General features: G+C 37.4%; 54 protein-coding genes and 2 other annotated features (2 of these 56 only partly in view). Of the genes, 43 read left to right on the top strand and 11 right to left on the bottom strand.

The features are described from left to right. The 3 genes from pfkA to LG296_RS13465 all read left to right on the top strand — a co-directional run. Positions 1 to 500 carry the 3' portion of a 6-phosphofructokinase gene (gene pfkA / locus LG296_RS13475; RefSeq protein WP_107934270.1) on the top strand. 460 nt of this gene lie to the left of the window's left edge, so the window shows 500 of its 960 coding nt (coding positions 461-960); its start codon lies off the left edge, out of view; it ends in the stop codon at positions 498 to 500. A gap of 23 nt (positions 501 to 523) precedes the next feature. Then, positions 524 to 2,284 carry a pyruvate kinase gene (pyk, locus tag LG296_RS13470; RefSeq protein ID WP_107934268.1) on the top strand — a complete coding sequence of 587 codons (1,761 nt, stop codon included), beginning with the start codon at positions 524 to 526 and terminating at the stop codon, positions 2,282 to 2,284. 134 nt (positions 2,285 to 2,418) lie between these two features. Next, on the top strand, positions 2,419 to 2,808 hold the full coding sequence (locus LG296_RS13465) for an FxsA family protein (RefSeq protein ID WP_404427071.1): 390 nt from the start codon (positions 2,419 to 2,421) through the stop codon (positions 2,806 to 2,808). Here the strand turns inward: LG296_RS13465 and LG296_RS13460 are convergent. Further along, positions 2,792 to 3,763, bottom strand: a complete 972-nt coding sequence (locus LG296_RS13460; protein WP_404427070.1) for an AI-2E family transporter — start codon at positions 3,761 to 3,763, stop codon at positions 2,792 to 2,794. The genes LG296_RS13465 and LG296_RS13460 overlap by 17 nt on opposite strands. Positions 3,764 to 4,011: 248 nt before the next feature. On the opposite strand from LG296_RS13460, the gene citZ reads away from it, so the two are divergent. From citZ to LG296_RS13405, 11 genes are all read left to right on the top strand, one after another. Continuing rightward, positions 4,012 to 5,127, top strand: coding sequence for a citrate synthase (gene citZ / locus LG296_RS13455; protein ID WP_107934262.1), 1,116 nt, complete (start codon positions 4,012 to 4,014; stop codon positions 5,125 to 5,127). Between the two features lie 78 nt (positions 5,128 to 5,205). Next, positions 5,206 to 6,465 (top strand): NADP-dependent isocitrate dehydrogenase, encoded by a 1,260-nt coding sequence (icd, locus tag LG296_RS13450; protein ID WP_107934260.1) that lies wholly within the window; start codon positions 5,206 to 5,208, stop codon positions 6,463 to 6,465. 249 nt (positions 6,466 to 6,714) lie between these two features. Beyond that, positions 6,715 to 7,653 carry a malate dehydrogenase gene (gene mdh / locus LG296_RS13445; protein WP_404427069.1) on the top strand — a complete coding sequence of 313 codons (939 nt, stop codon included), beginning with the start codon at positions 6,715 to 6,717 and terminating at the stop codon, positions 7,651 to 7,653. 245 nt (positions 7,654 to 7,898) lie between these two features. Then, on the top strand, positions 7,899 to 8,336 hold the full coding sequence (locus LG296_RS13440) for a MaoC/PaaZ C-terminal domain-containing protein (protein WP_107934256.1): 438 nt from the start codon (positions 7,899 to 7,901) through the stop codon (positions 8,334 to 8,336). Positions 8,337 to 8,390: 54 nt separating this feature from the next. Further along, positions 8,391 to 9,104: a response regulator transcription factor gene (locus LG296_RS13435; protein WP_107934254.1), complete on the top strand. Its 714-nt coding sequence runs from the start codon at positions 8,391 to 8,393 to the stop codon at positions 9,102 to 9,104. Then, complete coding sequence (gene pnpS, locus LG296_RS13430) at positions 9,101 to 10,546, top strand: two-component system histidine kinase PnpS (RefSeq protein WP_404427068.1); 1,446 nt, start codon at positions 9,101 to 9,103, stop codon at positions 10,544 to 10,546. Before LG296_RS13435 ends, pnpS begins: the two co-directional genes overlap by 4 nt. A gap of 214 nt (positions 10,547 to 10,760) precedes the next feature. After that, positions 10,761 to 11,729 (top strand): FtsH protease activity modulator HflK, encoded by a 969-nt coding sequence (hflK, locus tag LG296_RS13425; protein ID WP_404427067.1) that lies wholly within the window; start codon positions 10,761 to 10,763, stop codon positions 11,727 to 11,729. Further along, positions 11,726 to 12,745, top strand: a complete 1,020-nt coding sequence (gene hflC, locus LG296_RS13420) for a protease modulator HflC (RefSeq protein ID WP_404427066.1) — start codon at positions 11,726 to 11,728, stop codon at positions 12,743 to 12,745. Before hflK ends, hflC begins: the two co-directional genes overlap by 4 nt. A gap of 147 nt (positions 12,746 to 12,892) precedes the next feature. Then, positions 12,893 to 13,072 carry a hypothetical protein gene (locus LG296_RS13415; protein ID WP_251398658.1) on the top strand — a complete coding sequence of 60 codons (180 nt, stop codon included), beginning with the start codon at positions 12,893 to 12,895 and terminating at the stop codon, positions 13,070 to 13,072. 372 nt (positions 13,073 to 13,444) lie between these two features. After that, a complete protein-coding gene (locus tag LG296_RS13410; RefSeq protein ID WP_404427988.1) occupies positions 13,445 to 13,786 on the top strand; it encodes an ArsR/SmtB family transcription factor in 342 nt (113 codons plus the stop codon). 38 nt (positions 13,787 to 13,824) lie between these two features. After that, a complete protein-coding gene (locus tag LG296_RS13405; RefSeq protein ID WP_404427065.1) occupies positions 13,825 to 14,823 on the top strand; it encodes an NADP-dependent oxidoreductase in 999 nt (332 codons plus the stop codon). A gap of 225 nt (positions 14,824 to 15,048) precedes the next feature. Here the strand turns inward: LG296_RS13405 and LG296_RS13400 are convergent, their stop codons facing one another. After that, the gene (locus LG296_RS13400; protein ID WP_404427064.1) at positions 15,049 to 16,137 is read right to left on the bottom strand and encodes an ABC transporter ATP-binding protein; all 1,089 of its coding nucleotides are present in this window, start codon (positions 16,135 to 16,137) and stop codon (positions 15,049 to 15,051) included. A gap of 222 nt (positions 16,138 to 16,359) precedes the next feature. Between LG296_RS13400 and rbsK the strand changes: the two genes are divergently transcribed. The 17 genes from rbsK (at position 16,360) to thrS (ending at position 37,336) form a co-directional block, all read left to right on the top strand. Next, the gene (rbsK, locus tag LG296_RS13395; RefSeq protein ID WP_404427063.1) at positions 16,360 to 17,238 is read left to right on the top strand and encodes a ribokinase; all 879 of its coding nucleotides are present in this window, start codon (positions 16,360 to 16,362) and stop codon (positions 17,236 to 17,238) included. A gap of 91 nt (positions 17,239 to 17,329) precedes the next feature. Beyond that, on the top strand, positions 17,330 to 18,685 hold the full coding sequence (locus LG296_RS13390; protein ID WP_404427062.1) for an acyclic terpene utilization AtuA family protein: 1,356 nt from the start codon (positions 17,330 to 17,332) through the stop codon (positions 18,683 to 18,685). Positions 18,686 to 18,687: 2 nt separating this feature from the next. After that, positions 18,688 to 18,996, top strand: a complete 309-nt coding sequence (locus LG296_RS13385; protein WP_107934236.1) for a DUF4387 domain-containing protein — start codon at positions 18,688 to 18,690, stop codon at positions 18,994 to 18,996. Positions 18,997 to 19,028: 32 nt separating this feature from the next. Further along, on the top strand, positions 19,029 to 19,931 hold the full coding sequence (locus LG296_RS13380; RefSeq protein ID WP_404427061.1) for an ABC transporter permease: 903 nt from the start codon (positions 19,029 to 19,031) through the stop codon (positions 19,929 to 19,931). 12 nt (positions 19,932 to 19,943) lie between these two features. After that, positions 19,944 to 20,822, top strand: coding sequence for a carbohydrate ABC transporter permease (locus LG296_RS13375; protein WP_404427060.1), 879 nt, complete (start codon positions 19,944 to 19,946; stop codon positions 20,820 to 20,822). Between the two features lie 25 nt (positions 20,823 to 20,847). Beyond that, positions 20,848 to 22,314 (top strand): extracellular solute-binding protein, encoded by a 1,467-nt coding sequence (locus tag LG296_RS13370; protein ID WP_404427059.1) that lies wholly within the window; start codon positions 20,848 to 20,850, stop codon positions 22,312 to 22,314. A gap of 13 nt (positions 22,315 to 22,327) precedes the next feature. Beyond that, complete coding sequence (locus tag LG296_RS13365; RefSeq protein WP_404427058.1) at positions 22,328 to 23,482, top strand: ADP-ribosylglycohydrolase family protein; 1,155 nt, start codon at positions 22,328 to 22,330, stop codon at positions 23,480 to 23,482. Positions 23,483 to 23,494: 12 nt separating this feature from the next. After that, entirely contained in the window at positions 23,495 to 25,594 is a 2,100-nt protein-coding gene (locus LG296_RS13360) for an ADP-ribosylglycohydrolase family protein (RefSeq protein WP_235867541.1), read from the top strand. A gap of 155 nt (positions 25,595 to 25,749) precedes the next feature. Then, complete coding sequence (locus tag LG296_RS13355; RefSeq protein WP_107934227.1) at positions 25,750 to 26,190, top strand: DNA polymerase I; 441 nt, start codon at positions 25,750 to 25,752, stop codon at positions 26,188 to 26,190. Between the two features lie 151 nt (positions 26,191 to 26,341). Then, entirely contained in the window at positions 26,342 to 28,969 is a 2,628-nt protein-coding gene (gene polA / locus LG296_RS13350; protein ID WP_404427057.1) for a DNA polymerase I, read from the top strand. Between the two features lie 12 nt (positions 28,970 to 28,981). Then, positions 28,982 to 29,854, top strand: coding sequence for a bifunctional DNA-formamidopyrimidine glycosylase/DNA-(apurinic or apyrimidinic site) lyase (mutM, locus tag LG296_RS13345; RefSeq protein WP_404427055.1), 873 nt, complete (start codon positions 28,982 to 28,984; stop codon positions 29,852 to 29,854). A gap of 15 nt (positions 29,855 to 29,869) precedes the next feature. After that, on the top strand, positions 29,870 to 30,463 hold the full coding sequence (coaE, locus tag LG296_RS13340; protein WP_107934222.1) for a dephospho-CoA kinase: 594 nt from the start codon (positions 29,870 to 29,872) through the stop codon (positions 30,461 to 30,463). A gap of 314 nt (positions 30,464 to 30,777) precedes the next feature. Next, a complete protein-coding gene (locus LG296_RS13335) occupies positions 30,778 to 31,797 on the top strand; it encodes a glyceraldehyde-3-phosphate dehydrogenase (protein ID WP_107934220.1) in 1,020 nt (339 codons plus the stop codon). Between the two features lie 366 nt (positions 31,798 to 32,163). Then, on the top strand, positions 32,164 to 32,634 hold the full coding sequence (gene nrdR / locus LG296_RS13330) for a transcriptional regulator NrdR (protein WP_107934218.1): 471 nt from the start codon (positions 32,164 to 32,166) through the stop codon (positions 32,632 to 32,634). An 18-nt stretch (positions 32,635 to 32,652) separates the two neighbouring features. Beyond that, complete coding sequence (locus LG296_RS13325) at positions 32,653 to 34,038, top strand: replication initiation and membrane attachment family protein (protein ID WP_107934216.1); 1,386 nt, start codon at positions 32,653 to 32,655, stop codon at positions 34,036 to 34,038. Positions 34,039 to 34,078: 40 nt separating this feature from the next. Continuing rightward, positions 34,079 to 34,975, top strand: coding sequence for a primosomal protein DnaI (gene dnaI / locus LG296_RS13320; protein ID WP_235867539.1), 897 nt, complete (start codon positions 34,079 to 34,081; stop codon positions 34,973 to 34,975). Between the two features lie 429 nt (positions 34,976 to 35,404). Further along, positions 35,405 to 37,336: a threonine--tRNA ligase gene (gene thrS / locus LG296_RS13315; protein ID WP_404427054.1), complete on the top strand. Its 1,932-nt coding sequence runs from the start codon at positions 35,405 to 35,407 to the stop codon at positions 37,334 to 37,336. Between the two features lie 55 nt (positions 37,337 to 37,391). Here thrS and LG296_RS13310 read toward each other — a convergent pair whose 3' ends face one another. Continuing rightward, positions 37,392 to 38,123 carry an HAD-IIB family hydrolase gene (locus tag LG296_RS13310; protein ID WP_107934210.1) on the bottom strand — a complete coding sequence of 244 codons (732 nt, stop codon included), beginning with the start codon at positions 38,121 to 38,123 and terminating at the stop codon, positions 37,392 to 37,394. Further along, a complete protein-coding gene (locus LG296_RS13305; RefSeq protein WP_107934208.1) occupies positions 38,107 to 39,315 on the bottom strand; it encodes a glycosyltransferase in 1,209 nt (402 codons plus the stop codon). Before LG296_RS13305 ends, LG296_RS13310 begins: the two co-directional genes overlap by 17 nt. Positions 39,316 to 39,660: 345 nt before the next feature. Next, positions 39,661 to 39,809 (top strand) — a sequence feature (ribosomal protein L20 leader region). Between the two features lie 95 nt (positions 39,810 to 39,904). Here LG296_RS13305 and infC point away from each other — a divergent pair. From infC to rplT, 3 genes are all read left to right on the top strand, one after another. After that, positions 39,905 to 40,408, top strand: coding sequence for a translation initiation factor IF-3 (gene infC, locus LG296_RS13300; RefSeq protein WP_107934207.1), 504 nt, complete (start codon positions 39,905 to 39,907; stop codon positions 40,406 to 40,408). 34 nt (positions 40,409 to 40,442) lie between these two features. Beyond that, entirely contained in the window at positions 40,443 to 40,643 is a 201-nt protein-coding gene (rpmI, locus tag LG296_RS13295; protein WP_107934205.1) for a 50S ribosomal protein L35, read from the top strand. A gap of 99 nt (positions 40,644 to 40,742) precedes the next feature. Continuing rightward, positions 40,743 to 41,102 carry a 50S ribosomal protein L20 gene (gene rplT, locus LG296_RS13290; RefSeq protein ID WP_107934203.1) on the top strand — a complete coding sequence of 120 codons (360 nt, stop codon included), beginning with the start codon at positions 40,743 to 40,745 and terminating at the stop codon, positions 41,100 to 41,102. A 227-nt stretch (positions 41,103 to 41,329) separates the two neighbouring features. On the opposite strand, the gene LG296_RS13285 is transcribed toward rplT, so the two are convergent. Continuing rightward, positions 41,330 to 42,660, bottom strand: a protein-coding gene (locus tag LG296_RS13285) for an IS3 family transposase (RefSeq protein ID WP_235867716.1) whose coding sequence is annotated in 2 segments (ribosomal slippage) — positions 41,330 to 42,279 and positions 42,279 to 42,660 — 1,332 coding nt in all. Because the reading frame shifts where the segments join, the coding sequence is not laid out codon by codon here. 190 nt (positions 42,661 to 42,850) lie between these two features. Here LG296_RS13285 and LG296_RS13280 point away from each other — a divergent pair. Next, a complete protein-coding gene (locus LG296_RS13280) occupies positions 42,851 to 43,120 on the top strand; it encodes a DUF1294 domain-containing protein (RefSeq protein WP_404427053.1) in 270 nt (89 codons plus the stop codon). Positions 43,121 to 43,678: 558 nt separating this feature from the next. Further along, positions 43,679 to 43,925: a binding site (T-box leader), on the top strand. A 69-nt stretch (positions 43,926 to 43,994) separates the two neighbouring features. Continuing rightward, positions 43,995 to 45,635: a methionine--tRNA ligase gene (gene metG / locus LG296_RS13275; RefSeq protein WP_107934199.1), complete on the top strand. Its 1,641-nt coding sequence runs from the start codon at positions 43,995 to 43,997 to the stop codon at positions 45,633 to 45,635. A gap of 107 nt (positions 45,636 to 45,742) precedes the next feature. Here the strand turns inward: metG and LG296_RS13270 are convergent, their stop codons facing one another. Next, a complete protein-coding gene (locus LG296_RS13270) occupies positions 45,743 to 46,141 on the bottom strand; it encodes a sigma-w pathway protein ysdB (RefSeq protein WP_107934197.1) in 399 nt (132 codons plus the stop codon). A 93-nt stretch (positions 46,142 to 46,234) separates the two neighbouring features. Here LG296_RS13270 and LG296_RS13265 point away from each other — a divergent pair, with 93 nt between their 5' ends. From LG296_RS13265 to argF, 3 genes are all read left to right on the top strand, one after another. After that, on the top strand, positions 46,235 to 46,717 hold the full coding sequence (locus tag LG296_RS13265; RefSeq protein ID WP_107934195.1) for a dUTP diphosphatase: 483 nt from the start codon (positions 46,235 to 46,237) through the stop codon (positions 46,715 to 46,717). A 99-nt stretch (positions 46,718 to 46,816) separates the two neighbouring features. Beyond that, positions 46,817 to 47,905 (top strand): M42 family metallopeptidase, encoded by a 1,089-nt coding sequence (locus LG296_RS13260; protein WP_107934193.1) that lies wholly within the window; start codon positions 46,817 to 46,819, stop codon positions 47,903 to 47,905. Between the two features lie 281 nt (positions 47,906 to 48,186). Then, on the top strand, positions 48,187 to 49,152 hold the full coding sequence (gene argF, locus LG296_RS13255; RefSeq protein WP_404427052.1) for an ornithine carbamoyltransferase: 966 nt from the start codon (positions 48,187 to 48,189) through the stop codon (positions 49,150 to 49,152). Between the two features lie 247 nt (positions 49,153 to 49,399). On the opposite strand, the gene LG296_RS13250 is transcribed toward argF, so the two are convergent. Then, the gene (locus tag LG296_RS13250) at positions 49,400 to 49,915 is read right to left on the bottom strand and encodes a CarD family transcriptional regulator (protein WP_107934189.1); all 516 of its coding nucleotides are present in this window, start codon (positions 49,913 to 49,915) and stop codon (positions 49,400 to 49,402) included. Between the two features lie 133 nt (positions 49,916 to 50,048). Between LG296_RS13250 and LG296_RS13245 the strand changes: the two genes are divergently transcribed. Next, positions 50,049 to 50,462 carry a MarR family winged helix-turn-helix transcriptional regulator gene (locus LG296_RS13245; RefSeq protein WP_107934187.1) on the top strand — a complete coding sequence of 138 codons (414 nt, stop codon included), beginning with the start codon at positions 50,049 to 50,051 and terminating at the stop codon, positions 50,460 to 50,462. A 53-nt stretch (positions 50,463 to 50,515) separates the two neighbouring features. Here the strand turns inward: LG296_RS13245 and sspI are convergent, their stop codons facing one another. From sspI to nadB, 4 genes are all read right to left on the bottom strand, one after another. Beyond that, complete coding sequence (sspI, locus tag LG296_RS13240) at positions 50,516 to 50,725, bottom strand: small acid-soluble spore protein SspI (protein ID WP_107934183.1); 210 nt, start codon at positions 50,723 to 50,725, stop codon at positions 50,516 to 50,518. Positions 50,726 to 50,876: 151 nt separating this feature from the next. After that, positions 50,877 to 51,977 carry a quinolinate synthase NadA gene (gene nadA / locus LG296_RS13235; RefSeq protein ID WP_404427051.1) on the bottom strand — a complete coding sequence of 367 codons (1,101 nt, stop codon included), beginning with the start codon at positions 51,975 to 51,977 and terminating at the stop codon, positions 50,877 to 50,879. Beyond that, complete coding sequence (nadC, locus tag LG296_RS13230; protein ID WP_107934179.1) at positions 51,964 to 52,824, bottom strand: carboxylating nicotinate-nucleotide diphosphorylase; 861 nt, start codon at positions 52,822 to 52,824, stop codon at positions 51,964 to 51,966. The genes nadA and nadC overlap by 14 nt, the downstream gene beginning before the upstream one ends. Further along, positions 52,778 to 54,367 (bottom strand): L-aspartate oxidase, encoded by a 1,590-nt coding sequence (gene nadB, locus LG296_RS13225; RefSeq protein ID WP_404427050.1) that lies wholly within the window; start codon positions 54,365 to 54,367, stop codon positions 52,778 to 52,780. The genes nadC and nadB overlap by 47 nt, the downstream gene beginning before the upstream one ends. A gap of 143 nt (positions 54,368 to 54,510) precedes the next feature. On the opposite strand from nadB, the gene LG296_RS13220 reads away from it, so the two are divergent. The 3 genes from LG296_RS13220 to pheS all read left to right on the top strand — a co-directional run. Continuing rightward, the gene (locus LG296_RS13220; protein WP_107934175.1) at positions 54,511 to 55,623 is read left to right on the top strand and encodes an IscS subfamily cysteine desulfurase; all 1,113 of its coding nucleotides are present in this window, start codon (positions 54,511 to 54,513) and stop codon (positions 55,621 to 55,623) included. Positions 55,624 to 55,725: 102 nt separating this feature from the next. Next, positions 55,726 to 56,487: an RNA methyltransferase gene (locus LG296_RS13215; RefSeq protein WP_107934173.1), complete on the top strand. Its 762-nt coding sequence runs from the start codon at positions 55,726 to 55,728 to the stop codon at positions 56,485 to 56,487. A gap of 739 nt (positions 56,488 to 57,226) precedes the next feature. Next, positions 57,227 to 57,671 carry the 5' end (the start) of a phenylalanine--tRNA ligase subunit alpha gene (pheS, locus tag LG296_RS13210; protein ID WP_107934171.1) on the top strand. 593 nt of this gene lie beyond the right edge of the window, so 445 of the gene's 1,038 nt are visible here — the first part of the coding sequence; the start codon lies at positions 57,227 to 57,229; the stop codon falls past the right edge of the window.

Genomic DNA, 57,671 nt, shown 5'->3' with positions numbered 1-57,671 from the left:
GAGATACAGCCACTTCACATGAAAATTCATTTATCGTTGAGGTTATGGGTAGAGATGCTGGTGACATTGCGTTGTGGGCAGGGCTTGCAGCAGGTGCAGAGTCGATATTAATCCCTGAAGAGGAATACGACATTGATGATATCGTTTCTCGGATTGAACATGGTATTGCTAGAGGGAAAAAACATAGTATTATCATTGTGGCAGAGGGTGTCATGGCTGGTAGTGAATTAGCAAAACTTTTAAAAGAAAAAGCAGACATTACGACAAGAGTATCAGTACTTGGACATATTCAAAGAGGTGGTTCACCTTCTGCGCGAGACCGAGTTTTAGCGGGGCGTATGGGTGCAAAAGCTGTGGAAGTCCTACTAGAAGGTGGAAGTGGACGAGCAGTGGGCATAAAAAATCATCAGGTCTATGATTACGACTTAGACGAAGCATTTGCTAACAAGCATAAGGCAGATTTAAGTCTATATACATTATCCAAGGAACTTTCAATATAACTATAGTAAACGGAGAGAAAACAATGAGAAAAACAAAAATCGTATGTACTATTGGTCCAGCAAGTGAATCGCCGGAAATGCTTACAAAGCTTATGGAAGCAGGCATGAATGTAGCAAGATTAAACTTTTCCCACGGCAATCATGAAGAGCATGCCGTTAGAATTACAACAATTAGAGAAGTAGCTCAAAAACTAAATAAAACTGTGGGGATCTTACTTGATACAAAGGGTCCTGAAATTCGTACACATACTATGGAAAATGGTGAGCTACATCTTAAGCAAGGACAAGCTATCGATATTTCAATGACAGAAGTAGTAGGAACTGAAAGCGCCTTTTCAGTAACATATGAGAACCTAATCGAAGATGTGGACAAAGATGACAGAATTCTATTAGATGATGGTTTAATTGAACTTCGCGTATTAGAGAAGGATTTAGAAAAGGGTTTAATCCATACAATTATTGAAAATGCAGGGCTACTAAAAAATAAAAAAGGTGTAAACGTGCCGGGTGTTTCGGTTAAATTACCTGGTATAACAGAAAAGGATGCACAGGATATTCTGTTTGGTATTGAACAGAGTGTTGATTTTATTGCTGCCTCATTTGTTCGTACACCAAAGGATGTTCTTGAAATCCGTGAATTACTTGAACAAAATGGCGGTAGTCATATACAAATTATCCCTAAGATTGAAAACCAAGAGGGCGTCGACAATATCGATGGAATTATTGAGGTTTCGGATGGTTTAATGGTTGCACGTGGAGACTTAGGTGTAGAAATTCCAGCTGAAGAAGTACCACTTGTACAGAAAAATCTTATTAAAAAATGTAATTTAGTAGGAAAACCAGTTATTACTGCAACACAAATGTTAGATTCGATGCAGCGTAATCCTCGTCCAACTCGTGCAGAGGCAAGTGATGTGGCCAATGCAATCTTTGATGGAACGGATGCAATCATGCTTTCAGGTGAGACAGCAGCTGGACTTTATCCAGTTGAATCTGTAAAGACTATGAACAAAATTGCTGAGCATACAGAGAATTCTTTAGACTACCGATCCATTGTAAATACGCGTAGTAAAGAGCGTGGGTCAACAATGACTGAGGCGCTTTCACAAGCAGTAGCTTATACTTCCATTAATCTAGGAGTAAAATCGGTACTTGCACCTACAGCAAGTGGGACTACAGCTAGAATGATAGCCAAATATCGTCCTGGGGTACCGATTATCGCTATTACTAATATTCCGTCAACAGCTCAGAAGCTAACACTTGTATGGGGTGTAACACCAATTGTTACACCTAAAGTGACAACAACCGATGAAATTTTAGAATTATCGGTTGATGAAGCATTAAAACGCGGCCATGTAGATCATGGAGATGTTGTAATTATCACAGCTGGTGTACCAGTTGGTGAAGCGGGTACAACAAACTTAATGAAAGTACATGTAATTGGCGATTTATTGGCAAAGGGTCAAGGTGTTGGTAAGCTTTCAGTCGTTGGGAAAGCGATTGTTGTGAAAAATGCTGAAGAAGCACGCAGCTACGATGCAGAGGATGCGATTTTAGTAACTGTAGGAACAGATCGCGAAATGATGGATGCTATAAAGAAATGTGCAGGGATTATTACAGAAGAGGGTGGCTTAACAAGTCATGCTGCAGTAGTAGGTTTAAGCCTTGGAATTCCTGTCATTGTTGGAGTAAATGAAGCGACATCTGTAATCCGTCACGGCCAAGAAATTACAATGGACGCTGAAACAGGTGTAATTTATAAAGGTCATGCGAGTGTTTTATAATATGTAAAACTATAGAAGAGGAGCATCTCAATGTATGAGTATGCTCCTTTTTTTAACCTCTATGGAAATGAAACTTTTACCCTAGATAGAACGTATATACTATAGAAATACTCTAGAAAATGGAGGTTGAAATCTTGAGAAAAATAATAGGTGCTTTTATAGCAGCAATATTAGTTGAAATAGCTATTTTTATAGTGGTTGGAAAAGTAATGGGTGTATTTACTACATTACTATTGATAATACTAACTAGCGTAATCGGAGTTATTATAGCGAAAAAACAAGGAATGCAATCTGTACGTAATCTCCAAAATAGTATATCTAAAGGAAACCCGCCAGGAGTTGCGATAATCGATACGTTTTTAATCTTTGTAGGTGGGGTACTATTAGTAACACCAGGATTTCTAACAGATATTGTTGGATTTACTTTAATTATTCCGTTTACTCGAAAATTATATAAGCCAGCAATATTTTATTGGTTAAGAAAGAAGCTTAAGAATGGGCAGGTATTTATTGTCCATAGATAGATTTTGATTTAAGCTTTACTGCAATCAGCAAAAGGAATGGGCTTAATAGTATTCCATATACTCCGAAAAGTAATATTGAGGCAGCGCTTATAAAGAAGGTGTGTACAGTTCTTAGATGGAATGTGGATGCCCACAATAGAGACTCAGCGAGTTGCCTTGTAATCTGTATAAATATATATAGAACGACTAAAGCTAAACAAAGAATTTTTTCGCCAATAACAAAGAAGTAAATAGCAATCGGAATTAGAAATAAGCCAATTCCGAAAAATGGTAGGGCATCTGCTAAGGATATTAAGAACGATTTATTCACTGGATGCTCAAATTGCATTAAGGCAAGTCCACTGCTTAATAAGAAGAAGGTAATGATAAATAATTGGAATTCTACAAAGATGAAGTAACCGAATAGACTTGTACCTTTTGAAAAATAGCCCTTCCACTCGTCGCGGTATTGTTTGGGAACATAGATGAAAAACCAATAGCGATTGTTTTTTGACTCAAATATGGCAAAGAAGAAAGCCACGATAAAGATGAAAAGCTCGATGATGTAGGATAGGATATCCTGCAATACATTCGCAATGCCCATAATGGCACCATCAATATAGGAAAGAGACTTATTGAAAATAGTTTCTAATAATATATGATCTCCCGAATTAAGAATATCTAAATTTTGGACTTGAACCTTTACTTCTGGGTAAATAGCGATTATGCTTTGTACGGTCATGAAAAAGAATACATAAGTGGATATGAATATTAATGCGGAAATCAGGATAGCACTTAATATGTATGGTATTCTTAAATGCTTATGAAAAAAGTTGATGATAGGATACAAGAAATAGGCAAAAAATACAGCGATTGAAACAGGTAATATGAGCCATAAAATAGCAAAGTATAGAATTAACAGTAAATATTTCAGGTTTTTTTTGTAAGGAAAGACGTTCTTTTTACTTGCTTGCAAATTTACCACCTCTATTTTATGTAATTCATATCTCGTTTTAGTTAATTTCTTCTTCTTTAAACAACATTTTCATTAACTAATCAGTTTTTTCTTAATTTCATTTAATTTCATTCACAAAGACGTCAAAATTTATTATAATATGAGATGTAAGCGATTTACTTATAGGTTCACATGAGCAGAATAATTGAGTGCTACAAAAAGAAAGCACTTACAACTAAAAACTTTTATACAAGAGGGAGCGATTTTTTATGACAGCAACACGTGGTTTAGAAGGTATCGTAGCTGCAGAAACTAAAATCAGTTCAATTATCGATGACACACTTACATACGTTGGATATGATATTGATGATTTAACTGAAAATGCTACATTTGAAGAGGTAGTATATTTACTTTGGCATACACGTTTACCAAACAAAGCCGAATTAGCTGAGTTAACTCAAAGCTTAGCGGACAATGCTGAAGTACCTCAAGCAATCTTTGACCAATTCAAAACATATCCATTAGATACAGTTCACCCTATGGCTGCATTACGTTCAGCTATCTCATTATTAGGTGTTTATGATTCAGAAGCAGACGAAATGTCTACTGAAGCTAACTACCGTAAAGCAATTCGTCTACAAGCTAAAATTGCTACTGTAGTAACTGGTTTCTCTCGTATCCGTAAAGGTTTAGAACCAATTGCACCAAAACCTGAATTAGGATATGCTGCAAACTTCTTATATATGTTACATGGTAAAGAGCCAGCACCAATCGAAATCGAAGCATTCAACAAAGCATTAGTTTTACATGCTGACCATGAATTAAACGCTTCTACATTCACTGCACGTGTATGTGTAGCTACATTATCAGATGTATACTCTGGTATTACATCTGCAATTGGTGCTTTAAAAGGTCCTCTTCACGGTGGAGCTAACGAGCAAGTTATGAAAATGTTATCTGAAATTGGTTCACTTGATAATGTTGAGAACTATATCCAAACTAAATTAAACAACAAAGAAAAAATCATGGGCTTCGGTCACCGCGTATACCGCAAAGGAGACCCACGTGCAAAACACTTACGTGTAATGAGCGAAAAGTTAACTAAATTAACTGGTAAGCCAGAATTATATGATATGTCGGTAAAAATTCATGACATGATCGTTGAGCAAAAAAATCTTCCAGCTAACGTAGATTTCTTCTCAGCATCAGTTTATGATTCATTAGGAATCGAACATGACTTATTCACACCAATCTTCGCAGTTTCTCGTACTTCAGGTTGGATTGCACATATCTTAGAGCAATATGCAAATAATCGTTTAATTCGTCCTCGTGCAGAATATGTTGGACCAGGAATGCAAAAATACGTATCAATCGAGGAAAGATAATTTTTCGAATATATGTTAAAATTGTCTAGGACTGTGAAATCACAGTCCTAGATTTATGAAAATAGGGAGGCAACATCCATGTCTAAAATTGTAGTAGAAAACGGTGCACTTCAGGTACCAAATAATCCAACAATTCCTTTCATCGAAGGTGACGGAATTGGTCCAGATATCTGGGTAGCAGCATCTCGCGTAATCGACGCAGCTGTTGAAAAAGCTTACAATGGTGAAAAGAAAATTGAATGGTTAGAAGTACTTGCTGGTGAAAAAGCATTCAACCAAACTGGTGAATGGTTACCACAAGAAACTTTAGATAAAATCAACGAATACTTAATCGCTATTAAAGGTCCTCTTACAACTCCAATCGGTGGCGGTATTCGTTCTTTAAACGTAGCATTACGTCAACAACTTGACTTATATGTATGCTTACGTCCAGTACGTCACTTCGAAGGTGTACCTTCTCCAGTTAAAAAACCAGAAGATGTTGACATGGTAATCTTCCGTGAAAACACTGAAGATATCTATGCTGGTATCGAATATGCTCAAGGTTCTGAAGAAGTGAAAAAAGTAATCAACTTCTTAAAAGAAGAAATGGGTGTTAACAAAATCCGTTTCCCAGAAACTTCAGGTATCGGTATTAAACCAGTTTCTAAAGAAGGTACTGAACGTTTAGTACGTTCTGCTATTGAGTATGCTATTAAGCATAACCGTCCATCTTTAACTTTAGTACACAAAGGTAACATCATGAAATTCACTGAGGGTGGATTCAAACAATGGGGTTACGATTTAGCTGAACGTGAATATGGTGATCAAGTATTTACTTGGGATCAATATGACCGCATTAAAGAAGCAGAAGGTGTAGAAGCTGCTAACAAAGCTCAAGACGAAGCTTTAGCTGCCGGTAAAGTTCTTGTAAAAGACTCTATCGCTGATATCTTCTTACAACAAATCTTAACTCGTCCAAATGAGTTCGACGTAGTAGCTACAATGAACTTAAATGGTGACTATATCTCTGACGCATTAGCTGCACAAGTTGGTGGTATCGGTATCGCTCCAGGAGCTAACATTAACTATGTAACTGGACATGCGATCTTCGAAGCAACTCACGGAACTGCTCCTAAATATGCTGGTCAAGACAAAGTTAACCCATCTTCAGTATTGCTTTCAGGTGTATTAATGCTTGAACACTTAGGATGGCAAGAAGCTGCAGATTTAATCACTAACTCTGTAGAAAAAACAATTGCTTCTAAAGTTGTAACTTATGACTTCGCTCGTTTAATGGATGGCGCTACAGAAGTTAAATGTTCAGAGTTCGCTAACGAATTAATCAAAAACCTTTAATTCTTAGTTTCTCGAAAACTTAAAATTATATTAAAATGGGTAGCTTTTATGATTAAAGTAGTAATACTTTATGAATTATTAGCTACCCTTTCTTTTTATTTCTTTCTTTTTTGGATATATTGAGTTTAGACGGGTAAATAAGTAATCAATCCTTTAATTTATGGAGAAGGCGGATGCTTATTTTGGGCCTTCCCTTATAAAATAAATAAGCACTAAACAAACTCAGGTTCAAAAGGAGTGTTTTACAATATGTCTCTAAAACGTAAAAAAATATCTGTAATCGGTGCAGGATTCACTGGAGCAACAGCAGCGTTCCTAGCAGCTCAAAAGGAACTAGGGGATGTTGTTTTAGTAGATATCCCACAAAGTGAAAACCCAACAAAAGGGAAAGCTTTAGATATGTGGGAGGCAGCACCTGTACAAGGCTTTGATGCTCATGTAAAAGGTACATCGGATTATACAGATACTGCTGACTCAGATTTAGTGATTATTACTGCTGGCGTTGCACGTAAGCCTGGCATGAGTCGTGATGATTTAGTGCAAATCAATCAAAAGGTCATGAAATCTGTTGCAAGTGAGATTGCCAAACATTCGCCAAATGCAACCATCCTTGTTTTAACAAATCCAGTTGATGCAATGACCTATACAGTATTTAAGGAAACTGGCTTCCCTAAGAGTCGCGTAATCGGACAATCTGGAGTCCTTGATACTGCTCGCTTCTGTGCATTTGTGGCAGAAGAGTTAAATATCTCAGTAAAGGATATTCGAGGTTTTGTATTAGGAGGACATGGGGATACAATGGTTCCACTGACTCGATATTCCTATGCCGGGGGAATTCCATTAGAAACCCTGATTGCTCCAGAACGTTTAGAGGAGATTGTACAACGCACCAGAGTCGGTGGAGGAGAAATCGTCAACCTCCTTGGAAACGGCTCAGCCTACTATGCACCTGCAGCAGCGCTCATTGAAATGGCTGAAGCAATCATTAAAGACCAAAAACGCGTCTTGCCTTCTATTGCCTATTTAGAGGGTGAATACGGCTATAATGGCATCTATCTCGGCGTTCCTACACTGCTAGGTGCAAACGGAATTGAAAAAATCTTCGAGCTTGAGCTAACCGATAAAGAAAAAGCAGCTTTGGATGTCTCAGCAGAAGCTGTTCGAGAAGTAATGAGTATATTAGGTTAATAAATGCTTCTCTAAAGAGTCGAGTGGGAATATTCTCACTCGATTTTTTTAATTATTAGGGTGTACTATAAAAGTTGTCATAAAAAGTATAAGTGGGTAAGACTAATATGTTCTTCAACAGAACGTATCCTTCAAATCATATCTCCTTAAGTTAACTAAATTCTTTCAAAACTTCTAGAGATTGTTATTTTCAGTAAAAATTGATAATATGAAGGTAACCGTGAAGAAAAGGGGTTGCTGCTTAATTGCTGCTACGTAAGGGTTTGAAATTAGGAAAGAAGATTGATGAAATCATTGTTGGCGAAAAGCTTCAGTTAAATGAAAAGATTGAAGATAAAGATTTGCTTCTGTATTTAGGTTTAACAAATGATAATAATCCGCTATACATTCAACATGACTATGCGCTTGATACACCTTATAAAAAGCCGATAGTTCCTGCAATTATGTTAAATGGCATCATTACTTCTGCTATATCCAAGCACCTGCCTGGACCAGGTTCTCATATTCGTGAGCAAAACATCATTTATTTAGAGCCTGTGTATCATTACGAAACAATTGAGCTTTTACTTGAAGTACAGCATATTGATTTCGCTCAAAATTTTGTGGAAATCTATGTGAATGCATTTAAGGATAAAAAAATTCAAGTATTAAATGGTGTTATAAAAGTAGTACCACCTTATTAGAGTTTTGTTTTCTGATTTGAAATGGGGGTTTCAAATCATCATTGGAGGTTACTTATGTTAAAAACAATTTTAGTCGTAGAAGATGAAGTATCAATCGCAACATTATTAAAGTACAATTTAGAGCGTGGTGGATATGAGGTGCTCCTTGCACATGATGGGAAAGTTGGCCTTGATATGGCAATTGAGCACTCACCTGATCTGATTTTATTAGATTTAATGCTTCCTACTATGGATGGAATGGAAGTTTGTAAGGAGTTACGCAGTCAAAGACGCAATATTCCTATCATTATGCTTACAGCTCGAGATGATGAGTTTGATAAAGTTTTAGGCTTAGAGCTTGGTGCAGATGATTATATGACGAAGCCCTTTAGTCCTCGTGAAGTAATTGCACGTGTAAAAGCTGTTTTGCGTCGTTTTACACCAGTTTTGCCTCAAGAGGAAGAAGAGCCGGAAAATGCTGTGTATCAATTTGGAAAACTACAAGTCTATCCAAATCGTTTCGAAGCTTTTCTGGATGAGGAGTCCTTGGAATTTACACCAAAAGAGTTTGAACTACTTGTTTATCTTTTAGAAAATAAAAATCGTGTGCTAACAAGAGATCAGCTTCTAAGTGCAGTATGGAATTATGATTTTGCTGGGGATACAAGAATTGTTGATGTCCACATCAGTCATTTGAGAGATAAAATTGAGGAAAATAGCCGCAAGCCAAAATTTATCAAAACTATAAGAGGAATCGGCTATAAATTTGAGGAGCCAAAAAGCCTATGAAGGCATATCGTAACCGATTGTTTGTTACCTTCATGATATTAACAGGTTCGATTTTAGCTGTCCTTGGCTTTATTTTAGGTCAGCTTTTTCCTTTTATCATCGAAAACTTTGGAACCAAAAATAGTCTTGTTTTTGATATGGAAAGTATTGAGGAGACACGGAGACAGTTCGCTTCTATCATAGCTTTCTTGATTTTCCTATGCTTTGTACTAATTTGCTTTGTTGCGAATTATCTAATACGAAACTTATTGGACCCAATTGAAAATATAACACTAACAGCAAGAGAGTTAACAAAAGGGAACTATCGTGCAAGAGCATATGCACTTGGACCTGTTAGTATCGTGGAGTTGAGAAATTCCATTAATATTTTGGCAAGGAACCTGCAGGAAATTGAGAAAATAAGAGAAATTGAAGAAGAGCGTTTAAAAACCCTTATTGAAAATATGGGTAGTGCACTAATTATGATTGACCGTGAAGCCACCGTTTCGATTGTAAATCGTCAATTTCTTGAAGGCTTTGAGCTATCCATCGATGAAGTGAAGGGGTTCAACTTTTTAACGCTAGGGCTGCCAAGTGAGATTGAAAAGTTTATCGACCATGTTTTCTTAACAGAGCTTCCATATCGTAAACAAATTGAAGTGGAAATCCATCAGGAAATTCAATACAAACAAATATATGGAGCACCTGTTGTAGGAGATCATGGGCGTTGGCTAGGTGTAGTAATCGTTATGCATGACATTTCTGAGCTCATCCGTCTGGAGCAAATACGGAAGGACTTTGTGGCAAACGTATCTCATGAATTAAGAACACCGATTACCTCCATTAAAGGATTTTCAGAAACCCTGTTAGATGGTGCATTTAAAGATGAAAAGATGCTTATTTCATTTTTAGATATCATCTATCAGGAAAGTAATAGACTTCAAATGCTTATTCAAGATTTACTTGAATTATCGAAAATTGAACAGCATGGCTTCTCTGTGAATATAATGCCTGCCAGCCTGCAGGAGGTATTGATTCGCTCAGTGGAGTTAACGAGCCCACGAATGGATGAAAAGAACATGCAGTTTGATGTAGATATTGTGCGAGATGTGATGGTCATGGGTGATTTTAATCGACTGATTCAAATTTTCACGAATCTAATTACAAACTCTATTACTTATTCTCCGGAAAATACAACTATTACTTTACGCATAAAAGCGAATAGTGAGTATGGAATTATCGAGGTAGAGGATCAGGGAATGGGCATTGAGAAGAATGAGATTGCTCGTATTTTTGAACGATTCTATCGTATTGATAAAGCACGGAGTCGTAATTCTGGAGGTACAGGATTAGGGCTAGCGATTGTAAAACACTTAGTAGAAGCTCATCATGGGAAGATCATTGTAGAAAGTACGGTTGGAAAAGGTACTTGCATGAAGGTCTTAATTCCATTAAAAAAATAACTTAACAATAGATTTACAATATTGTTATTGTTACTTCATATTTCTACCCTATGATTATTTATAGAAACCCCCCTGTTTCAAATATAGTAAATAGATATATACAAAAAGGAAATGTCCCAATGTAGGGGCATTTTCTTTTTTTGTTGAAACTTATCGGAGAGTTATCCGTAAATGTATTAAGAAACAAAATTTTACAATTTAGGGGGACAACAAGATGAGTGTAAAGCGTACTTTGTTAATCACTGGACTAAGTTTGTTTTCAATCGTTGCACTGATAGCAGTTTTTACTTCCTGGTATACAGTAGATGAGTCAGAGCAGGCAGTTGTGATTACTTTTGGTCAAGCGGATGAAACCATTACAGATTCAGGATTACATTTTAAATTACCATGGCCAGTACAAAAGGTAGAAATCCTTTCAAAGGAAACGTATAGTTTGCAGTTTGGCTATGAACAGACCGAGGATGGCGTGATTGAATCCTATGACAATGAAACAAAAATGATTACAGGTGACGAAAATATTGTACTTACAGACTTAGTCGTACAATGGAAAATTACAGATCCGAAGAAATATCTCTTTAACTCCGAAGATCCAAAACAAATACTACATAATGCCACTTCTAGTGCGATTCGTTCCATAATTGGCAGCTCTACTATTGATAATGCATTAACAAACGGAAAAGCGGATATTGAATTATTTACTCGAGATTTATTAGTGTCATTAGTCGATAAATATGATATTGGCGTAAGTATCCTGGGTGTAAAGCTTCAGGACGTCGAGTTACCAAATGAGGAAGTACGTGCAGCCTTTACTGCTGTAACAGATGCTCGTGAAACGAAAAGCACGAAAACAAATGAAGCAGCAAAATATAAAAATCAAAAATTAAGTGAAGCACAGGGTGAAGTAAGTGCTATTAAGTCTCGTGCTGAGGGGGAAAAAATTGCCCGTATTCAGCAAGCCGAGGGGGAAGTTGCAATCTTCAATGATTTATATAAAGAATATGAAGGCAATAAAGATATTACTAGACAGCGTTTAATTCTTGAAACCTTAGAAAATGTTTTACCAAATACTCAGATCTATATCATGAATGATGATGGTGAAACTTTAAAATATTTACCGCTTCAACCAACGGCAACCTCTCCTGTCAAAACAGAAGAATCCTCTGAAGGGAGCGATAAGCAATGAGTAACAACAACAATCAATTTGATGGTGATTTAGAAAAAGTGGCTAAATCGCTTTTCGGAAATAATAAAAACAAAAAGAAAAATTCAAACGACCCAAATGATACGAAGATTGTGAAGGAGAAAAAGCCGTTTAATGGACGGCAATTCGCCAAAACGGCTATCCTCCTTACTGCCATTTTTGCTGTAATTATTATTGTAATAGGGAATGTTTATGTTGTGAAAGAAAATGAGTACAAGGTCGTTCGTCAATTTGGAGAAGTTGTAAAATATGAGGAAGAACCTGGCTTAAATATTAAAATTCCATTTATCCAAAGTGTAACTACCCTTCCAAAAAACTTGATGACATACGAAATGACACAAGAAGAGATTAACACATTAGATAAGAAGAGAATTATTATTGATAACTATGCAGTATGGCGTGTTACAGATCCGAAATCGTTAATTTCTAATGCTGGGACGCTCATAAATGCTGAGTCTCGAATGGAGGAATATATTTATTCCGTACTGCGTACACAGCTGGGACAATTAAATTACGACCAAATTATAAATGATGAAAATTCCGAGCGTGGTAGTATAAATGACCGTGTAACGGAAGAAGTAAATAAGGCTCTGGAAAATGGTAATTTTGGAATAGCAGTGGTTGACGTCCGTATTCGTCGTACAGATTTACCACAGGAGAATGAACAATCCGTCTATACGCGAATGATTTCTGAACGGGAATCAATTGCTCAGAGATATCTATCTGAAGGGGATGCAGTAAAGAATGAGCGTGTTGCCCAAACGGATCGTGAAGTTAGTGAATTAATAGCAACAGCAAATAAAGATGCTGCTGTCATCCGTGCACAAGGGGAAGCAGAGGCAGCCAAAATTTATAACTCTGCCTTCTCACGTGACCCAGAATTCTATGGATTATACAGAACACTCGAATCCTATAAAAAGACAATCGGGGAAGACACAGTGATTATCCTTCCATCAAACTCTCCATATGCTAGAGTTTTATCAGGGTATTTAGAATAAGAAATGGGCTGGCTTCTCTTGTGGAGGTCAGCCATTTTTACAAGTTTTTCTGATTAATGAATTTTTGCACTTACCAATAGAAACAAATGAAAGGGTTAGATAAACGATTGCTACTTTAGAGGTATAGGTTGGCTAAGGGGGAGAACTATGAAAAGTAAAATGATCATAGGTATTTTAATAATTGTTTTTGGGAGCTTTGTGGCTAGTTTTCAATTAACGGATGGTAGCAATTTTATTAATTTTACTATCAAATTTTTTGGGATGACCATAGCTATTCTTGGTGGTGTGTTATTTGCGAAAAATCTCCAAAGAAATAGTAGGAAATGAAGAGAGGTTCTTACAAAAATAAAACTGAGTAAAATAATCATTGAGAAAACAACTGAAATTCAAAGGGGGAGTTTTTGGATTAGTAAAAAGTTATCTATAGGTTATTAAATATTCAACTAACAAATATGGATGATTTAACCTTTTAATGGGTGTTAAATTTACTGAATGTTGCAGCTAGTCGGCACTTTCCCAGTACAAGGAAGGTGCTTTTTATATTGGCATCAATAGATGAAACCAAAGCTTTGTATTTGAAGTGAAATTTCATTCGTCTCGATTTACTTTCTCAATATTGCACCAAACTTAACTATATTATATCGTTGTGTTCGGTGATATGGTTCGTTAACTTAAACTATTCGACTGACTATTGGAGGGATTTCATTGAATAAACAAGACCAACTAAATCGTATCAAAGAAGATTTTATTCATTCTCAAAAAGTATTACAGGCGATTGGTGATGAAACCCGTCAATCTATTCTTTTAGTTTTAATGGGAACTGAATGTCAAACCGGATTGCGTGTAGGTGAGATTACTGAACAAACACATCTATCTCGACCTGCTGTTTCACATCATCTTAAGATTTTACGAGAAGCCGGTGTCATTTTAATGCGTAAGGAAGGGACAATGAATTTTTACTATATAAATATACGTACCAAAATAGGTTTATTAAAAAATCTAGTGAACGATATTGATAAGTTTTTGGAAGATTTTTATTGAAATTTAGAATTTAAAATACATTATTTGGGGGAATAGACATGAGAGCGATGGTCATAGATAAATACGGAAAGGTTCAAATGCGTATGGCAGAATTGCCTACACCAGAAATTGCTGATAATGAGGTACTTGCAGAAATTCATGCAGCTAGTGTTAATCCGGTTGATTTTAAGATACGTGATGGGAAAGTGAAATTATTACTTAAATATAAAATGCCTCTTATTCTTGGAAATGACTTTTCGGGTGTTGTAGTAAAAGTTGGCGCAAAGGTAACTCGTTTTAAAGTCGGTGACGAAATATATGCACGTCCACGTAAAAGTAAAATTGGTACTTTTGCTGAATATATCTCTGTACATGAAGATGATATTGCCTTAAAACCTAAGATTTTAACCTTTGAAGAAGCAGCTTCGATTCCGTTGGTTGGGTTAACTACATATCAAGCGTTTAAAGACATTTTACAATTACAAAAAGGACAAAAGATCTTAATTCAAGCTGGGGCTGGTGGTGTCGGAACTTTCGCAATTCAGCTCGCAAAGTTAATGGGAGCCACTGTTGCGACGACAGCAAGTGCGGCGGGAACAGATTTAGTAAATTCTCTTGGCGCAGATAAAATTATTAATTACAAAACAGAAAAGTTTGAAGATATATTGAAAAATTACGATGCGGTATTTGATACTCTTGGGGGCGAGATTCTTGAAAAATCGTTTAGCATTGTCAAAGACGGAGGGAATATTGTTTCCGTTTCTGGATTACCGAATGCTCGCTTTGCGAAGAAATATGGTTCGGGATTGTTTAAAACCTTCCTGTTTGCAGTAGCAAGTAAAAAGCTCACTGCTCTTGAAAAAAAGCATAATGTTCAATATACATTTTTGTTCATGGAGCCAAGCGGTGAGCAATTACAAATTATTGCAAACTATATTGAAGCGGGAAAAATCAAGCCTGTCATTGATAAAGTCTTTCCTTTTGAGGATGCTCAAAAGGCGATGAAATATGCAGAAGCTGGTAGAGCTAAAGGGAAAATTATATTAAAAATTAAATAGTTAAAATGCAAGTAAAACAGACAAAAAAACTGTATTTATGTGGATGTGGATACAGTTTTTTATCTGCCCAAAACGCGTCAGACAACCGACAGCCCCTTGAATTGAAGCCCCCTATCCCCAACCAAGTAAAAAGGCAACTAATCTACTAGTTAGCTGCCTTTTTGCTTGTATTCTTCTTTTTAAAAATCTTACTAACCAACGATTCTATTCTAAGATTACCAGCATTCAAATTCGTTCTTCTGTCTCCACATCAAAGAAATGTGCTTTCTCCATCTCTAAGTACAGTTCTACTTCGTCACCTGGGGAAGCGATTGTATCTGGGTGGACTCGGGCGATAAAGGGTTGGTCTCCTATCATCGAATGGAGCATCAGCTCGGAGCCTGTTAATTCTGCCACCAGAACTTTTTCTCTCACCAAATTTGGAGAATCCTTTAAAATTGTATTTTGATTAATATATTCTGGTCGAATGCCTAATTTGATTGTTTTCCCCTCATAGCCCAATGACTTTAACTTTTTATATCTATTTTGAGGAATTCTAAATTGATAGGCTTCCATTAGGAAATGGTCATTTTCAATTTTTCCTTCAAAAAAGTTCATCGCAGGTGCTCCTATAAATCCGCCTACAAAAATATTATTTGGCAGGTCATAAACTTCTTTTGGTGAGCCTATTTGTTGGATGATGCCATCCTTCATCACCACTAGACGGGTTGCCATTGTCATTGCTTCTGTTTGGTCATGTGTTACATAGACAGTTGTAGTCCCTAAGCGTTGATGAAGCTTTGAAATTTCTGCACGCATTTGGACACGTAGCTTTGCATCTAAATTCGATAGCGGTTCATCCATTAAAAATAGACTGGCATCCCTCACAATGGCACGGCCTAAAGCAACACGCTGTCTTTGACCACCTGATAGGGAGGAGGGTTTTTTCTTTAAGTGGTTAGTAAGCTCTAAAATGCCAGCAGCCTCTGTTACTCTTTTATCAATTTCCTTCTTTGAAAACTTTCTAAGCTTTAAACCGAAAGCCATATTCTCGTAAACATTCATATGAGGGTAGAGCGCATAGTTTTGGAATACCATCGCAATATCTCGATCCTTAGGGGCAACCTCGTTCATTTGTTTGGAAGAAATACGCAAGGTACCATCTGTAATCTCTTCAAGTCCAGCAATCATTCGTAGAGTTGTAGATTTCCCACAGCCAGATGGTCCCACTAGTACAATAAACTCTTTTTCTTCTACTAGTAAATTAAAGTTGCTAACTGCCTGAGAGCCGTCAGCATAGGTTTTACAAATATTTTCTAAAGCTAAAGCTTCCATAAACTTCCTCCTCTATAAAAACTTTTCGGGTAATCCATTTCAAATTTTAGAAAAAGCACGCATAGAATATAAAATTAGCTCGTAAAGTGGATGGGTTATAGGACTAGAGAATATACGATTATTTTATGCATGAGCTGAGCATTCCATTTCTATCCTTTTATGAGGACAACGAATTTTGCCTAATCTAATTTATACGGAGTACAGCGAGAAGGGGTTATAAGCATGATTACAGTAATCGGAAGTATAAATATGGATTTAACGGTTGGGACTGAGGTTTTCCCAAAAAAGGGAGAAACTATGTTAGGCTCTTTTTTTGAAATGAATCCTGGTGGAAAAGGAGCGAATCAAGCCGTAGCCATTTCTAGGCTTGGTGGTGATATTTCGTTTGTTGGTAGAGTTGGAAGAGATCCCTTTGGAGAATATCTTTTTAAGCAGTTAGTTCAAGAGAATGTGAATGTTAAGGGTTTGCAACATGGGAATGTCTCAACGGGAATAGCTAATATTATTCTTCATGAAAAGGATAACCGCATCATTGTTGTTCCGGGTGCTAATTCAGAAGTAACAAAAGAAGTGATTGATGAACATTGGGAGCATATAAATAATAGTAACCTAGTTGTCATGCAGCTTGAAATTCCAGCTGAAACTGTTGAATATGTATTGGAAAAATGTAAACAAAAAAGTATACAAGTGATACTTAATCCTGCACCTGCTAGTCTTTTTAGATTAGAGTGGATGGAATTAGTGGACTATTTAACTCCAAACGAACATGAGCTTGAGACTATTTTTGGAGATAAGGTGGAAGACGTAATTGAACAATTCCCTAACAAAGTAATTGTAACCCTTGGAGAAAATGGAGTTTGTTATCACAATGGGAAAAAGCTTATTAAGGTGCCTGGCTATAAGAGCGAAGTGACTGATACGACTGGTGCGGGCGATACCTTTAATGGCGCTTTTGCTTATGCGATTTCAAATGATTTCTCTCTTGAAGAGGCTTTAACATTTGCTAACGCGACTGCTTCGTTATCTGTAGAGAAAATAGGGGCACAGGGTGGTATGCCAACGCTAGCACAGGTTAAGGAACGAATGGAAAAAATAAAATAGTAGACAGGTTTTGGTAAAGTAATTGGTTCCAATCCTTTTTTCTTAGAGTGTAACCGATTACAAAAATGGTCAAGAAATGGAGAGGAAATAGATGCAAAACAGCATAAAAATACTATCTCCTTGTGGCATTCTCGGATATGGATTTCCAAAAGAACCTTTTTTAAAAGCTTTCCAGGAAAAGATTCATGGAATTGTAGTAGATGCAGGGTCAACAGACGCAGGTCCTCACAAATTAGGAGCCAATGTTTCAATTGTGAGTCGACGAGCCCTCAAAAAGGATTTGTCCATTATTTTAGAAAAGGGCTTACAGCATCGAATTCCAGTTATCATCGGTTCCTCAGGTGGAGCTGGTGCGAAAACACATGTAGAGCTAACTCTTGAGGTAGTAAGGGAGATTTTAGCTGAACGAAGCACCCATGCAAAAATCGGTATTATATGGGCTGATTTTAAGCAACAAACGATTATTAATGCTCTAGAGGAGGGGCGCATTACACCATTAAGTGCCAATATTCCCCAGCTTACAAAAGAGAAGATTTTAGATACAAAAACAATTGTGGCACAGATGGGGCATGAACCAATTTTAAAAGCATTAAAACAAAAATGTGACATTATCCTATGTGGTAGAAGCTATGATCCATCTCCTTTTGCTGCATTAGGCATTTATCATGGGATGGATCCCGGCTTGTCTTATCATTTAGGAAAGATATTGGAGTGTGGTGCTTTATGTGCCGAGCCTGGAACAACTAAGGACAGTATTTTAGGGACGCTTTACCATGACTCCTTTACTGTGAAGGCATTAAACCCGATTCGAAAATGCACTCCAACAAGCGTTGCAGCACATACCTTTTATGAAAAAGAGCATCCCTTTATATTGCATGGGCCTGGCTTTACATTAAATCTGGAAGAATGTGAATTCAATGAAGTAGCAGAGGGGATTATTGAGGTTCGAAACAGTCAATACCTCCCGGATAAAGAAATGAAAATCAAGCTAGAAGGAGCCCGACAGGTTGCCTTTCGTACATTTGTGATTGCTGGTGTTCGGGATCCGTTACTAATCTCTCAATTGGAAGAGGTAGAAAAGGAAGTCCTTGTGCAAGTGAAAAGTTATTTCGCTGAGATTTCGGAGGCTGACTATCAGGTAAACTTTTATCACTATGGGAAGGATGCCGTATTAGGGGAGCAAGAGCCAAGCTCCTTCAATGGACACGAAATTGGAGTCATGTTTGAGGTATTAGCAAAGGATCAGGAGCTTGCCAATTCAATTTGTGCCAATGTAAGATCTACCTTTTTACATTATGGCTACCAGGGGCGAAAATCCTCAGCAGGAAATTTAGCGTTCCCATTTGCGCCAAGTGATATTGAATTTGGTCCTGTCTATGAGTTTTCAATTTATCATTTAATGCAGATTAGCCGTGATCCATTCCTTCTGGAAATTGTGGAGGTATAAGTATGGTCAAATTAGTTGAAAAAGCGAAAATCCTGCGAAGTAAAAATGCAGGACCCTTTGAAATCACTTTGGATGTTTTATTTGATGACAAATCAGTCTATGAGGAAGTAAAGAATTCAGGGATTATCTCAAAAGAGACCATTGCAGAGATTTATAATTTGCCGATCAAAGATATTCATCATCTAGTTTATTTCGATCAAGCACTTGGCATAAAAATAACTATTGCTAGAAAAATCTCCTCAGGGAGCCCTGGGGATAGAGATGTATATGGCGCCCAGCAGCATGCTCCATTGATGAATCTCGAGCTATAAAATGAGTGAAATGTGAAGAAAGGGGTGAGGGGATGAGAAAAATAAGCAGCTTAAAACGTATTCGAAAGGATTGGATACTCTATTTGATGCTTTTGCCCGGAATGCTTTACTTTGTAATATTCCACATTATACCTATTGTCAACATGAAGCTAGCCTTTCAGGATTATCGAATAATCGGTGAAAATGTCTGGGTTGGCATGAAGCATTTTGAACAGCTATTTAGCTCACCAGCCTTCAAGGATGTTTTTATGAACACCGTTATCATCAGTACCATGAAAATTATTTTTATTTTTCCAATACCGATACTTGTTTCGCTTTTAGTAAATGAATTGCGTTTTGGTCCATATCGAAAATATGTCCAGTCTGTTTCTTATTTACCTCACTTCTTATCATGGGTGGTTATAGCAGGAATCTGGATTACATTGCTAAATCCAGTAAATGGAGGAGTAAATGTTATTCGAGATTTCTTCCAGCTCCCTTCACTTGACTATATGACAAGTAAAGAGCATATCAGATGGGTGCTTGTGTATTCAGAAATGTGGCGAAGTGCAGGCTGGGATTCCATTCTGTATTTGGCAGCTATTCTTAAAATAAATCCCTCACTTTATGAAGCAGCCCGAATCGATGGGGCTTCAACCCTTCAACAAATGCGTTATATCACGTTACCAGCACTGATGAGTACAGTCGTTACATTGTTTATATTAAATTTAGGGTTCTTTATGAGTGCAGGCTTTGACCAAGTATTTAACCTTATGAATGATTCTGTTTTGAGCGTTATCGATATTTTAGATACGTATGTTTATAGAATCGGAATTTTGAATGGACAATATTCCTATGCCACAGCAGCAGGCTTATTTAAGGGTGTCATCGGCTTGGTATTGATATTGGGCACTCACTTCTTGTCGAAGCGATTAACCAGAAAAGGCGTATGGTAAGGGGGAATTAAGATGAGGCAATTTAGTATGACAAAGACGATCATTCAATTTATTTTATTTTTATTTACATTAGCTGTCTTAATTCCGATATTGAATATACTTGCGCTGTCCTTATCTGATCCAGCGAGAGTCAGCGAATTATCTGGACTAGGCGTGTTGCCTAAAGGATTTTCCCTTATCAACTATGAAATTATCATGTCCAATCCATTTATATTAAAAAGTATTTTTAACTCAGTGTTTATCACGATTGTGGGTACCTTGTTAAACCTATTTTTAACGTCGATTACTGCCTATGTTTTAGCTAGAACCGAATTCGTTGGAAAGCGAATTGTTTTAGTAGTTTTGATAGCTATTATGGTATTTGAACCTTCCATGATTACTGAATATTTGCTTATGAAGGATTTGCATTTGTTAAATTCCTATGCAGCCGTCATTTTATATAAGGCGATTAATGTTTATTATCTCTTTATTTTAATGCGTTTTTTCCAGGAGGTACCTACTAGTATATTAGAAGCGGCAAAAATAGACGGCGCGGGACATTTTCGAATTTTCACGAGAATTATGCTGCCGCTTTCAAAGCCAGCCCTTGCCACATTAGCCTTATTTTATGGGGTATATCATTGGAATGAATATTTCCGTGCCACAATCTATTTATCAGATCCAAATAAATGGCCACTTCAGGTTGTATTACGCCAGTTCGTTGTAACACAGGACAATACAACGTTATTAAAGGGAGTAGAGGGGATGACTCCTGAATTATTGGCAACTCTGGATTTTGGGTCTCTACAGTCAGCAACAATTGTGGTTGCTGTTATTCCAATGTTATTACTTTATCCACTTATCCTTAAGTATTTTACAAAGGGGACTATGGATGGTGGAGTAAAAGAATAAATAAATATAAACAGGGGGTTAAAGGGTGAAAAAAGTTTGGGGGTTCATGTTATTTGGGTTGTTGGCAGTTTTTTTAGTAGCTTGCAGTGACAAAGGGGAAGAAGTAATTGCAGAACCAGAAGTGACAGAGGATGGAAAAACAGTTATTACGATTGCTTATAAAGATGATGGTCCATCGAGTGAGGCTTCAGTAAAATACTATGATGCATTAGAGGTCGCTTTAAAAGAGCATAGGGACTTGGATGTTGAGTTTAATATTGTGGAAATTGCACAAGGCGATTATGCTGAAAAGTTAAATTTACTTCTTTATAGTGGCGAAATTCCAGACATTATTTACTTCCAGGGCAGTGACGAACAAATTGCATCTCAAGGGTTGTTGGAGGATTTGACGCCGTATATCGAGGGCTCTGAATATTTAAAGAATATTTTATATGAACATAATGTCACAAGATTGGAGAATTATCCATATCTATTATGGGTAAAGCCAATTAATCATAAGGTGCCGGTTGTTCGTACGGATTATTTAGAGCAGCTATCCACATCAGAAAGCTTATTAGCAGACCCATCTCCAGAGAATTATAAGGCCTTCTTCGAGGAGATGGTTGATAAGGGATTGTCTGATTATGGTGTAACTGTTGCTGGGGATATTGCGGAATTGGATTTTATCTTTAACATGGCATTTGGAGTTACTTCGACATGGCTAGAAGATGATAATGGCAGCTATGTGTACAAAAAAGTATCTGAGGCTGAAAAAGCAAAGCTAGCATACTATGCGGAGCTGTATGCAGCTGGTTTACTAGATAACCAATATTTAACGAAGCAATGGGACGTTAAAGAAGATGATTTCTATAATAATAAAGCAGGCGTTATCGTTGGAACAAATGGAAAAGTAATCGATTTATATAATACTCGCACAGTAGCTGTAAATGGCGAGAGAGCTGAGTTAACTGTTTTACCAAGTGCATCTGGTGTTTCATCGGGCTATGCTGCAACGAGTGTTACTAAGGAGCCACGAGGACTTGCCATTTCGTCACAATCAGCAAACAAAAACATTGCATTTGAAATTTTAGATTTTTTAGCAAGTCCTGAAGGGATGAAGCTTGATTTACTAGGGTATGAGGGAGAGCAATACACGATTGAAGGGGATGAAGTCGTGTTAACTGAGAAGTTCTATTCTGAATGGTTTTCTCGCTTCTGGGAGCCGCAAGATGTGAAGCTAGATACACCGATCAGTTCTGAAACGCCTTTATTGAGCCCTCCAGGTCAGGCATCTACAAATGCAATCGTTGATACTTATGTAGCAGACAATGATTTCACAATTCCAGAAGAGTACATTAGCCAATGGGATGCGATGGAGAATTTATACAAAGAATATGCGGCTGATATTATTACGGGGAAAATTTCAATCGATGAGTTCGATACATTTGTAGAAGAGTGGTATGCAGCCGGAGGAGAGGGCATTACAAAGCTAGCGAACGAAACGATTAAATAAAGGAATGTTATGAATGATATCATTTGAAGAACGTGTAAAAGGGGTTTTGATTTCAACAGCACTGGGCGATGCGCTCGGTGCTCCTATTGAAAAATTGTCACGTGAAGAAATTGAAGAAAAGTATGGCTATGTGACAAGCTTAAAAACACTTTGGTATAAGGAAGCATTGGGCGAAGATGCAACACTTGGTAAAAGACGTGGCAATGGGATTATTACTGATGACACCTTGATGACATTAGCCCTTTGTCGTGTCTATAAAACAGAAAAGCGTCATTTAGATGCCTATGATCTGGCAAATGAATTTACTAAAGAGATTGCCTTTCGTAAAACCTTTATTCCTGAATTTAATCGAAAGGCACCTATATTAGATCGCTTATTTTATCCAGAAAAACATATTTTCCTTCGCCATGTCCTTGCTAATTGTGAGCCTCGACAAGGTGGCATAGGAAATATGGTGAACTGTGGTGCCGCGATGTATATTGCTCCTATTGGAATAGTAAACGCAGGAAACCCACTTGCTGCATATAATGAAGCAATAGCATTTGCTTCTGGCCATCAAGTAAGCTATGGCCTTGAAGCGGCTGGAGTTTTGGCAGCATGTGTCGCATGTGCGTTTACACCGAATGCAACAGTAGAGAATGTTGTTGAAACGGCTATTACTGTCGCCAAGGATGGCACAAAGCAAGCGATAATAGCGCTTACTACAAAAGCGGAGGAATTAAAAAAACGTAAATGCTCCTACCATGAATTAGTAAAGAGCTTACATGACAGCATTGCCCCTTTTTCTCCAATGGGTGATGATGTGCACCGCAAAATAGAGAAGGTTGGAATTCCTTCGAATCATTATACACCAAGCCGGTTATTCTCTATTGAAGAATTGCCATTGGCATTAGCCTTTATCGTTTATAACGATGGAGAATACTATAAGTCGATTTTAGATGGTGTCAATTCTGGTAGAGATACAGATTCAATCGGTGTAATGGTGGGAGTGATTTTGGGGGCGATGTATGGAACAAAATTTATTGAAGAGGAAGACATAGACTTACTTTCAAGGACGAACCAGATTAATTTTGATAACGAGGCGACTTCCTTTGGAGAAGTAGCAAAACAAATTATTAAAAAGGATTTACAAATCATTCGGAAACAGGAAGGAATTATTGGGCATTAATGGGGGGGCCATATGATGATCCCAAACGATTATTTAGAAAAAGTATATGCAAGTATTTTAGCGATGAATGCTGGTATACGGTTAGGTGCACCAGTGGAGCCACCTGAATGGACCGCGGAAATGATTCAGGATGTCTTTGGAGATATTACGGATTATGTGAAGGATTATAATGTTTTTTCAGCTGATGACGATGCAAACGGTCCAATATTTTTTATAAGATCACTGCTTGATCATGCAAAGGACCGCAAGTTAGAGCCACAGGACGTTGCAAAAACATGGTTAAACTATTTACGTGAAGGACTAGGGATGATTTGGTGGGGGGGTGACCAAATCAGTACCGAGCATACAGCTTATTTAAATTTGAAAAATGGCATAACAGCACACCGCTCTGGGTCAATAGAACAAAATGGCGAGATTTTAGCAGAGCAAATCGGAGGTCAGATATTTATCGATTCCTTTGGCTTAATCTTCCCGAATAATCCAGAGCGGGCTGCAGAATATGCTGAAATTGCAGCAAGTGTATCCCACGATCGAAACGGGATATACGGAGCTCGATTTATTGCAGCATGCATAGCGCTGGCTTTTGGCAAGAGCGATGTCCACGAAATTATCCAGGAGGCATTAAAACAAATTCCAGAAGAAAGTACTTATACAAAAGTAGTTCATGCTGTAATGGAGTTTCATAAAAATAATCCTGATGATTTCCGAGCTTGTCGCCAGTTTCTTGAGGATGAGTGGGGATACGATAAGTATGGCGGTGTTTGCCATATTATTCCGAACGCAGGATTATGTATCTTAGCACTTCTTTACGGAGAAGGGGATGTTAGCCGAACAATTGAAATAGCTACAATGTGCGGCTGGGATACCGATTGTAATGCAGGTACTGTAGGATCAATTGTTGGAGCATTAAATGGGATAGATGGAATTGCTCCTAATTATCGCAAGCCAATTAATGATTCCATCGTTGCATCGAGTGTTTCGGGCTATTTAAATATCGTGGATTTACCTACATTTGCAAAACAGGTTGCCCTTTTAGGCTATCGGGAAGCAAATAAGGAAGCGCCTGCTGAATTAGTAAAAAGCTATAAAGAGAAGGAAATTTATTTTGACTTTACTTTGCCAGGCTCAACTCATGGCTTCCGTACTAGCTATCCATTTAAAACATTTTTGCGTAATTCGGAAAACAAAGGATATACAACTAGTGGATCCTTAGAAATTATTGTTTTTCGAATGTATCAAGGAGATTTATCAACAGTATTCTATAGAACCTTTTACCGGCGAAATCTTTTCATGGATGAAAAATATTCCCCAACCTTTGCGCCAACTGCCTATAGTGGGCAAACGGTTTCCATGAAGGTTAGGATAGAGCGTTTACATGGAAAAGCAATCGTTTTAACACCATATATACGTACAACATCTGATAAAAAAATCATTAAAACGGCAGAACCGATTATCGGGAATAATATTTGGCAAACGATTGAATTTACCATTCCAGATACAAATGGTGATTTAATAGAAGAGGTAGGTTTGATGATTCATTCCGACTCTTCTCGAACAAAAAGGGCATTCGGTAAAATCTTTTTAGATGAGTTTCGAATCTATGGTAAGCCGTCATATGAAATTGACTTTAATAAACAAGTGGTTGAGTTTAAATGTGTGACACCCTTTGCTCATCAGCGTGGGAATTGGACAATTGAAGAGGATAAAATGGTAATGGAAAGCGATGAAGATTGCTCTAGCTACACCGGGCATTATTATATGGAGGATGCTATCATCGAAGCGAAAATAACTCCAGAAAAAGGAAATTCTCATGGAATTCTCTTTAGATCATTAGGTACAGAACAGTTCTATTATGCAGGCTTTGAGGCTAATAACAAGGTAGCTATTGGTTTAAAGAACTTTGATACAACCGTTTTAGCATCTACAGATTTCAAATGGCAGCACGGTGAGTTGTATCATTTAAAGGTGAAAGCAATAGATAATAATTTATCTTTATATATAAATGATGAGCATCTATTGACCGTACAAGATGATACCTTCCAACATGGTATGTGGGGCCTCTATGCATTTGAAGGTGGAAAGTGCTCCTATAATAATTTGAAAGTAAACTAATATGTTGAGGTATAACCTATTAAGTGATTGGGTTATACCTCTTTTTATGGCTTTGTTGTTAAAAAATAGTTTGAAAGATACATAATTTACTACTTTTCATTAATATAGTATCTGTTGTACTATAAAAGAAGTAAATTTAGCGAAATGAGGAATGAATGTTGCAAAAGGTGAACCAACTGATTCAAAATATACTTCTAGCATTCATAATGTCTTGTTCTATAACTTCAATTTTTAATGCAACTCCATACTCTTGGTTAAAAATTGAGTTGTTACATATACCTGTATTATTCGTCGTTATACTGGGTCTTTCACTATACATCGTAGAGGATGTACGAAATAGCTTTAAAAAAGTATTGAAATTTGAAACTAGAAAAGACAAGCGTCCAATTTGGCAGGTTGGTGTAGGAATGATTTTCTATTTCACACAGGTTGGATTCGTAGAAATTTTTGCTCGCAGTTTAATGGTACATGATCTTGGTGGGATGCCCCTTTATTTAGTATTTGCCTTTATGAATGCATTTTTACTAACAGTGATTTACGAGGAAATCTTCTATCCTAGATTATCAAACAATCAAACTCCTAAAATTCATAACTAATTCTTTTGTAGAATTTTCGTAACACGTATTGGTCGTAATTTCGGCTGATACGTGTTTTATAATGGAAAAAAGGTCGTTGAAAGGATAAAGTAAAATAGAGACTATTTATATGTAAATAAAGAATTGTTGTAATTATGAAGGAGAGCGTTTAATGGGTAAAGATAAATTATTATTACTAGATGGAAATAGTTTGGCATATCGGGCGTTTTTTGCATTGCCTTTACTAGCAAATGATAGTGGAATTCATACGAATGCTGTATATGGATTTACAACTATGCTGCAAAAAATAGTAGAAGAAGAGAAACCAACCAAAATGCTAGTAGCCTTTGATGCCGGGAAAACCACTTTCCGACACGAATCTTATGGTGAGTATAAGGGCGGACGACAAAAAACGCCACCAGAGCTTTCAGAGCAATTTCCGTATATACGAAAGCTAATCGATGCTTATCAAATTAAGCGTTACGAAAAGGAACTATACGAAGCGGATGATATTATTGGTACCCTAGCAAAGCAAGCTGCTAACGAACAGATGGATGTCATCATCGTTTCAGGTGACAAGGATTTAACACAGCTGGCCACTGATCAAGTAACTGTTTATATCACTCGTAAGGGGATGACGGATATTGAAAAATACACGCCAGCCCATATTGAAGAAAAGTACGGACTTTCTCCTCTTCAAATCATTGATATGAAAGGTTTAATGGGAGATGCCTCTGATAATATTCCAGGTGTACCGGGTGTAGGAGAAAAAACGGCCATCAAATTATTAAAGGAATATGGTTCTGTAGAAGCTTTATATGAACAAATCGAAGAAATGAAAAAGTCGAAAATGAAAGAAAAGCTTGTGGACAACGAAGAACAAGCAAAGCTTTCTAAACAGCTAGCGACAATTTTTACAGAAGCTCCTATTGATATCACTTTGGAGGATTTAAATTATCCGGGGCCAAATGAGGAAGAACTATTAAATGTATGGCAAGAGCTTTCTTTTAAATCGTTAATCGAAAAAAGTGATTTCCAGGTAGAAGAAAAGGAAACTGCTGAACTAGATTTTAATATTGTGCAAGAAGTAACAGAGGATATGCTAAAGGATGTCATGGCTGTTCATGTAGAAATTGAAAATGAACATTATCATTCTTGTCGAGTTTTAGGATTTGGCTTTACAAATGGTGAAGAAACGTTCTATCTTTCCTTTGAAGCAATGCAGCAAAATGAAGCAGTTAAAAACTGGTTAGAGGATGAAACAAAAAAGAAATACATGTCAGATAGTAAAGCAGCTCAGGCTATCTTAAATCGTGTTGGTGTAACCTTGCGTGGTGTTGAATTTGATATGCTGCTTGCAGCTTATATTGTAAATCCAGCCATTTCAGGTGATGATATCGCCACAATTTCAAAGGAATTTGGCTATTCGGATGTCCAAGCAAATGAAACGATTTATGGAAAAGGTGCAAAATGGACGATTCCTGAAGAAACGGTTTTAGGTGAGCATGTTAGTCGTAAAGCCTATGCTATTTGGTCTCTACAGCCGATTCTTGAAGAGAAGCTAAGAGAAAATGAACAGTTTGAGCTATATTACGACTTGGAGCTTCCGCTTGCATCGATTCTCGGGTCTATGGAAAGTAAGGGAATCAAGGTAGATATCCCGACTCTTGAAAATATGGGAGCAGACTTAGAGAAGAAAATTGCTGCACTTGAAACAGAAATTTATGACCTTGCTGGAGAGGAATTTAATATTAATTCTCCTAAGCAATTAGGTGTCATCTTATTTGAAAAGTTGGCACTTCCAGTTGTTAAGAAAACAAAAACGGGCTACTCAACAGCTGCTGATGTATTAGAGAAGCTACAAAGCGAGCATAAAATTGTTCAATTTATTCTAGATTACCGTCAGTTAGCCAAATTACAATCTACTTATATTGAAGGTCTTATTAAAGAGGTACACTGTGAGGACAGCAAGGTGCATACTCGTTTCCAACAGGCATTAACTTCTACTGGTCGATTAAGCTCGACAGATCCGAACCTTCAAAATATCCCGATTCGTTTGGAGGAAGGTAGAAAAATTCGCCAGGCGTTTGTTCCATCTGAAGAAGGCTGGATTTTATTTGCAGCAGACTATTCACAAATCGAATTACGTGTATTAGCTCATATGTCCAATGATGAAAATTTAGTAGATGCGTTTAACAAAGGGATGGATATCCATACACGTACTGCAATGGATGTATTCCATGTATCAGAGGAAGATGTAACCTCGAATATGCGACGTGCTGCAAAAGCAGTTAACTTTGGAATTGTTTATGGAATTAGTGATTATGGTTTATCGCAAAGCTTAAATATTACGCGTAAGGAAGCAGCCGATTTTATCGAGAAATATCTACAAAGCTTCCCAGGTGTTAAGGAATATATGGACACAATTGTTCAAGAGGCGAAGCTCAAAGGATATGTCACAACAATATTAAATCGTCGACGCTATTTACCGGATATTACGAGCAGAAACTTTAACTTGCGAAGCTTTGCAGAGCGGACTGCTATGAACACGCCAATTCAAGGTAGTGCAGCAGATATTATTAAAAAAGCGATGATTGATATGGATGCTCGCTTAAAAGAAGAAGGATTAAAGTCAAAGCTATTACTACAGGTGCACGATGAATTAATTTTTGAAGCACCGCAAGAAGAAATAGAAATTTTAGAAAGAATTGTACCAGAAGTAATGGAGCATGCCATTGAACTAGCTGTTCCATTAAAAGTAGATTTCAATTATGGTCAAACCTGGTACGATGCAAAATAAGGAAGTGGAATTATGCCTGAATTACCAGAGGTAGAAGGGGTTGTTCGGGCACTGGTGCCTGCAGTTGAAGGGAAGCTCATTACTAAATGTGAGCTTTCTGAAACAATCTACACCTCTTTTGGACTAGGCAAGCAATGCATTGTCAAAAATATAGAGCCGAATCTTTTTGAAGAGGCTATGCAAGGAATGCTGATTCAAAGAATTACCCGTCGCTCAAAGTATATTTATTTTCATTTAGAAAAAAATGAAGAGAAGTTTCTTTTTGTGAATCATTTAGGGATGTCTGGAGCATGGTTTGTTGTACAAGCATTAAGCGAAATTACAGAAGATAAGTTTCGTAAGCATGTACATGCCATATTTACCCTGGAGACTGGGGACCTGTTAGTTTATTCGGATATTCGACGTTTTGGGGAGCTTCGCTTTATAAGAAAAGTTGAGGAGCATCCACCACTGCTTCTAATGGCACCTGAGCCTTTTGAGACAGGGGCATGTGATTTCTTTTTAGAAAAGTGTGAGCAGTCTAAATATCAAAACAAACCCATTAAAGAAGTGATTATGGATGGACAGGTCATTTCGGGCTGTGGCAATATTTATGCAACAGAAGCTCTTTTTAAAATGGGCATACATCCTGCTAGAAAAACAAATCGCATTAGTAAAAAAAGAAAAATTGAATTGTTTGAGGCGATTCGAACGATTTTACAGGAAAGTATTGAAATGGGTGGCTCAACAATTTCAGACTACCGCAATATAAACGGTGAGGCTGGCGGGATGCAGGACCGTTTAAAAATGTACGGGAAGAAAACTTGCCCACAATGTAATACGGCTACAAAATCATTGATATTAGGCGGACGTACTTCGGTATATTGTCCGAAATGTCAGCATTAAAGGTGTGTATGGGGAATGATTATTGGGTTAACAGGCAGTATAGCGAGCGGTAAAAGTACCGTGGCCAATATGTTAAAGGAATATGGTTTACCTATAGTTGACGCAGATGTTGTTGCTCGACTTGTTGTAGAACCAGGAACATCTACCCTGCAAAAAATTGTAGAGGCTTTTGGTGAAGATGCTTTAACAGAAGATGGAGCTATGAATCGTCAAAAAATCGGTGCTATCATATTTAATGATGAAGTAAAAAGAAAAGTTTTAAACGGCATCATCCATCCTGCAATACGCCAGGAAATGCTTCGTCAACGAGACGAGCATGTTGAGAATGGTGAAAAAACAGTTGTTATGGATATTCCATTATTGTTTGAAAGTAAATTACAGCATTTTGTTGAGAAGATATTGGTTGTGTCAGTCTCGGAAGAAACGCAGCTAAAGCGTTTAATGGAGCGAAACCAATTATCTGAAGGTGATGCAAAAGCACGTATTCAAACACAGCTGTCACTTAGTGTAAAAGAGCAAGGGGCAGACGCGGTTATAAATAATAATGGGACAATCGAAGAAACGGCTCAGCAATTAGAAACTATATTGCGTAACTGGAACGTTATTTAGCGCTTTATACATTAATCTTGTACTTTAGGCGGATTATTTAACCAAATATGCTATACAATTGGTCGACTTTTATGAGTCGGCCTTTTTCTTGTTTCAGAATATTTAAGTATGGGTAGGAAAAACTATAACTACTGTTATATAAAGTATCACAGTGATTATAACTACTGGATTCAAAAATAATTGTCGACTTTTCAGAATATAGAAACTTCTTTATTTTGGTTAAATTGTGTTCACCTTTTGCGTAAATGTGTTATACTAATTACAAGATGAAAATTAACTAATATAAACTTCAAATATAGGAGGCAATTTTAATAATGACAGTTTCTATTGCTATTAATGGCTTTGGCCGTATCGGACGCATGGTTTTCCGCCAAGCGATTGCTCAAGAGGGATTAAATATTGTTGCGATAAATGCAAGTTACCCAGCAGAAACGTTAGCACATTTAATTAAGTATGACACAAATCATGGTCGTTTTGAAGGAACGGTTGAAACTGAAGAGAATGCGTTAATCGTAAATGGTAAACATGTACAATTAATCAGTGAACGTGATCCACTACAATTACCATGGAAACAATTAGGTGTGGATATTGTAATTGAGGCAACTGGTAAATTTAATGATCGTGAAAAAGCAGCAATGCACTTAGAAGCTGGTGCAAAAAAGGTTATTTTAACTGCTCCAGGTAAAAATGAAGATATTACGCTTGTTATGGGTGTGAATGATGAGCTATTAGATATCGACAAACATGATGTAATTTCAAATGCATCTTGTACAACAAACTGTCTAGCTCCAGTAGCAAAGGTATTAAATGATACTTTTGGTATTGAAAATGGTTTAATGACTACAGTTCATGCTTATACAAATGACCAAAAGAACTTAGATAATCCACATAAGGATTTACGCCGTGCTCGTGCATGTGCAGAAAGCATTATCCCAACTTCTACTGGTGCAGCAAAAGCGTTATCACTAGTATTACCTGAACTAAAAGGTAAATTACACGGTATGGCATTGCGCGTACCAACTTCAAACGTTTCTCTAGTTGACCTTGTAGTAGATCTACAAAAAGACGTAACAATTGAAGAAGTAAATGCAGCCTTCAAAGCAGCAAGTGAAGGTCCATTAAAAGGAATTTTAAATTTCACAATGGAGCCATTAGTTTCAACAGACTACAACACTACAACTTATTCTTCAACAATTGACGGTCAGTTAACTATGGTAATGGGCTCACGCAAAGTGAAAGTTCTTGCCTGGTATGACAACGAGTGGGGCTACTCTGCACGCGTAGTTGACCTAACTAAGAAAATCGTTAAAGCATTAAAAGCAGTACACGCATAATTGTGAAATAATACACGAAGGTAGGAGTATTTATTGCTCCTATCTTTTTTTATTTAACTGGGATGAAACGCGTTGTTGGAGAAAATCAGGATTGAAGTGAGTTTCATAAGTGGAATGAAACTCGTTATGGATGGAATTCGGATTGGAAGTGAGTTTCAACCCCCACCCCAACTCAACCCCCTCATAAAAATAAATTTCCCATGATTCCCGTTTCGTTCAAAAAAGAAATATTTAAGAAAACCATGTTTTTCTACTGTGAAATATATTAAAATTTACTATTACGAGCACAAATTAACTGCTATTTTTCTATATAAATGAGATTTGTTATAATAGTGTTATGAAATAGAGTGAGACGGGAGAATTACTATGAGATGTCCAGCTTGTCAATATAATGGAACACGGGTTGTAGATTCACGACCTGTTGATGATAATAAAGAAATACGTCGCCGCCGGGAATGTGAATCCTGTGGTGTTCGTTTTACAACATTTGAAAAAATTGAAGAAACACCTTTAATCGTTGTTAAAAAAGATGGTTCGAGGGAAGAATTTAGTCGTGAAAAAGTATTGCGCGGTCTTATTCGAGCTTGTGAAAAACGCCCAGTATCCTTAGACACTTTAGAAGGAATTGCGATGTCTGTCGAAAAGGATTTACGAAGAATCGGCAACTCCGAAGTGCGTTCAGACGATGTGGGGGAAAAGGTTATGAACTTACTCGCAAAAGAAGACGAGGTAGCCTATGTTCGTTTTGCATCTGTCTACCGCCAATTTAAAGATATAAATGTATTTATCGCAGAAATGAAAGAACTGCTTCAACGTCAGTCAGATTTGAAAAAATAAAGCTATGGAGGGAATTAAATGGTTCATTTGTATAAAGAAGTACAGCCAACGGATCATTTTGAGATCAGTCTCCCTCATTTTTTATCAACTAATGAACGTCAATTACTAACATTATTTTATCAACCCTTAACAGGACCTGAACCAATTAGTCTCTATTTAACATTATGGGCAGAAGGGGAAGATTTACATAATACTCAGCCAATGACCCATTATTATTTGATGAATGTATTAAATATGCCAATAGGGAAAATTTTCGAAGCAAGAATTGCCCTTGAGGCGATAGGACTACTTAGGACATGGCGTAAGGATGAAGAAGATAGTCGCCGATTTATATATGAATTAAGTCGGCCTCTTGATGCACCTGCTTTTTTTCAGGATCCGTTACTTTCAATGTTCTTATTCTCTAAAATTGGGGAACAGGCATACCGTAAACTAAGAAAACGCTTTACAAGAGCGGTTAATAAGGATTCGTTTAATGAAGTTTCCCGCTCATTTATAGATGTGTACAAGCCGGTGCACATGAATGTTCCAAAGGATTTTGGAGAGATGAGTGTCAGCAAAAAGCAGGAATATCCTTTTTACTTTGAGCAGTTTGATTTTAATTTATTAATGTCTGGCTTATCGGAAAACCTTATTCCTGCCAGTAGTATTACAGCTGAAGTGAAGGAGGTAATTGCAAAGCTTGCCTTTCTTTATCATTTATCGCCATTGGATATGCAAAAGGTTGTTATTTTAGCTCTTGATGATAATATGAAAATTTCTAATGATCGATTAAAAAAGGCAGCTGCAGATTACTATAAGCTAACTGTTTCAAAGGATGCACCAAAAATGGAGAAAACCTTTATTCAAGGCGAAAGTCCACAAATACCTTTAAAAGCATCTAAGGAGCAGGATCTTCAAATCTATCTAGAAACAACGCCTCCACTTCAAGTGTTGAGAGATATCAACAACGGAAAAGAACCATTGCCATCATCAGTAGAGCTTGCAGAGGATCTAATCATGAAGCACGGTATGCCGGTTGGTGTGGTAAATGTGTTGCTTGAATATGTAATGCTGACAACTGATATGAAGCTTCCAAGAAAATATGTGGAAAGAATTGCAGATCATTGGATGCGGAAGAACTTAACAACGGCTAAAGAGGCTATGGAATTAGCACGAACTGAAAGAGATCAGTATACAAAATGGAAAAATGAAAACGACAATAAACCACAAAGCTCGAAATCGGGCGGTACAGGCTATAAAAATCAACAACGCCAAAGTAAAGAAATAATTCCAGAATGGTTCTATAAACGAAACAAACAGGATGAAACGAAGCAGCCGGATATCGAAAAACAGAAGTCAACTGAGGAACGACGTAAAAAGATATTAGAAGCGTTGGGACAATCAGATGGAGAGGTGAACTAAAATCGAACCTATAAATGAAGCTCTTAAAAGAGTGATAAAAATGCCTTCTTTTCAAGAACGATATGAAAAAATGAGACAGGAAATCTTAGAAAATGCTCAAGTTCAAAAGTTTTTACAAGAAAATGACCAAGTTGTCAATAAAGATATGGTGGAGCGAGGTTTAACAACATTATCTGAGTACATTAGCCAGAATTCTACTTGCTGCGGTTGCGATAATACGGATAATTGTACGAATTACTTAAATGGTTTTGTACCAAAGCTCTCAATTATTCGTAATTCAATTGAAATTGAGTATTACAAATGTGAACAAAAGCTGATTGAAGAGGAGAGACGTGAATCAGCGAAAATGATCTCGAGTATGTATATGCCTAAAGACGTTTTACGAGCTAGAGTAAAAGATTTATTAACAAATGATTCACAGATGGATGTGGCAGAGTTAGCTTCTAAGTTCATCAAAAAAGTAAAGGAAACGGGTAAATTACCTTCAAAAGGTCTTTATATTTATGGCCCGTTTGGTGTAGGGAAATCCTTTGTGCTCGGTGCCATTGCAAATGAATTAGCTAGCTTGAAAATACGCTCTGTAGTAGTTTTCGTTCCTGAATTCCTAAGCGAAATGAAGCAAGCAATCTCTGATAATTCACTTCAAGAAAAGGTGGATTTTGTGAAGAAAGCGCCTGTTTTAATGCTGGATGATTTGGGTGCAGAAACTCTTTCTACTTGGACACGTGACGAAATTTTAGGTACGATTTTACATTATCGTATGGCAGAAGAGCTACCGACCTTTATAACATCTAATTTTGATTATGATGGACTTGAAAATCACTTAGCGAATTCTCAAAAAGGTGGTGTAGAGGTAGTTAAAGCAGCTCGAATAATGGAACGTATTAAAGCGACTACTACGCCAATTCAAATGGAAGGTATGAATCGAAGAACCTAAAAGTAAAAAAACTTTATTTCAATGTTGCAATTTTAAAACTTCGAGCGTATACTACATTGTAATTAATCAATATCTAAATGCTTTGATAAGGACAATAGGTTTGTGAAACGACTTAAAGAGAGGGAAGCCATGGCTGCAAGCTTCCTAGTAACGAACACATTCTTTACTACCTTGGAGCATTAGCGGGGATAATCCGCTAACGTATTCGGTACGTTAACCGACCTAGAGCTTCGTCTGATACATAGGTATCGGAAGGAAGAAGGGTGGAACCACGAGCATACGCGTCGTCCCTTTCATAGGGATGGCGCTTTTTATTTTGGCAAAAATAAATTGATTACGTATGACTATCAATCAGAATCAGGAAGCGTAGCATTTAAGGAGTTTTACATGCACCTTCTGCCAAAATTAGAATGAAAAGGAGAAATGGACATGTCAGAAATTATTAAATTAACTTTCCCAGATGGCGCAGTAAAGGAATTTGAGCGTGGTACTTCAACAGCAGAAGTGGCAGGCTCAATCAGCCCAGGACTAAAAAAACAAGCATTAGCAGGTAAATTAAACGGTGCATTAATCGATCTAAAAACACCAATTGAAGAAGATGGTGCAATTGAAATTATTACACCAAAATCAGAGGAAGCTTTAGAGATCCTACGTCACTCAACTGCCCACTTAACTGCACAAGCATTAAAACGTTTGTACCCAGGTATTAAACTTGGTATCGGTCCAGTTATCGAAGGTGGATTCTACTATGATGTGGATGCGCCTGAACCAATTTCTGCTGACGATTTCCCGAAAATCGAAAAAGAAATGAAAAAAATCATCTCAGAAAACATTGAGATTGAGCGTAAAAACGTTTCACGTGATGATGCGCAAAAAATCTATGAAGAAGTTGATGATGAGTACAAATTAGAGCTTTTAGAAGCAATCCCGGCCAACGAAGAAGTTTCAATTTATTATCAAGGTGACTTTTTCGACCTTTGCCGTGGAATTCACGTACCATCAACAGGTAAACTAAAAGAGTTCAAGTTACTGTCTTTAGCTGGGGCTTATTGGAGAGGGAATTCTGATAACAAAATGCTTCAACGTATTTACGGTACAGCCTTCTTTAACAAAGAAGATTTAAAGCACCACCTTCAAATGCTTGAAGAAGCAAAGGAACGTGATCACCGTAAAATCGGTAAAGAGCTTGAGCTATTCACATTATCACAAACTGTTGGTCAAGGCTTACCACTTTGGTTACCAAACGGTGCAACAATCCGTCGTACAGTAGAGCGTTACATTGTCGATAAGGAATTGCGCCTAGGCTACAAACACGTTTACACTCCAGTTCTTGGTTCAAAACGTTTATATGAAACTTCAGGTCACTGGGAGCACTACCAAGAGGATATGTTCCCGCCAATGGAGATGGACAACGAAACATTAGTAATGCGTCCGATGAACTGTCCTCACCATATGATGGTTTATGCAAGCAGCATGCACTCTTACCGCGAGTTGCCAATTCGTATTGCAGAGCTTGGCACAATGCACCGTTATGAATCTTCAGGTGGTTTATCTGGTTTACAGCGTGTTCGAGGGATGACTTTAAACGATGCTCATATCTTTGTTCGTCCAGACCAAATTAAAGAAGAATTCAAGCGTACAGTTGAACTGGTGCTGGATGTATATAAAGATTTCGACCTAACAGAGTATAAGTTCCGTTTATCTTATCGTGACCCTCAGGATACTGAGAAATACTTCAATGATGATGCAATGTGGGAAAAGGCACAAAGCATGTTAAAAGAAGCGATGGATGAATTAGGGCTAGAATACTTTGAAGCAGAGGGTGAAGCTGCATTCTATGGTCCAAAATTAGATGTTCAAGTTAAAACTGCTATCGGTAAAGAAGAGACTTTATCAACAGTTCAGCTTGACTTCTTATTACCGGAACGCTTCGACTTATCTTATGTTGGAGAAGATGGTAAACAGCATAGACCAGTAGTTATTCACCGTGGAGTTGTTTCAACAATGGAACGCTTTATTGCCTTCCTAATTGAAGAATACAAAGGGGCATTCCCAACTTGGTTAGCACCAGTTCAGGTGGAAATTATCCCTGTATCAAACGAAGTTCACTTTGACTATGCAAAACAAGTGGAAGAAAAGCTTCTAGCAGCAGGCATTCGTGTAGAAATGGATTATCGCGAAGAAAAACTAGGCTACAAAATCCGTGAAGCACAAATGAAGAAAATTCCTTATATGCTTGTATTAGGTGACAAGGAAATGGAAGCTGGCGATGTTAACATTCGTCGTTACGGCTCAAAGGATTCTGAAACTGTTTCTTTAGAAAGCTTCTTAGAAATGATTACAGCTGAAGCAAATAAATAAAATGAAAAACTTGGATGAAAAAATTAATTTTTCATCCAAGTTTTTTTAGTGTGATTTAATAGGCTGATTGATAGAAATACTCCCAGCCCTCTTGTATTCCTGATGCAAAGGAATCCTTGGCAAAATAAACATTTGGCAGATAGCGATATCGTTTAATTTCGTTCTGGCAGTTACCTACAATGACTGCAGGTAATCCTAAACGAAGCATATCGATATCATTTCCTGAATCTCCGGCAACCAATATTCGGAATTGTTCTGGTGCGTATTTTTGAAGAGCGTATTTTAAGGCTTCCCCTTTATTAGTATGTGAGGGTAAAATATCAACATCTTTGTTTGAGCTATACATTAAATAGAAGGCTAAGCAATATAGCTTTAACATTTCTTCTACTTCCTTTACATAGCCTGGATCATTCTCAATGGTGAAGGATAGACGATAATCATTTGGTAATGGCTGACGTTCAAGATATTTGTATTGCTTGGTTACGTTTAATATTAGCTCGGGATTCCAATCAGCAGATGTAATCAGGCGCCACTGTTCATCCTCTTCTAGATCAGGGCCAATATAGATTGAAGCTCCTACATCACAGATCAAAATACTAGGTCTAGGTAGCTGGTGTTCTTCTATAAGCTTCACCGCCGAATCATAGTGTCTACCAGTGATATAGATTAAAGAAATAGGGATTTTTTGTGTTTTAAAGTAGTACCAAAGCTGGTCTAATTTTTCTTTATGACCGACTAATGTATTATCAAGGTCGGTTGCTAATATTGCACTACCTAACAGTTTCATATAATGTCACCTCATAAAGATGTTTGATTTTTTTTGCGATAAGCTGCCATTTGAATTCACGCTGTGCAAACTTGCGCGCATTATTTTTTAACTCTTTAACAATCTGCGGCTTAGTTAATAGTAAATGCATTGATTCTGCAAGCTTTGGTATACTGCCTTTTGTTACATGCAACCCTGTTTTACCTGGGATGACAATGTCCTTCAGACCGCCTACTTTTGAAGCGATGACCGGACAGCCACATGCTTGTGCTTCGGCTGCCACCATACCAAAGGATTCGTAATAAGAAGGTACTACAGTTGCTATAGCATTTTTAAATAGTAGTGCAAGCTCCTGTTCATTTTGTGGACCTAAAAATTTGATGTGATCTTCTAGTCCTTTGATGGCTTGTCTCATTTTTGGATCCTTTGGATAATGATTTTTTACATCTACATTAGATGTGGTGCCACCTGCTATAAGCAGCTTGATGTCTTTTGAGATTTTCTTTTTCTCCACTAATTCGCGGAATGATTGAATTAGTACGAAGATGCCTTTTGCTTCCTCTAAACGTCCGACAAATAAAAAATAATTCCCGAAATCAAAAGGCTTATCATATAAGTGATGGTAGGTTTCTGCAACACCTATTGGAACTACATGAATTGTTGAAGGTGATGTGACCGTATCAAGAATTAATTGCTTTTCATTTGGAGTTGTAGCGATAATTTGATCTACCTCTGACAAAATTTTATCTTCATAGTAAAGACGTCTTTTATCCTGGACACCAGTTCCTAATTCCTTTGCAATTCCTAAGGAGTGGTTTGTGTGGAACCACGGTAAATGGAAATCCTTTTTAATCTGTAGACCAAGCACACCCGATAACCAATAGTGTGTGTGAACAAGTTCGTATTCTGATAAATCGATTATACTTTTCATTTCATTATAAAAATTAGGAAGCAGATTGAATAATTCGTTCTTGTCGACGAAACCTTTTTTTCCTGCTTCTAAACGGATAACTCGACTTGCCTTGCCGAAAGGTTCTATTTGGGGAGCGTCTTCTAAGCACCAATGTGTAACCACATCTACTGCATAGCCAATTTTTTCTAAGGATAATGCCAATTGGCGAACATAGTTATTTTGACCACCAGCTTGTTTACTTCCTAGTGGAGCTAAGGGATCTCCATGATCCGAGATAAATAGTACTTTTCTTTGAGTCATACTTATACCTCCATTTGTTTGTATATGCTTTTAATATCACTTCGCTGCTTGAGCGCTCTTATTTTTAGCCATCCTTTTCTAACTTAGCTAGAGAAGGAGAGATGTAGATTTTCTTCCCTTCAATTTTTTGGTTAAAACATTTTCTTTGAATAAAATGTCGAAATTTACAAAAAGAATATTATTTAGGTCTTGGTTTAAAAATATTGTTGCTATTTTTTTATAATCATGGTTAAATAAGTTGTTGTTAAATATCAGTTAAATTTCTAAAAAAGGTGTAAGCCTATTTAAAGTGTTGACTTTAAAGGGAATAGATGTTAACATTGATATGGTTATGAATACAGATATAGTTAAAAGTAGAGGCTGCCCGCTTCTCACCTGAATGACGCTATAGCAGTTAACAGGTATTGACACGTTGAATTATTTGCGCTGACTAATGAGCGTATGAATATATAGCGGGCGGACATCTTCTGAAATGTCCGTCCTTTTTTTATGGACATACTTAGGAAGTGTACCGTTCAACCGGGCATATTTGCTCTTAACTCATGTATTCCCGACACAAACCTGGAGGTGGATTCGTATTAGCAAAGACATGTATGTAAACGAAGGCATTCGCGCGCGTGAACTTCGTCTAATCGATCATAATGGTGATCAGCTAGGAGTTAAATCTCGTAACGAAGCGTTAGAAATCGCCGCTCGTGTAAACTTGGATCTTGTCCTTGTGGCCCCTCAAGCTAAGCCACCAGTCGCTCGTATTATGGACTATGGTAAGTTTAAGTTTGAACAGCAAAAGAAAGACCGTGAAGTTCGTAAAAATCAAAAAATCATCAATATCAAGGAAGTTCGTTTAAGTCCAACAATTGATGAACATGATTTCCAAACGAAATTACGTAACGCTATCAAATTCTTAGAGAAGGGCGACAAAGTAAAATGTTCTTTACGTTTTAAAGGTCGTGCCATTACTCATAAGGAAATTGGTCAACGCGTTTTAGATCGCTTTGCTGAAGCTTGTGCTGAAGTTGCAACGGTTGAACAAAAACCGAAAATGGAAGGCAGAAGCATGTTCTTAGTTCTTCAACCAAAGAACGAGAAATAGTAATACCCACGAATAGTTTAGGAGGAAATTCGAAATGCCAAAAATGAAAACTCACCGTGGCGCTGCGAAGCGTTTCAAAAAAACGGGCAAAGGAAAATTAAAATTTGACCGTGCTTACGGAAGCCACTTATTCGCTAACAAATCTACAAAAGCAAAACGTCACCTACGTAAAGCAAAAGTTGCTTCATCTGGTGATTTCAAACGTATTAGATCTTTATTAACTTACATGAAATAATCTTTCTTCTAAGAAGATATATCCCTTCGTGGATTTTATGTAATAATTGAACGTATTTTTATATTAAACATTCGGAAGAATCAGCAGGAGGTAATTAGTATGCCACGCGTAAAAGGCGGAACAGTAACGCGCAAGCGTCGTAAAAAGGTTTTAAAATTAGCAAAAGGTTATTATGGTTCTAAACATACTTTATACAAAGTTGCTAACCAAGCAGTAATGAAATCAGGTCAATATGCATACCGTGACCGTCGTCAAAAGAAACGTGATTTCCGTAAATTATGGATCACTCGTATCAATGCAGCTGCACGTTTAAACGGTCTTTCTTACAGCCGTTTAATGCACGGTTTAAAAGTAGCTGGAATCGAAGTTAACCGTAAAATGTTAGCTGACCTAGCTGTAACTGATAGCGCAGCATTTGCACAATTAGCAGATGCAGCTAAAAAAGCTGTAGCGAAATAATTAAATTTGCTCCGCAAATTTAATTATTTCTGCACCGAAAGCTTTGCGGCAGGTGCAAAATTATTTCTGCACCGAAAGCTTTGCGGCAGGTGCAAAATTATTTCTGTGGCGAAAGCGGCAGGTGCGGAAATAACATCACATTTACATATTCAGGTGTAAAGTGAACATATAAAAGGCTGGTAGGACATTAAAGTGTACCCTTTGTAAAGGACATTTTGAAAAAGAGCCTAGGCAACTTGTTGAAGCTGCTGTCTGTATTTTGCAGGCGGCAGCTTTTTTAAATTCCATTGCCCACGATAATGATTGTAATAGGTCATGTAACTTTTGATTTCACGTTTTACTTCTTCAAGCGTTTCACAATTGCTAAAGTTTGTTTCATCTTTTAAATGCCCAAAGAATGATTCTTGAGGCGCATTATCCCAACAGTTTCCTCGCCGTGACATAGACTGACCTAAACCCATTTTCTTCACCAATGCCTGGTAAATCGGGCTTGTATAATGGAAACCCTGATCGGAATGGATAAAGGCATCTTCTGCTAAATGCGAATGTTTTTTTAATTTCTTCAACGTATTCAGAGCGATGTCCAAGTGTAAAGAAGATGACACTTCATAAGCTAGAATTTCGTTCGTTTCAGCGTCCTTAATCGTTGATAAATATGCACGTTTGCCGTTTCGATATGGCAAATATGTGATGTCTGTCAATAACACTTTACCCACTATACCTTGTTTAAATTTGCGTTTTAATTCGTTCGCATAAATGCGGTGTTCTTTCGTCGCTTTGACCATTCTTCGATAAGGATTTGCCTTGCGAATTGGACAGATGATGTTAAATTTCTTCATAATGCGGCGAATCCGCTTTAAGTTATAGGTGATGCTATATTGGCTTTGAAGCGTCATTTTAATTTGGCGTGCTCCCTTTTTACGTCCTCGGAAATGATACGCCTTTAAAATGATGTCTTTCACCACTTCATCTGCTTCATCTTGTTTGGCGCGATTTTGCGCTGATTTTTCATCAAAATGATGATAGAACCCTGAACGAGACACACCCATTACCTTACATAGATAGCTCACCATACGCTTTAGTTTATACTTTTGAAGCGTCTGGTGGATTAATTCAAATTTTAGTTTCGTTTCGATTGTAATTTCTTCTTCAACATCTGCCTTTCGAGTAGATCGAGCTTTTTTAGTAGTTCATTTTCTGCACGTAATAACTGGTTTTTCGCTTCTAAACGGGCGATTTTTTCTTCTGGGGTTAATTTCCGTTCAGAAGGTCGGCCGGAATTCATTTTACGAGTATCTTGTAAACCTACAATGCCAGAATTACGATAGGCTGCACGCCAGCGTTTCCCCGCTGTTTTAATACGATCCATTCCAATTAAGTCCACACTTAAGCCAGCTTCCTCGAAGATATCTCTAGGTAGCTTCCCCTGTTCATTTTCTGCAATAAAATGACGTTTGAATTCGTCGGTATAGGTAATCGCTTTCTCGCTGACTGACTTTACATAAGGGTTTCTTTTTAGCAGTTCTTGTTCTTTTTTCGTTAATAATCTTTTCGTCATTCTAATTCCGCTCCAACATCTTTTTTCTCATTATAAACAAAAGTACCCTACAAGAAGGACTTTTTTTAAAGTGTCCATCTTATAGGGTACATTTTACATCCTATCAGCCTTTTTATTTAAGAATATAATCTTAAGCTGGAAAAAACTTTAATTGAATCGTTTTTTCTATTGTAGAAAGAAGGCATTTTCTATGGAATTTGCATTTTTAGCCTATATAGTAGTGATGTCAATTGTCCTTTGTATTTTTATGTACATTGACAAATCTCGAGCCAGAAATCACGAATGGCGTATTTCAGAAAAATCCTTATTTACATTGGCAATCCTTGGTGGCGCATGTGGTGGCGTAATAGGAATGTACTTATTCCGCCACAAAACGAAGCACAACTCCTTTTCATTTGGATTTCCTATCATTGCAGCCATTCAAATCTTTATTGTCGTGAGAATCTTTACTATATTCTAGATTGATATAAAATGCCGATCAAGCTAAAATGATCGGCATTTTTTATTTGAGAGACAAAAAGAAAAGATGAAACGCATTGCGGCGTGTAATCAGTAATGTGAACTGCTTCATAAAAGGAATGAAAGCCACTTTTAAAGAATTTAACTAAAAAAGTGGCATTCATAATGGTGATGAAAGCCATTTTTAAAAAATTTAACTAAAAAAATGGCATTCATAAAGGAGATGAAAACCACTTTTAAAGAATCAAACAAAAAAAGTGGCATTCATAAGAGTGATGAAAGCCACTTCACCAGGAACTATCTCCAATTTTGGCTTTCATAGAAATATTGATGCGCTTTATTTCAGTTAATACAGTTAGAGCACGATACATAAATATACCTCATATCGTTCTATTCCGTTATAAAGAGAAAACTCCTCAAATTCCAATTAACCAAAGCCTAATACCCGATCAACAACTCTAATTCATCTCACTACAAATCTCACCACTCCAAAAATTTCCGAATATTCAACTATTGAAAAACCCCAAAACAACGTCTATAATTAGTTATTAATTACTATTTAAAAGCGTTTGAGAAGGAAAAGTAAGTAAGAGGTAGTTTTAAAGAGAGCTTCTGCTGGTGGAAATGAGGCAAACGAAACTTATTGAAAATGACCCTTCGAAGCTTCGTACTGAAACCATGGGGAGTAGGCTACGACGAGAAAGGCACTCGTTACAACAGCGGCAGTATGAACACGTACTGATAGAGGCAAATGGTGTGAGCTGTTTGTAAATTTAGGTGGTACCACGAGAGCACTCGTCCTAATCGTTTTTCGATTAGGGCGTTTTTTTGTGGTCATTTTTTGTTAGTAAAACATTAAAAAGGAGAGAGTGTTAATGACAATTTTAGTAGGTGGGGCATGGCCGTATGCAAATGGTTCATTACATTTAGGGCATATTGCTGCATTATTACCTGGGGATATTTTAGCGAGATATTATCGTCAAAAGGGGGAAAAGGTTTTATATGTTTCTGGCAGTGACTGTAATGGAACCCCCATTTCGATTCGAGCTAACCAAGAAAATACAACGATTAAAGCAATAGCGGACAAATATCATGAGGAATTCGAGCAAGTGTTTAACAAGCTTGGATTTTCTTATGATTTATATACACGAACTGATTCAGCCCATCACCACAAATCTGTTCAGAAAATCTTTTTAAACTTATTAGAGAATGGCTATTTATATAAGAAGAAAATCGAGCAAGCATATTGTGAGCACGATAGACAATTTCTACCTGATCGCTTTGTAGAAGGAGTTTGTCCAAGCTGTGGAGCGAAAGCAAGAGGGGATCAGTGCGATAGCTGCTCGAAGATTTTAGATCCGCTCGATTTAATCGATAAACGATGCAAAATTTGTGGAATAGAACCAGTCATTAAAGAAACGGAGCATTTTTATTTTTCCTTTAGTGCTTTTCAAAAAAAGCTTGAAGCCTATACTGCAAAAGCCGAACAAGAAAAGCTTTGGCGAGAAAATGCTATTAATCTTACAAAGAGGTATTTAGCAGAAGGTTTGCCAGATCGAGCAGTAACTAGAGATTTACCGAATGGTGTTGATGTGCCGGTTGAAGGATTTGAGGGGAAGAAGATTTATGTGTGGATTGAGGCAGTAGCGGGCTACTTGACGGCAAGTATGGAATGGGCAAAACTGAATCAAGTGAATCTAGGGGATTGGTGGAACGAAAAAACAATCTCATACTATATCCATGGGAAGGATAATATTCCATTCCATACGGTTATCTGGCCAGCAATTCTTTTAGGAATTAACAATCCTGCATTGCCAACTCATATTATTTCAAATGAGTATTTAACCTTGGAAAAACGAAAGTTATCAACTAGTCAAAACTGGGCTGTATGGCTCCCTGAAATCTTACAGAAATACGATCCGGATTCAATTCGCTATTTTTTAACGGTAAATGCACCTGAAAATCGAGATACTGATTTTTCTTGGAGAGAGTTTATCTATAGCCATAATAGTGAGTTGCTCGGCGCATTTGGAAACTTTGTAAATCGAACACTGAAGTTTATTGAAAAATCCTTTGATGGAGAAATTCCTCAAGCAAAAGTAGATGAAAAAATAAAAGAGAAAACAAAGGAGTTATATATTAAAGTTGGAGAATTAATAGAAACGGGACATTTCAAACTACCGTTGGAAACAGTGTTTGACTATGTCCGTACAGCAAATCGATACTTTGATGAACGAAAGCCATGGATTCAGGTGAAGGAAGAGATGGAGCAATGTAAAGAGACGCTAGCAACTTGTGTTTTTATCATTCAAAATCTTGCTCGAGTATTACAGCCGTTCTTGCCATTTGCTGCAGCTAGAATAACTGAAATGCTTGCTTTAAATGAAGCTAGATGGATTGTTCAAACTGAATTGCCATACAAAATACAGAAAATTGAACCTCTATTTGAACGTTTAGATCTTAAACTAATTGAAGAGGAGGTTGAAAAATTAAAAGAAAATTCAGCTGTGAAATAATATTTTTCTTTCGCAAAAAAGGAAGGATTGTCGAGGATGCATAGATGGAGGCATGTTAGACAATCCTTATTTTCGGAAGATATGCTACCAACAAAAAAGGTGCAAATTCAACTTTTATTCGTTGAATCTTTCATTAACTGTTCAATCGGATTTTTCCAGTTAATATTAGCCTTTGGATAGCTCATCTGAATTTCCTTTTCTAAATAGTAGAAATCATCCTTCGTAAGCCCTTGAAGCTTCATAGTATCGTGTACCCAAACGAAAATCGATACAACTTCAAACGCATTTTCAGTAGTTCCTAGATATTTCTCACCCTCAAAAAGAGCACCTTTATAAGAAATGAAAAAATTTTTACGAACATTTTTTACGTCGTCATAGAAATAATATTCGCCTTTTTCAAAAGCTTCATCGAGCTTACGCTTAGGGTCAGTAAGGTAACGAACGCCTTTGTAAAATATGTAAACGACTAATACGATAATAAGCAAACGGAATAGTAGAAGAGCCAAGACAAGTTCCCCCTTGTAAAAACGTTGTAAGTTCCTTTACGATTAAGAAGGACAATAGGTTTCATTTTTATTTAGAAATTGAGGGATTTTTTTATGAAATTTAACGAATTATTTGTAATGCAAAGAGAATTAGATACTTTTATTGAAAATACGCAGAATATTAAGCGCGATGTTTTTAAAGAAAAAGGACTTGCTTTAATGATTGAGCTAGCAGAACTGGCAAATGAAACAAGATGCTTTAAATTTTGGAGTACAAAAGGTCCTTCAGAGCGTGAAGTTATTTTGGAGGAATTCGTGGATTCTATTCACTTTCTATTATCTCTTGGAAATGCTAAGGGATTGTCACTGGAAAATTGGCCAGAGGTAAAGGTGAAAGAGGATTTAACGACTTGGTTTTTACGTACACAGGAGGTTATTTTAGCATTTATTCAAAATCCTACTAGGGATAGTTATCAAGATGTATGGCAATATTATGGGGTATTGGCTTTCAATTTAGACTTTTCTTTAGAAGACATTATTCAAGCTTATTTAGCCAAAAATGAAAAAAACTATGAGCGTCAAAGAAATGGTTATTAGAACCTTCGTAAAACTTTCACTTAGTAAAAAGGGAAATGTATTTCAATAACCGAAATAAAAGAGGTATAATTAGGAAGAGTCATTTTAGGAGGGCAAACAATGGTGCAATTAGATGATACATTAAAAATGTTAAAAGAATTAACTGATGCAAACGGTATTCCAGGTAATGAAAGAGCTCCTCGTGCAGTAATGCGCAAATATATTGAGCCATTTGCTGACGAGATTGAACAAGATAATTTAGGAAGCTTAATTGCTAAAAAAGTTGGGGATGAAAACGGTCCGAAAATCATGATTGCTGGTCACTTGGACGAAATTGGTTTCATGGTCACTCAAGTAGATGATAAGGGGTTCATCAAATTCCAAACAGTTGGTGGCTGGTGGAGTCATGTAATGCTTTCACAGCGTGTGACAATCACAACTCGTTCAGGTGAGGAAATCATTGGGGTAATCGGTTCAAAGCCACCTCATATCTTACCGGCAGAACAACGCAAAAAAGTAATGGACTTAAAAGAATTATTCATCGATATCGGGGCGAGCTCAAAAGAAGAAGTTGCGGAATGGGGTATTCGCCCAGGCGATATGATTACGCCTTACTTTGAATTTAATGTAATGAAAAATGAAAAATTGCTTTTAGCTAAAGCGTGGGATAACCGCATTGGCTGTGCGATTGCAATTGATGTTTTAAAGGCATTAAAGGATACAAAGCATCCGAACGTTGTATATGGTGTAGGGAATGTTCAGGAAGAGGTAGGTCTTCGAGGTGCCAAAACTGCAACATTTAAAATTCAACCGGATATCGGTTTTGCAGTTGATGTTGGTGTAGCTGGTGACACACCAGGCATTACTCCTAAGGAATCGACTTCTAAAATCGGTGATGGCCCGCAAATTATAATTTTTGATGCTTCTATGGTAGGACACAAAGGACTTCGTGACTTTGTTGTAGATGTCGCGGAAGAAAACAACATCCCATATCAATTCGATTCAACACCTGGTGGGGGAACGGATGCAGGATCTATCCACTTAACAGCAAACGGTGTACCTGCAATGGCAATCGGTATCGCAACTCGTTATATTCACTCTCATGCAGCTATTTTACACCGTGATGATTACGAAAACACAGTAAAACTAATCGTTGAACTTGTTAAAAAGTTAGACCGTGATACTGTGAATAAAATTATTTTTGATTAATATTTAAAACTAGGGAGCAGAATTTATTCTGTTCCTTTTTTTTGTTTGTCTTTGTGACTAAATTCTAAGGACTTGCATATGTTTAATAGTGGTGAATGCGATGATGTGAATTTTTATAAGTGATAATGAGTATTTTATTTATTTTATGAATAATATATCTGTTTATCTGTATAAATAATGAATTGTAAAAAGTTAGATAAATTATAAAAATACACTTGATTTAATAAATATACATATGTATAATGAACTCATCATCAATCGGAAGTTTGGGGGCAAAAGCTATGAAATTATTAGAAGAGGTTCAGCTTAAGTTAGTGTCAAGCCTTAAAGGGAAGGACTTATTGACATTATTGGACTACTCAAGCGAGGAAGTTCAAGATTTAATCTACTTAAGTTCACAACTTAAAAAGATTACAAAGGCAGGCAAATGCCCGAGATTACTAGAGGGTAAAACATTAGGGATGATATTTGAAAAGCATTCAACACGTACACGTATTTCCTTTGAGGTTGGCATGAACCAGCTAGGCGGAAAAGCGATGTTTATGCATTCTCGTGATATGCAAATTGGCCGTGGTGAACCTATTTCAGATACAGGGCATGTTTTATCAGGCTACCTTGACGCAGTTATGATACGTGCAAATTCTCATGAAATGGTGAAGGAATTAGCAGACCATGCTTCAATCCCGGTTATTAACGGGTTAACAGATCTATATCATCCTTGTCAGGCATTAGCTGATTTAGAGACGATTGCTGAAAATAAAGGGGAACTAAAAGGGTTGAAGATTGCCTATGTGGGAGACGGCAATAATGTTGCACATTCACTAGTAGTTGCGGCTGCACATGTAGGAATAGACATTGTGGTAGCAACTCCAGTTGGTTATGAGCCTGATGCAGAAATTATTGCAAAGGCGCAAAAGATTGCCAAAGAAAATGGCAGCCTAGTTACAGTGACAACTGATCCAATAGCTACTGTTAAAAATGCAGATGCGATTTATGCAGATGTCTGGACTAGTATGGGGCAAGAAGAGGAAACTGCAAAGCGCTTGGTGGACTTCAAGGACTATCAAATTAACGATGCACTAGTTGCCCATGCAAAGCCTGATTACATGTTCTTGCACTGCTTACCAGCACACCGCGAAGAAGAAGTAGCAACCTCAGTAATCGACGGACCAAATTCATACATCTTCGAGCAAGCGGAAAATAGACTCCATGCGCAAAAGGCAGTACTGGCATCAATTTTAGCTTAATTGTTTTAAAAGGGTAAAAATTATACGGGTGGTATATTTTTACTTGAGGAATATAAAAGAAATCTGTCTATGGGGGACTCGCTGTAGAGATTTCGGGCGATGCAAACGTTCAAGATGGAGCGGTGCATCGCTACATAGTAAAGGCAACCTGGGAGACGCTGGGTTGCTTTTTTTATTGGAAATAGATAAAAGAAAAAACAGCTCTTAAAAGGATCGATACTTTAAGATGCTGTCTGTGAAAACACTGCTATTCATTTGTTAGGAGAACTTCGCCGTCAATTCCTAATAAGTGCTGGATTCTTCCAGATATATCCTCTGTCGTTGTATCTAACGCAAGGGCAAGTTCTGAGAATAAAATACTTTGCATGGAGATTAAAAGCTTACGATCTTGTTCTGGGAATTTCTTATCATTATTTTCTAGCTCATTTTTTTTCACAAGTAATGTATTAATTACTTTTGCAAGTTCTTTACGATCACCTTTTTTAGCAATTAACGAATAGCCTTGTGTACGTTGATTGCCTTTATCGATCCATTCGACACCTGGTTGTGTAAATAAATTCAGAATTTCTTCTGCTTCTTCTTTGGCCATAAGCGTTGAGATTGTTTTATTATCAACAGGAGTACTGATTTCTAATTTTTCATTATTAAGTGGGTGTAGTACATAATAGGTTTTCGTTACACCTGAAAAGGTTTTTTCACTGATGCCGTCAATTTGGCATAATCCATGAGAAGAATAAATGATTGTATCGCCAATATTATACATTATTTCGCCCCCAAGTACGTATTGTCAACTAGGTTGACTTATTTTATTATAGGTTATTTGATGAAAAATGTCAACTTAGTTGACAAACGCTGAGTCATTGAGTATATTAATCTCGAAATAGCAAAGCAAGGGAATGATAAACGTGGAACAATTTGACTTATTTGACCTTATAAGTGAGCGACACGGTACAATACGAAGAATATTAGAAGAAAAATGGAATGAAATGAGCGATATTTCCATTTCAAATTCAGAATGGTACATCATGTCAAAGGTAAACAACCATCAGCCAACAATATCGATGATTGCTAAAAACGTACAAATATCCCGACAAGCAGCCCATAAAGTCATAAAGAAATTAGAAGCTAAGGGATTAGTCGAGTTGGTTCCAGGGAGTAATAATCGTGATAAATGTATTCAGTTAACTGACCTTGGACAAATTTGTATTGATAAATACATTGTCTTAAAAAAGGATATAGAAAAGAAAATATCGGAAAATGTTGAAATTCAACAATTAAAAGCAATATTGAAAAGTGATTGGGGAATATAAAGGTAGAAGGCTGCCAAGACACGAAGTTAGAAGCTTGTCAGCCTTACAATTCTTTAATTTTGAAATGCTTGAGAAAGTTTTTCAGTAAATTGCTGTTGTTCATCTGGTGTAGAAGAATTCCACCATTTTTCTAAAAACACGCCTAGACCAGGTAATAAATGCTCGTCTCCACGGGAAATGGCATCCTCTACAGTATCGCGGAATTCTGTAGCACTATCACCTGTAACATTTGATGCAATGGCTTGTCTAATTTGAAAATTCATTACAATCGCCTCCTTAATGACTAGTCTGCGTTACAATGTCGAAACTATACATCGTAATTAAAGAGAAACGTTGAGAGTTTTGTTAATCCTTACTAATACTATAAAGAAGTATAAAAAAAGCAACTCCTGTAGTGAGTTGCTTTTTTTATATTTAAGCTAATGCAAGCATTCGATCAAGGGATAGTATGGCTTCCTTTGTTACCTCTGGTGCTACCTTAATAATATTTCCTTGAGCGCCTTCTTCAATCATCTCTAATGCCCATAATAGGTGCGGTAAATCGATGCGGTTCATCGTTAAGCATGGACACATATTTTCGTTCAATGAAATGATATGCTTATCTGGATTTTCGGCAATAATTCGTTTAACTAAATTCATTTCTGTTCCAATTGCAAAGCTTGAACCAGCAGGAGCCGCATTTATCGTGTCTACGATATATTTTGTTGAACCATTCAAATCTGATACTTCTACCACCTCACGACAGCATTCAGGGTGGACGATGATAGTCATCTCAGGATATTTTTTACGTACTTCGTTTATGTTTGATAGAGTAAAGCCTTGATGTACAGAACAGTGACCTTTCCACAGAATGACCTTAATATCTTCTAGATTTCCTTCATACTCCAGCCCGCCATTTACTGGATTCCAAACAGCCATTTGCTCTAATGGAATATCTAGTTCGTATGCCGTATTACGACCAAGATGCTGGTCAGGTAAAAAGAATAAACGCTCTTTCTGAGTAAATGCCCATTTTACCATATTCTTTGCGTTCGATGAAGTAACACAAGCACCACCATTTCTGCCAGTGAAGGCTTTGATAGCAGCTGTTGAGTTTACATAAGTTAAAGGAATCATTGTATCACCAAAAAGCTTTTGTAGCTCTATCCATGCTTCTTCCGTTTGGTAGATATCCGCCATGTCGGCCATCGAACAGCCTGCACGCATATCTGGTAGGTAAACGGTTTGTTCATCTGTTGTAATCATATCTGCAGTTTCTGCCATGAAATGTACACCGCAGAAAACAATATGCTCTGCTTTTTTATTTGCTGCCGCTACTTGAGCAAGCTGCAATGAATCACCAACACTATCAGCAAATTGAATGACTTCATCCTTTTGATAATGATGACCAGGAATGAATAATTTATCACCCAGGGCTTCTTTAATTTTGCGAACACGTTGTTCCATTTCTGATCGAGTCATCGTACGATATTTTTCTGGCAGCATATTGCTCGCAAGTAAACTAGTGATGCTCATAAACCATTTCTCCCTTCAGTTGAACTAATGCACTAATATCCAATGCTTTTACAGAGTGGGTAAGGGCGCCTAAGGAAATATACTCGACACCACTTTCTGCATAAGCTCTTAAATTATCAAAAGTAATTCCACCTGAAGCCTCGGTAATGATATGGGCAGGTACAAGGGGAAGCCAGTTACGGATTTCCTCAGGGCTTCGATTATCGAACATAATAATATCTGCACCAGCCTCAATTGCTTCTATTAGCTGATCTTTTGTTTCGATTTCAACCTCGATTTTAACGGTATGTCCGATTTTAGATTTAGCAGTATTTACAGCCTTAGAAATACTCCCTGCAAAAGCAATGTGATTATCCTTTAACATAATACAGTCATAAAGACCGCTTCTGTGATTGTAGGCGCCACCTGTGCGAACAGCATATTTATCTAGCATTCTTAGACCCGGAATTGTTTTACGAGTATCACAGATTTTCGCATTTGTCCCCTCTATTAAAGCCATTGCTTTAGAAGCGTTCGTTGCAATACTACTCATTCGTTGAACTAAATTTAAAATAACTCGCTCTCCAGATAATAAGCTTTGCAATGGCCCTTCAATAACGGCAAGCTCGTCACCTGCTTCAATTGTTTCTCCATCCTTTTTCAATAGTGATATTTGTAGTGAAGGATCTAAAAGGCTGAAGCCGATATGAATAATTTCTGCTCCGCAAAAAATGCCTGTTTCCTTTGCGTAAAAAGTAAAAGAGCCTTTGTCTGATGATGAAAACAAAAGCTCGCTAGATAAATCTCCATCACCAATATCCTCATTGAAAAATTGCTTTAACATCGTTTGCAGTTTGATTTTGTTCATATAGTCCATCCCTCACATTCATTTTTCCCTTTTCAAAAACTACCCATTTATTTTGCCAATCCTGGCATTTAGAAGGGAAGTCTGTACGAATATGTGCTCCACGAGATTCTTTACGCAAAAGAGCAGCATTCACGATTAAAGAGGCTGTAATATGCATAAAAGCAAGCTCGATTTGCTGCTTCGTACATCCACTAAAATCAAAAAATTCCACTTGATTATATGTCGGTAAAAGCTTTTGTAATTTGGTCAAATCTTTAATGCTCCGTATAACTCCAGCCTTATCTAACATTTCGTTTTGCAGGGTTTCTTTCGCTAGAAGAGTTAACCTCTCATCACTAGCTAAAGAAGGGGGTTCCTGAAAGTTCCATTGTTTTGTTCCATTTAATAAGAGTTTTTCAGCCATGAGCTTTCCAAAGGTAATTCCTTCTAGCAAGGAATTACTTGCTAAACGGTTAGCGCCATGGACGCCCGTACACGCAACTTCTCCTACAGCAAGTAATCTAGGGATACTGGTCCGTCCATATCGGTCCGCTACGACTCCTCCCATTAAAAAGTGACTACCTGGTGCAATTGGGATACGTTCTTGTGAAATAGAAACCCCATTTTCTTGACAAATTTGTGTAATAGTAGGGAATTTCCTTTCAAAATCAGCAATACCGGATATGTCGAGGTAGACTTCATTGCCTTTTGCGCGTTCTTTATACATTTCATAAGCTGTTACATGACGAGGTGCTAGATCACCAAGGGGGTGTTTACCCTCCATTAGCCTGTTTCCATTTTCATCAACAAAATATCCGCCAGCACCGCGTACTGCCTCTGAGACAAGCCCTTTTGCAGTACCATTTATATAGAGTAAGCTCGGGTGAAATTGTACAAATTCCATATCCGTAATTTGTGCACCTGCAAGATAAGCTAGGGCAATTCCATCCCCGACACTATCCGGACAATTAGAGGTGCAAGCATAAACACTACCAGCACCACCAGTAGCAAGGATGACGTAGGAAGCATAATAGATTGAATCACCTGAATGGTTCTTTGTTTTGACACCTATACATTCACCTGAAGTATTTAAAAGTAGTTCATATGCAATCTCATGCTCATGGACTTCTACGTTTTGAGGGAGTTCCTTTATTAAATGCTCAATCAATACTTTTCCTGTAGCATCTCCACCAGAATGAAGGATCCTTGGTTTACTATGTGCACCCTCGAGTCCTAGTGAAATATCTCCTTGAACAGTTCGATCGACAGGGAAGTCCTGATTGATAAGCTGTTGAACCGCATCTTTTCCTACTTTAACTAACTGTTCTACATGTGCTTCTACATGATGATACTCGCCTGCATGAAGTGTATCTTGTATATGGAGAGATGTATGATCTTCCTGACTTATTACTGCAGCAATTCCACCTTGAGCTCTATAGGAGCTACTATTTCTAATGTTGGATTTCGTAATAAGGTGGATACTAAAACGTTTTGATAATACACGAGCAGCCTGAAGTGCGGCAATTCCACTACCGATAATGACGATGTCAGTTTCGATTTTCATAGATTCCCCTTCTTTACAGTTGTCTTGACACCTATCTTTACATAAAATGAAATGGAAAACAAGTATTGAAATAATGTCAGTTTCATAGAGATTTAAAGGCGAGCGCTATTCATTTTAGGATTAAATTTAAAGGAGATACCAACATGATATATCTTGACTATGCTGCAACAACACCGATGACAGATGCAGCTATCGCAGCTTACGCAGAAGCAGCAAAGGCAGTGTATGGAAATACATCTAGCCTACATGATGCAGGAGGAAGCGCGAGTTTTTTATTAGAAAACGCTAGAACAAGAGTTGCAAAAAAACTAGGTGTCAATCGTGACGGCATTATTTTTACTGGAAGTGGGACTGAAGGGAATCTTCTAGCGATATTATCTCTAGCTCGAGTTGGTGAACGAAGGCATGTAATTATCTCGGCAGCTGAGCATACAAGTGTTCATGCTGCCATGAATACACTTGAACGAGAAGGTTATTTGATTACAAAGATCCCTCTTGATGAGAATGGATTAGTCGATATAGAAATACTCCAAAACTCAATTCGTGAGGATACGGTGTTAATTTCGATTCAGCATGTTAATTCAGAAATTGGCACCATTCAGCCAGTGGAACAGATCGCAAAAATTGCACGACAAAATAATATTTTATTTCATGTCGATTGTGTTCAATCCTTCTGCAAATTGCCGATTAAGCAATTCGCGAAGGATGTTGATGCCATAACTGTATCTGCCCATAAAATCGGAGGTCCAAAAGGCTGCGGGGTAATTTATATGAACCCTCGTAAAAGAACTGTCCCAGTTTTCCCTGGTGTAACACATGAAAGAGGATTACGCGGGGGGACAGTGGATCTGCCTGCAATAGTCGCGATGGTAACAGCGATGGAGCAATTTACTTATGAATTAGAGAAATTTAAGCTGTACCGAAATCGTTTAAAAGAGATTTTAAATGATACGGGCTGTATTTTTATCGAGGCTGAGGATGAACAGCAGCTTCCAAGCATTTGTGGTCTCTGCATTAATGGTGTAGAAGGACAAATGGTAATGCTTAAGTTAAACGAAGCAGGCATAGGTATTTCTACAGGAAGTGCCTGTGATATCAATAGCAGCTCTGGAACAAAAGCGATTTTAGCAATGGGGAATAGTCTATCAAAGGCACGCCAGTTTTTCCGAGTATCTTTTGGAGATGGAACAACGGAGGAGCATATTGAAAAGCTTGGAGAAAGTTTAAGGATTATTGGTGAAGAACTCTGCCTTTAAACAACAATATTTTCTTTGATATAGAACATTTTTTACACTGACCGACTTTTCATGTAAAATTAGGCAATAGAACGAAAAGGAAAAGGCGGTAAACGTACTATTATGAAACGAATTGAATCACCACAAAATGCTTTAGTGAAGCATTGGAAAAAGCTTGTGACGACAAGAAAAGAACGTGAAAAATCAGGAGAGTTTATCGTAGAGGGCTTTCATTTAGTGGAAGAGGCTTTGAAAAATAAAGAACAAATCGTTCAAATTATCGTACGTGATGGTGTAGACCTACCATTGCTTTGGGATATCGATAATTTAGAAATGGTTGAAATAACCGGGCCGATTGCAGTTGAGCTTGCAGAAACAGAAACCTCGCAGGGAGTTTTTGCACACTGCAAACAATTAGAAGTGGATGAAGCGGCTATGGGAAGCTGGAGAAAGCTTTTACTTGTAGATGCAGTACAAGATCCAGGAAATATCGGTACAATGATTCGTACTGCTGATGCTGCTGGTATTGATGCGGTTGTATTAGGTAAAGGTAGTGCAGATGCGTATAATCCAAAAACTTTGCGTTCAGCCCAAGGGTCTCACTTCCATATCCCGATTATTCGTGGAGATTTAGCTGATTGGATAGAAGACCTGCAAGATCGTGAAGTGAAGGTATATGGAACTGCATTACAAGAGGCAGTTGTCTATACAGAAGTAGAAACTTCAGGCAGCTTTGCTTTAATCGTAGGAAATGAAGGCAGCGGTATTCACCCTCAGCTATTAGCTAAAACAGATCAGAATGTTATCATCCCGATTTTAGGACAGGCTGAATCTTTAAATGTTGCAGTAGCTACAGGGATTTTGCTATACCAATTTGTAAAATAAAATCGATAGCACCGGTTCACATGTCGTTGTGGGTCGGTGTTTTTATGTTGGTGTACAATGTCTACATATAGCTTTTTAGAGTAATTGTATCAGAACATTTCCTTCGGTAGACGTTTGACTAATCAAAATCTTTTTTTTAGAATAGGCTAAAGCTAATTCTGATAGCAAGTTTAAAATCATTTCGAATGACCTATCCTAGAGCAAGGAAAAAGATTAATTACTAATTCTTTGGCAATACTTGAAACGTTTTCCGTTTTACCGTAAAATAATGAAGACTAAAAAGAATAACAATCCAAATGCGTTAGTAGCGGGAAGAGTAAATAGTGAAGTGACTATCAAGGGAGCATAAGCCATAGACTGAAAGCTTATGTATGGTCATCAGTATTGAAGTTCACCCCGCAAGCAGCTTCCGGGAGCAAGTCTTTGCAAAAGGAAAGCCGGCCAATCGAGTCGTTAAGTCAATGAAGTGATTGCATGTTTTACGAGTGCAATAACTAGGGTGGTACCGCGAATCTAGTCCTCGTCCCTTTTTTAGGGGCGAGGTTTTTTGTGTTTTTTTAAGGAAAAAGCAAGGCGGGATATCAGTAGTAAATGTGTTGTTGAATGAGAGTGTAGTGTGAGCGAATTCGCACATGATGAGTCGCGCCGCACGTAAAGCGACCAAACTCGCACGTATCTCAACTGCTCGCAACCACCATAAAACCAAAGCAAATTTTATTTTTATAAGGAGGGTACTCAAGTGGAACAACAATTAAAGCAATTAGAACAAGAAGCATTAGCGAAGCTACAAGCTGCTTCTAACTTAAAAGAGTTAAATGAAGTTCGTGTTGCGTATTTAGGGAAAAAAGGTCCGATTACGGATTTATTAAAAGGAATGGGGAAATTATCTCCAGAAGAACGTCCGAAGATGGGTGCTCTAGTTAACGCAGTGCGCGAAAATGTTACAGCTCAATTGGAAGAAAAAGTGACTGTATTAGAAGAGCAAGCAATCCAGGAGCAATTAGAAAAGGAATCAATCGATGTTACTTTGCCTGGTCGTAAGGTACGCCAAGGTAATCGTCATCCTTTAACAAGAGTTATCGAAGAAATTGAAGATTTATTCGTTTCAATGGGCTATGAAATTGCTGAAGGTCCTGAGGTTGAAAAGGATTACTACAACTTCGAAGCTTTAAACCTACCAAAAG

It is taken from the genome of Ureibacillus chungkukjangi (assembly GCF_044795995.1).
Taxonomy (GTDB): domain Bacteria; phylum Bacillota; class Bacilli; order Bacillales_A; family Planococcaceae; genus Ureibacillus; species Ureibacillus chungkukjangi.
This window is presented reverse-complemented; position numbering and strand designations above follow the sequence as displayed.

What these genes read in the sequence shown, in the direction of transcription:
- rpmI (WP_107934205.1), top strand. Translation starts at nt 40,443, where the DNA reads ATGCCAAAAATGAAAACTCACCGTGGCGCTGCGAAGCGTTTCAAAAAA.
- nadB (WP_404427050.1), bottom strand. Translation starts at nt 54,367, where the DNA reads ATGAAAATCGAAACTGACATCGTCATTATCGGTAGTGGAATTGCCGCA.
- nadC (WP_107934179.1), bottom strand. Translation starts at nt 52,824, where the DNA reads ATGAACAAAATCAAACTGCAAACGATGTTAAAGCAATTTTTCAATGAG.
- LG296_RS13260 (WP_107934193.1), top strand. Translation starts at nt 46,817, where the DNA reads ATGGTGCAATTAGATGATACATTAAAAATGTTAAAAGAATTAACTGAT.
- nrdR (WP_107934218.1), top strand. Translation starts at nt 32,164, where the DNA reads ATGAGATGTCCAGCTTGTCAATATAATGGAACACGGGTTGTAGATTCA.
- rbsK (WP_404427063.1), top strand. Translation starts at nt 16,360, where the DNA reads ATGATTACAGTAATCGGAAGTATAAATATGGATTTAACGGTTGGGACT.
- coaE (WP_107934222.1), top strand. Translation starts at nt 29,870, where the DNA reads ATGATTATTGGGTTAACAGGCAGTATAGCGAGCGGTAAAAGTACCGTG.
- rplT (WP_107934203.1), top strand. Translation starts at nt 40,743, where the DNA reads ATGCCACGCGTAAAAGGCGGAACAGTAACGCGCAAGCGTCGTAAAAAG.
- LG296_RS13435 (WP_107934254.1), top strand. Translation starts at nt 8,391, where the DNA reads ATGTTAAAAACAATTTTAGTCGTAGAAGATGAAGTATCAATCGCAACA.
- LG296_RS13355 (WP_107934227.1), top strand. Translation starts at nt 25,750, where the DNA reads ATGTTGCAAAAGGTGAACCAACTGATTCAAAATATACTTCTAGCATTC.
- icd (WP_107934260.1), top strand. Translation starts at nt 5,206, where the DNA reads ATGTCTAAAATTGTAGTAGAAAACGGTGCACTTCAGGTACCAAATAAT.
- LG296_RS13375 (WP_404427060.1), top strand. Translation starts at nt 19,944, where the DNA reads ATGAGGCAATTTAGTATGACAAAGACGATCATTCAATTTATTTTATTT.
- LG296_RS13245 (WP_107934187.1), top strand. Translation starts at nt 50,049, where the DNA reads ATGATAAACGTGGAACAATTTGACTTATTTGACCTTATAAGTGAGCGA.
- LG296_RS13220 (WP_107934175.1), top strand. Translation starts at nt 54,511, where the DNA reads ATGATATATCTTGACTATGCTGCAACAACACCGATGACAGATGCAGCT.
- LG296_RS13250 (WP_107934189.1), bottom strand. Translation starts at nt 49,915, where the DNA reads ATGTATAATATTGGCGATACAATCATTTATTCTTCTCATGGATTATGC.
- hflC (WP_404427066.1), top strand. Translation starts at nt 11,726, where the DNA reads ATGAGTAACAACAACAATCAATTTGATGGTGATTTAGAAAAAGTGGCT.
- pyk (WP_107934268.1), top strand. Translation starts at nt 524, where the DNA reads ATGAGAAAAACAAAAATCGTATGTACTATTGGTCCAGCAAGTGAATCG.
- LG296_RS13365 (WP_404427058.1), top strand. Translation starts at nt 22,328, where the DNA reads ATGATATCATTTGAAGAACGTGTAAAAGGGGTTTTGATTTCAACAGCA.
- LG296_RS13280 (WP_404427053.1), top strand. Translation starts at nt 42,851, where the DNA reads ATGGAATTTGCATTTTTAGCCTATATAGTAGTGATGTCAATTGTCCTT.
- LG296_RS13325 (WP_107934216.1), top strand. Translation starts at nt 32,653, where the DNA reads ATGGTTCATTTGTATAAAGAAGTACAGCCAACGGATCATTTTGAGATC.
- LG296_RS13215 (WP_107934173.1), top strand. Translation starts at nt 55,726, where the DNA reads ATGAAACGAATTGAATCACCACAAAATGCTTTAGTGAAGCATTGGAAA.
- LG296_RS13265 (WP_107934195.1), top strand. Translation starts at nt 46,235, where the DNA reads ATGAAATTTAACGAATTATTTGTAATGCAAAGAGAATTAGATACTTTT.
- LG296_RS13335 (WP_107934220.1), top strand. Translation starts at nt 30,778, where the DNA reads ATGACAGTTTCTATTGCTATTAATGGCTTTGGCCGTATCGGACGCATG.
- LG296_RS13390 (WP_404427062.1), top strand. Translation starts at nt 17,330, where the DNA reads ATGCAAAACAGCATAAAAATACTATCTCCTTGTGGCATTCTCGGATAT.
- nadA (WP_404427051.1), bottom strand. Translation starts at nt 51,977, where the DNA reads ATGAGCATCACTAGTTTACTTGCGAGCAATATGCTGCCAGAAAAATAT.
- polA (WP_404427057.1), top strand. Translation starts at nt 26,342, where the DNA reads ATGGGTAAAGATAAATTATTATTACTAGATGGAAATAGTTTGGCATAT.
- infC (WP_107934207.1), top strand. Translation starts at nt 39,905, where the DNA reads ATGTATGTAAACGAAGGCATTCGCGCGCGTGAACTTCGTCTAATCGAT.
- citZ (WP_107934262.1), top strand. Translation starts at nt 4,012, where the DNA reads ATGACAGCAACACGTGGTTTAGAAGGTATCGTAGCTGCAGAAACTAAA.
- LG296_RS13405 (WP_404427065.1), top strand. Translation starts at nt 13,825, where the DNA reads ATGAGAGCGATGGTCATAGATAAATACGGAAAGGTTCAAATGCGTATG.
- metG (WP_107934199.1), top strand. Translation starts at nt 43,995, where the DNA reads ATGACAATTTTAGTAGGTGGGGCATGGCCGTATGCAAATGGTTCATTA.
- pnpS (WP_404427068.1), top strand. Translation starts at nt 9,101, where the DNA reads ATGAAGGCATATCGTAACCGATTGTTTGTTACCTTCATGATATTAACA.
- LG296_RS13400 (WP_404427064.1), bottom strand. Translation starts at nt 16,137, where the DNA reads ATGGAAGCTTTAGCTTTAGAAAATATTTGTAAAACCTATGCTGACGGC.
- LG296_RS13305 (WP_107934208.1), bottom strand. Translation starts at nt 39,315, where the DNA reads ATGACTCAAAGAAAAGTACTATTTATCTCGGATCATGGAGATCCCTTA.
- sspI (WP_107934183.1), bottom strand. Translation starts at nt 50,725, where the DNA reads ATGAATTTTCAAATTAGACAAGCCATTGCATCAAATGTTACAGGTGAT.
- mdh (WP_404427069.1), top strand. Translation starts at nt 6,715, where the DNA reads ATGTCTCTAAAACGTAAAAAAATATCTGTAATCGGTGCAGGATTCACT.
- LG296_RS13310 (WP_107934210.1), bottom strand. Translation starts at nt 38,123, where the DNA reads ATGAAACTGTTAGGTAGTGCAATATTAGCAACCGACCTTGATAATACA.
- LG296_RS13360 (WP_235867541.1), top strand. Translation starts at nt 23,495, where the DNA reads ATGATGATCCCAAACGATTATTTAGAAAAAGTATATGCAAGTATTTTA.
- LG296_RS13380 (WP_404427061.1), top strand. Translation starts at nt 19,029, where the DNA reads ATGAGAAAAATAAGCAGCTTAAAACGTATTCGAAAGGATTGGATACTC.
- thrS (WP_404427054.1), top strand. Translation starts at nt 35,405, where the DNA reads ATGTCAGAAATTATTAAATTAACTTTCCCAGATGGCGCAGTAAAGGAA.
- mutM (WP_404427055.1), top strand. Translation starts at nt 28,982, where the DNA reads ATGCCTGAATTACCAGAGGTAGAAGGGGTTGTTCGGGCACTGGTGCCT.
- hflK (WP_404427067.1), top strand. Translation starts at nt 10,761, where the DNA reads ATGAGTGTAAAGCGTACTTTGTTAATCACTGGACTAAGTTTGTTTTCA.
- LG296_RS13415 (WP_251398658.1), top strand. Translation starts at nt 12,893, where the DNA reads ATGAAAAGTAAAATGATCATAGGTATTTTAATAATTGTTTTTGGGAGC.
- dnaI (WP_235867539.1), top strand. Translation starts at nt 34,079, where the DNA reads ATGCCTTCTTTTCAAGAACGATATGAAAAAATGAGACAGGAAATCTTA.
- argF (WP_404427052.1), top strand. Translation starts at nt 48,187, where the DNA reads ATGAAATTATTAGAAGAGGTTCAGCTTAAGTTAGTGTCAAGCCTTAAA.
- LG296_RS13385 (WP_107934236.1), top strand. Translation starts at nt 18,688, where the DNA reads ATGGTCAAATTAGTTGAAAAAGCGAAAATCCTGCGAAGTAAAAATGCA.